Origin of the sequence: Fictibacillus phosphorivorans (genome assembly GCF_023715845.1) — a bacterium.
GTDB classification, from domain to species: domain Bacteria; phylum Bacillota; class Bacilli; order Bacillales; family Fictibacillaceae; genus Fictibacillus; species Fictibacillus phosphorivorans_D.
Map to the genome: position 1 here is coordinate 1 of NZ_JAMBOR010000004.1, position 57671 is coordinate 57671.

General features: G+C 40.2%; 53 protein-coding genes, 2 tRNA genes, 1 pseudogene, 1 riboswitch and 3 other annotated features (1 of these 60 running past the window's edge). Of the genes and pseudogenes, 5 read left to right on the forward strand and 51 right to left on the reverse strand.

Going from position 1 to position 57671, the window contains the following annotated elements:
- Positions 1 to 162 precede the first annotated feature (162 nt).
- The 25 genes from ilvA to M3206_RS04685 all read right to left on the reverse strand — a co-directional run bounded on the left by ilvA (position 163) and on the right by M3206_RS04685 (position 25772).
- Positions 163 to 1113, reverse strand: a complete 951-nt coding sequence (ilvA, locus tag M3206_RS04565; RefSeq protein ID WP_251311317.1) for a threonine ammonia-lyase — start codon at positions 1111 to 1113, stop codon at positions 163 to 165.
- Positions 1114 to 1155: 42 nt separating this feature from the next.
- Positions 1156 to 1749, reverse strand: coding sequence for a 3-isopropylmalate dehydratase small subunit (gene leuD, locus M3206_RS04570; RefSeq protein WP_251311318.1), 594 nt, complete (start codon positions 1747 to 1749; stop codon positions 1156 to 1158).
- The gene (gene leuC, locus M3206_RS04575) at positions 1736 to 3172 is read right to left on the reverse strand and encodes a 3-isopropylmalate dehydratase large subunit (RefSeq protein ID WP_251311319.1); all 1437 of its coding nucleotides are present in this window, start codon (positions 3170 to 3172) and stop codon (positions 1736 to 1738) included. Before leuC ends, leuD begins: the two co-directional genes overlap by 14 nt.
- Before the next feature lie 18 nt (positions 3173 to 3190).
- Positions 3191 to 4285 carry a 3-isopropylmalate dehydrogenase gene (gene leuB, locus M3206_RS04580; RefSeq protein WP_251311320.1) on the reverse strand — a complete coding sequence of 365 codons (1095 nt, stop codon included), beginning with the start codon at positions 4283 to 4285 and terminating at the stop codon, positions 3191 to 3193.
- An 18-nt stretch (positions 4286 to 4303) separates the two neighbouring features.
- The gene (locus tag M3206_RS04585) at positions 4304 to 5845 is read right to left on the reverse strand and encodes a 2-isopropylmalate synthase (protein WP_251311321.1); all 1542 of its coding nucleotides are present in this window, start codon (positions 5843 to 5845) and stop codon (positions 4304 to 4306) included.
- Entirely contained in the window at positions 5832 to 6857 is a 1026-nt protein-coding gene (ilvC, locus tag M3206_RS04590) for a ketol-acid reductoisomerase (RefSeq protein ID WP_251311322.1), read from the reverse strand. Before ilvC ends, M3206_RS04585 begins: the two co-directional genes overlap by 14 nt.
- Before the next feature lie 15 nt (positions 6858 to 6872).
- On the reverse strand, positions 6873 to 7391 hold the full coding sequence (gene ilvN, locus M3206_RS04595; protein WP_251311323.1) for an acetolactate synthase small subunit: 519 nt from the start codon (positions 7389 to 7391) through the stop codon (positions 6873 to 6875).
- Positions 7388 to 9106, reverse strand: a complete 1719-nt coding sequence (ilvB, locus tag M3206_RS04600) for an acetolactate synthase large subunit (protein WP_251311324.1) — start codon at positions 9104 to 9106, stop codon at positions 7388 to 7390. The genes ilvN and ilvB overlap by 4 nt, the downstream gene beginning before the upstream one ends.
- Before the next feature lie 447 nt (positions 9107 to 9553).
- A complete protein-coding gene (gene ilvD / locus M3206_RS04605) occupies positions 9554 to 11221 on the reverse strand; it encodes a dihydroxy-acid dehydratase (protein ID WP_251311325.1) in 1668 nt (555 codons plus the stop codon).
- A gap of 24 nt (positions 11222 to 11245) precedes the next feature.
- The gene (gene ilvE / locus M3206_RS04610; RefSeq protein WP_251311326.1) at positions 11246 to 12148 is read right to left on the reverse strand and encodes a branched-chain-amino-acid transaminase; all 903 of its coding nucleotides are present in this window, start codon (positions 12146 to 12148) and stop codon (positions 11246 to 11248) included.
- 313 nt (positions 12149 to 12461) lie between these two features.
- A tRNA-Arg gene (locus tag M3206_RS04615) sits at positions 12462 to 12538 on the reverse strand.
- Positions 12539 to 12727: 189 nt separating this feature from the next.
- A tRNA-Gly gene (locus tag M3206_RS04620) sits at positions 12728 to 12801 on the reverse strand.
- A 90-nt stretch (positions 12802 to 12891) separates the two neighbouring features.
- Complete coding sequence (locus M3206_RS04625; RefSeq protein ID WP_251311327.1) at positions 12892 to 13404, reverse strand: metallophosphoesterase family protein; 513 nt, start codon at positions 13402 to 13404, stop codon at positions 12892 to 12894.
- Positions 13389 to 13997: an XTP/dITP diphosphatase gene (locus M3206_RS04630; protein ID WP_251311328.1), complete on the reverse strand. Its 609-nt coding sequence runs from the start codon at positions 13995 to 13997 to the stop codon at positions 13389 to 13391. Before M3206_RS04630 ends, M3206_RS04625 begins: the two co-directional genes overlap by 16 nt.
- Positions 13998 to 14098: 101 nt before the next feature.
- A complete protein-coding gene (locus M3206_RS04635) occupies positions 14099 to 15145 on the reverse strand; it encodes a GerMN domain-containing protein (RefSeq protein ID WP_251311329.1) in 1047 nt (348 codons plus the stop codon).
- A 185-nt stretch (positions 15146 to 15330) separates the two neighbouring features.
- On the reverse strand, positions 15331 to 16125 hold the full coding sequence (gene racE, locus M3206_RS04640) for a glutamate racemase (protein ID WP_251311330.1): 795 nt from the start codon (positions 16123 to 16125) through the stop codon (positions 15331 to 15333).
- Between the two features lie 271 nt (positions 16126 to 16396).
- The gene (gene ptsP / locus M3206_RS04645; RefSeq protein ID WP_251311331.1) at positions 16397 to 18112 is read right to left on the reverse strand and encodes a phosphoenolpyruvate--protein phosphotransferase; all 1716 of its coding nucleotides are present in this window, start codon (positions 18110 to 18112) and stop codon (positions 16397 to 16399) included.
- Positions 18112 to 18378 (reverse strand): phosphocarrier protein HPr, encoded by a 267-nt coding sequence (locus M3206_RS04650; RefSeq protein WP_066294869.1) that lies wholly within the window; start codon positions 18376 to 18378, stop codon positions 18112 to 18114. Before M3206_RS04650 ends, ptsP begins: the two co-directional genes overlap by 1 nt.
- 13 nt (positions 18379 to 18391) lie before the next feature.
- A complete protein-coding gene (gene ptsG / locus M3206_RS04655; RefSeq protein ID WP_425590709.1) occupies positions 18392 to 20416 on the reverse strand; it encodes a glucose-specific PTS transporter subunit IIBC in 2025 nt (674 codons plus the stop codon).
- Between the two features lie 260 nt (positions 20417 to 20676).
- Positions 20677 to 21522, reverse strand: a complete 846-nt coding sequence (gene glcT / locus M3206_RS04660) for a glucose PTS transporter transcription antiterminator GlcT (protein ID WP_251311333.1) — start codon at positions 21520 to 21522, stop codon at positions 20677 to 20679.
- Positions 21523 to 21686: 164 nt separating this feature from the next.
- Complete coding sequence (locus tag M3206_RS04665) at positions 21687 to 21911, reverse strand: helix-turn-helix domain-containing protein (protein WP_066243534.1); 225 nt, start codon at positions 21909 to 21911, stop codon at positions 21687 to 21689.
- Between the two features lie 156 nt (positions 21912 to 22067).
- Positions 22068 to 22535 (reverse strand): acyl-CoA thioesterase, encoded by a 468-nt coding sequence (locus tag M3206_RS04670; RefSeq protein WP_251311334.1) that lies wholly within the window; start codon positions 22533 to 22535, stop codon positions 22068 to 22070.
- 94 nt (positions 22536 to 22629) lie between these two features.
- Entirely contained in the window at positions 22630 to 23385 is a 756-nt protein-coding gene (gene sdhB / locus M3206_RS04675; RefSeq protein WP_251311335.1) for a succinate dehydrogenase iron-sulfur subunit, read from the reverse strand.
- Positions 23386 to 23387: 2 nt separating this feature from the next.
- Positions 23388 to 25148: a succinate dehydrogenase flavoprotein subunit gene (gene sdhA / locus M3206_RS04680; protein WP_251311336.1), complete on the reverse strand. Its 1761-nt coding sequence runs from the start codon at positions 25146 to 25148 to the stop codon at positions 23388 to 23390.
- Positions 25149 to 25163: 15 nt separating this feature from the next.
- Positions 25164 to 25772 (reverse strand): succinate dehydrogenase cytochrome b558 subunit, encoded by a 609-nt coding sequence (locus tag M3206_RS04685; protein WP_251311337.1) that lies wholly within the window; start codon positions 25770 to 25772, stop codon positions 25164 to 25166.
- A 305-nt stretch (positions 25773 to 26077) separates the two neighbouring features.
- Between M3206_RS04685 and M3206_RS04690 the strand changes: the two genes are divergently transcribed.
- Complete coding sequence (locus M3206_RS04690) at positions 26078 to 26524, forward strand: YslB family protein (RefSeq protein WP_251311338.1); 447 nt, start codon at positions 26078 to 26080, stop codon at positions 26522 to 26524.
- A gap of 40 nt (positions 26525 to 26564) precedes the next feature.
- Here the strand turns inward: M3206_RS04690 and M3206_RS04695 are convergent, their stop codons facing one another.
- The 14 genes from M3206_RS04695 to zapA form a co-directional block, all read right to left on the reverse strand.
- Positions 26565 to 27803, reverse strand: a complete 1239-nt coding sequence (locus M3206_RS04695; RefSeq protein ID WP_251311339.1) for an aspartate kinase — start codon at positions 27801 to 27803, stop codon at positions 26565 to 26567.
- A gap of 207 nt (positions 27804 to 28010) precedes the next feature.
- Positions 28011 to 28199, reverse strand: a riboswitch (Lysine riboswitch).
- Positions 28200 to 28264: 65 nt separating this feature from the next.
- Positions 28265 to 30016, reverse strand: coding sequence for an excinuclease ABC subunit UvrC (gene uvrC, locus M3206_RS04700; RefSeq protein ID WP_251311505.1), 1752 nt, complete (start codon positions 30014 to 30016; stop codon positions 28265 to 28267).
- A gap of 199 nt (positions 30017 to 30215) precedes the next feature.
- The gene (trxA, locus tag M3206_RS04705; protein ID WP_251311340.1) at positions 30216 to 30527 is read right to left on the reverse strand and encodes a thioredoxin; all 312 of its coding nucleotides are present in this window, start codon (positions 30525 to 30527) and stop codon (positions 30216 to 30218) included.
- 115 nt (positions 30528 to 30642) lie between these two features.
- Positions 30643 to 31233, reverse strand: a complete 591-nt coding sequence (locus M3206_RS04710) for a histidine phosphatase family protein (RefSeq protein WP_251311341.1) — start codon at positions 31231 to 31233, stop codon at positions 30643 to 30645.
- An 82-nt stretch (positions 31234 to 31315) separates the two neighbouring features.
- The gene (locus tag M3206_RS04715) at positions 31316 to 32287 is read right to left on the reverse strand and encodes an electron transfer flavoprotein subunit alpha/FixB family protein (RefSeq protein ID WP_251311342.1); all 972 of its coding nucleotides are present in this window, start codon (positions 32285 to 32287) and stop codon (positions 31316 to 31318) included.
- 12 nt (positions 32288 to 32299) lie between these two features.
- Positions 32300 to 33070, reverse strand: a complete 771-nt coding sequence (locus M3206_RS04720; RefSeq protein WP_251311343.1) for an electron transfer flavoprotein subunit beta/FixA family protein — start codon at positions 33068 to 33070, stop codon at positions 32300 to 32302.
- 15 nt (positions 33071 to 33085) lie between these two features.
- Positions 33086 to 33859, reverse strand: coding sequence for an enoyl-CoA hydratase (locus M3206_RS04725; RefSeq protein WP_251311344.1), 774 nt, complete (start codon positions 33857 to 33859; stop codon positions 33086 to 33088).
- Positions 33860 to 33873: 14 nt separating this feature from the next.
- Positions 33874 to 34482 (reverse strand): TetR/AcrR family transcriptional regulator, encoded by a 609-nt coding sequence (locus M3206_RS04730; protein ID WP_251311345.1) that lies wholly within the window; start codon positions 34480 to 34482, stop codon positions 33874 to 33876.
- Positions 34483 to 34693: 211 nt separating this feature from the next.
- The gene (locus M3206_RS04735; RefSeq protein ID WP_251311346.1) at positions 34694 to 36382 is read right to left on the reverse strand and encodes a long-chain-fatty-acid--CoA ligase; all 1689 of its coding nucleotides are present in this window, start codon (positions 36380 to 36382) and stop codon (positions 34694 to 34696) included.
- A gap of 258 nt (positions 36383 to 36640) precedes the next feature.
- On the reverse strand, positions 36641 to 37045 hold the full coding sequence (locus M3206_RS04740) for a DUF350 domain-containing protein (protein ID WP_251311347.1): 405 nt from the start codon (positions 37043 to 37045) through the stop codon (positions 36641 to 36643).
- A gap of 68 nt (positions 37046 to 37113) precedes the next feature.
- Positions 37114 to 39471, reverse strand: a complete 2358-nt coding sequence (locus tag M3206_RS04745) for an endonuclease MutS2 (RefSeq protein ID WP_251311348.1) — start codon at positions 39469 to 39471, stop codon at positions 37114 to 37116.
- A 32-nt stretch (positions 39472 to 39503) separates the two neighbouring features.
- Complete coding sequence (gene polX / locus M3206_RS04750) at positions 39504 to 41222, reverse strand: DNA polymerase/3'-5' exonuclease PolX (RefSeq protein ID WP_251311349.1); 1719 nt, start codon at positions 41220 to 41222, stop codon at positions 39504 to 39506.
- Between the two features lie 91 nt (positions 41223 to 41313).
- Positions 41314 to 41850, reverse strand: coding sequence for a CvpA family protein (locus tag M3206_RS04755; protein ID WP_251311350.1), 537 nt, complete (start codon positions 41848 to 41850; stop codon positions 41314 to 41316).
- Between the two features lies 1 nt (position 41851).
- Positions 41852 to 42115: a cell division protein ZapA gene (gene zapA / locus M3206_RS04760; protein ID WP_251311351.1), complete on the reverse strand. Its 264-nt coding sequence runs from the start codon at positions 42113 to 42115 to the stop codon at positions 41852 to 41854.
- Between the two features lie 153 nt (positions 42116 to 42268).
- On the opposite strand from zapA, the gene rnhC reads away from it, so the two are divergent.
- The gene (gene rnhC, locus M3206_RS04765; RefSeq protein ID WP_251311352.1) at positions 42269 to 43213 is read left to right on the forward strand and encodes a ribonuclease HIII; all 945 of its coding nucleotides are present in this window, start codon (positions 42269 to 42271) and stop codon (positions 43211 to 43213) included.
- 322 nt (positions 43214 to 43535) lie between these two features.
- Here the strand turns inward: rnhC and pheT are convergent, their stop codons facing one another.
- From pheT to M3206_RS04780, 3 genes are all read right to left on the reverse strand, one after another.
- Positions 43536 to 45959 (reverse strand): phenylalanine--tRNA ligase subunit beta, encoded by a 2424-nt coding sequence (gene pheT, locus M3206_RS04770; RefSeq protein WP_251311353.1) that lies wholly within the window; start codon positions 45957 to 45959, stop codon positions 43536 to 43538.
- 18 nt (positions 45960 to 45977) lie between these two features.
- The gene (gene pheS, locus M3206_RS04775; protein ID WP_251311354.1) at positions 45978 to 47012 is read right to left on the reverse strand and encodes a phenylalanine--tRNA ligase subunit alpha; all 1035 of its coding nucleotides are present in this window, start codon (positions 47010 to 47012) and stop codon (positions 45978 to 45980) included.
- Positions 47013 to 47052: 40 nt separating this feature from the next.
- Positions 47053 to 47276: a binding site (T-box leader), on the reverse strand.
- Between the two features lie 82 nt (positions 47277 to 47358).
- Complete coding sequence (locus tag M3206_RS04780) at positions 47359 to 48123, reverse strand: TrmH family RNA methyltransferase (protein WP_251311355.1); 765 nt, start codon at positions 48121 to 48123, stop codon at positions 47359 to 47361.
- A 106-nt stretch (positions 48124 to 48229) separates the two neighbouring features.
- Between M3206_RS04780 and sspI the strand changes: the two genes are divergently transcribed.
- Positions 48230 to 48436 (forward strand): small acid-soluble spore protein SspI, encoded by a 207-nt coding sequence (gene sspI / locus M3206_RS04785; protein ID WP_251311356.1) that lies wholly within the window; start codon positions 48230 to 48232, stop codon positions 48434 to 48436.
- A 265-nt stretch (positions 48437 to 48701) separates the two neighbouring features.
- Here sspI and M3206_RS04790 read toward each other — a convergent pair whose 3' ends face one another.
- The gene (locus tag M3206_RS04790; RefSeq protein WP_251311357.1) at positions 48702 to 49196 is read right to left on the reverse strand and encodes a dUTP diphosphatase; all 495 of its coding nucleotides are present in this window, start codon (positions 49194 to 49196) and stop codon (positions 48702 to 48704) included.
- Positions 49197 to 49340: 144 nt separating this feature from the next.
- A complete protein-coding gene (locus M3206_RS04795; RefSeq protein ID WP_251311358.1) occupies positions 49341 to 49940 on the reverse strand; it encodes a TVP38/TMEM64 family protein in 600 nt (199 codons plus the stop codon).
- A 142-nt stretch (positions 49941 to 50082) separates the two neighbouring features.
- Here M3206_RS04795 and M3206_RS04800 point away from each other — a divergent pair.
- Together M3206_RS04800 and M3206_RS04805 are read left to right on the forward strand one after the other, a co-directional pair.
- Positions 50083 to 51417 (forward strand): annotated as a pseudogene (locus M3206_RS04800) (cytochrome ubiquinol oxidase subunit I).
- Positions 51418 to 51434: 17 nt separating this feature from the next.
- A complete protein-coding gene (locus M3206_RS04805) occupies positions 51435 to 52460 on the forward strand; it encodes a cytochrome d ubiquinol oxidase subunit II (RefSeq protein WP_251311359.1) in 1026 nt (341 codons plus the stop codon).
- A 5-nt stretch (positions 52461 to 52465) separates the two neighbouring features.
- Here the strand turns inward: M3206_RS04805 and M3206_RS04810 are convergent, their stop codons facing one another.
- From M3206_RS04810 to M3206_RS04840, 7 genes are all read right to left on the reverse strand, one after another.
- Positions 52466 to 52717 (reverse strand): DUF1294 domain-containing protein, encoded by a 252-nt coding sequence (locus tag M3206_RS04810; RefSeq protein WP_425590707.1) that lies wholly within the window; start codon positions 52715 to 52717, stop codon positions 52466 to 52468.
- A gap of 76 nt (positions 52718 to 52793) precedes the next feature.
- Positions 52794 to 53153 (reverse strand): 50S ribosomal protein L20, encoded by a 360-nt coding sequence (gene rplT, locus M3206_RS04815; protein WP_251311360.1) that lies wholly within the window; start codon positions 53151 to 53153, stop codon positions 52794 to 52796.
- A 39-nt stretch (positions 53154 to 53192) separates the two neighbouring features.
- A complete protein-coding gene (gene rpmI, locus M3206_RS04820) occupies positions 53193 to 53396 on the reverse strand; it encodes a 50S ribosomal protein L35 (protein WP_188401633.1) in 204 nt (67 codons plus the stop codon).
- 23 nt (positions 53397 to 53419) lie between these two features.
- Complete coding sequence (infC, locus tag M3206_RS04825; protein ID WP_251311361.1) at positions 53420 to 53923, reverse strand: translation initiation factor IF-3; 504 nt, start codon at positions 53921 to 53923, stop codon at positions 53420 to 53422.
- Positions 53924 to 53994: 71 nt separating this feature from the next.
- Positions 53995 to 54133, reverse strand: a sequence feature (ribosomal protein L20 leader region).
- Positions 54134 to 54356: 223 nt separating this feature from the next.
- Positions 54357 to 56267 (reverse strand): threonine--tRNA ligase, encoded by a 1911-nt coding sequence (gene thrS / locus M3206_RS04830; RefSeq protein WP_251311362.1) that lies wholly within the window; start codon positions 56265 to 56267, stop codon positions 54357 to 54359.
- A 47-nt stretch (positions 56268 to 56314) separates the two neighbouring features.
- Positions 56315 to 56541 (reverse strand) — a binding site (T-box leader).
- Between the two features lie 63 nt (positions 56542 to 56604).
- Complete coding sequence (ytxC, locus tag M3206_RS04835) at positions 56605 to 57474, reverse strand: sporulation protein YtxC (RefSeq protein ID WP_251311363.1); 870 nt, start codon at positions 57472 to 57474, stop codon at positions 56605 to 56607.
- Between the two features lie 98 nt (positions 57475 to 57572).
- Positions 57573 to 57671: the final stretch of an amino acid ABC transporter permease gene (locus M3206_RS04840; RefSeq protein ID WP_251311364.1), read on the reverse strand. The gene runs 558 nt beyond the window's last position; 99 of the gene's 657 nt are visible here — the last part of the coding sequence; its start codon lies beyond the right edge, outside the window; its stop codon occupies positions 57573 to 57575.

Consider the following 57671-nt stretch of genomic DNA (forward strand, 5'->3'; position numbering starts at 1 on the left):
GGCAAACTGGACATGGCGAGGGCCATGTCCAGTTTAATCCAGGTGTGTTTATTCAAAAATAATACTTAAAAACAACACAAACCCCATTTTCAACAAAGTTGAAATGGGGTTTGTCTACGTTCTGAAACTCTTAAAGGAGTGCTCCTTTAAGAGTTTTTACTTTCAGCTGATTCTTTTCATGTTCAGTTTATCAGCTAGCTCTTTGTATTGTGACCATTTATGAGGATCAACATTGCCCCCACTTAAAATCACACCTACTTTTTGGTCATCCACAAGATGATTGTGGAATAATACGGCTGCCAGGCTTGCCGCACCAGCACCTTCGACGACGATTTTCTCACGCTCCAGCATGAACATCATCGCAAAGGCGATCTGTTCTTCTGTTACTGTAACCATATCGTCTACGTATTTTCTTATTAAGGGAACCGTGAGTTCTCCAGGTTTTTTCACCGCGATTCCATCTGCTATGGATGGACGAGACAATGTTTTAACATTCGAACCTGTGAAAGATTGATGAACAGCACTCGCATTTGCCGATTGTACCCCGATGACACGGACGTCCGGTCTCAGCCTTTTAACGGCTAAACTGATACCAGCTAAAAGACCTCCTCCACCAACAGGAACGATGATCGACTTCAATTCAGGTTTCTGCTGCAGCATTTCAAGTCCCACTGTACTTTGACCCGCAATGACATCATAGTCATCGAAGGCATGAACAAATTTCGATCCGTTTATTTGTTCTTCTTTTTTTGCAGCTTCAAAGGCAGCTTGATAGTTTTCTCCTTGCAATACGATATCTGCTCCATAAGATTTTACGGCTTCTATTTTAGAGAGAGGAGCATTTTCCGGCATAAAGATTTTTGACTTGATACCTCGCTTCGAACAAGAGAGAGCCAATCCTTGAGCATGATTTCCTGCAGATGCTGCGATAACACCTCTTGCCGCTTCAAAGTCATTAAGAGTTGATACTTTATAATAAGCGCCTCTTAATTTGAAGGATCCTGTTTTTTGGAGGTTTTCCAACTTCATATAGACCTTGCCGCCCGTCCACTTATTTAAAGTAGCAGATTGTTTCAAAGGGGTACGGTGTGCAATCTTCGAGACTTCCTCCATCGCATGAAATAATTTTTCATTCGTGAATGTTAAATCCCCATGTCAACTCACTATCCTTTCCTTCTCATACTGTTTTATTTTATCTTCATATTGAAGTGTTACCGAAATTTCGTCCCAGCCGTTAATGAGCATCTTTTTCCAGTATGGATCGAAATCAAAATCAAATCGATCACCTTGTTCATTAATGACTTGCTGGTCTTCTAGATTGACGGTCAACTGATTGATAACCGTGTCAGAACCGTCGGTGTATAATTGCTGAATCTCTTTTTCAGAAAGCCTGATTGGCAAGATTCCGTTTTTTACACAGTTATTAAAAAAGATATCTGCAAAACTTTCTGCAATGATAACATGAAACCCATAATCTTTAAGCGCCCAAGGGGCGTGCTCTCTCGATGAACCGCATCCAAAGTTCTGGCCGGTTATTAGGATAGAAGAACCTTTTGTTTCTTCTTTATTTAGTTCAAAATCCGGGTTTTCTTGATCTTGAGAATGATATCTCCAGTCATAGAACAAAAATTCTCCGTACCCTGCTTTATCAATTTTTTTTAAAAATTGTTTGGGGATGATCTGATCTGTATCCACATGATCCCTTTTGAGGGAAGCGGCTTTGCCCGTATGTGTTTTAAATCCCGACATATCGGTCCACCTCCGGATTTTGATTTTGAAGCATCGAACGGACATCCGTAAATTTCCCATGAATGGCAGCAGCTGCAGCCATTATCGGACTAACGAGATGTGTTCTTGCTCCCTTCCCTTGTCTCCCTGCAAAGTTTCGGTTTGAAGTAGACGCGCATCTTTCACCTTCAGGAACAATGTCATCATTCATGCCCAAACACATGGAGCATCCAGAATCTCGCCATTCAAAACCAGCATCTAAAAAGATTTGGTGTATCCCGAGGCTTTCTGCTTCTTTTTTAACCGATTGTGACCCTGGGACAACAATCGCCCTCACACCAGGGTGCACTTCTTTACCTTTAACCAAAGCTGATGCCTCTAAGAGGTCACTTAACCGAGAATTCGTGCATGACCCGATAAAAACATGCTGGACTTCAACATTTTCCAATTTTTCATGACCCTTAAAGCCCATGTAAGAAAGTGCATTTTTGATCGATTGCTTTTCCTCTGCTGATGAAGCAGATTCAGCTGTTGGAATCTGACCGCTTACCGGTAAACACATGGATGGAGTCGTTCCCCATGTGATCATAGGTTCAATGTCAGCAGCATTAATCTCTATGACTTGATCAAATACTGCATCCTCATCTGTAGCGAGATTCTTCCACTCTTGGCACTTTTCCTTAAATTCATTTCCTTTTGGTGCGTAAGCTTTCCCATCCATATAGGCGAATGTTTTTTCATCCGGGGCGACTACTGAAGCTTTTGCACCTGCTTCAATCGACATATTACAAAGCGTCATTCTCTCTTCCATCGTAAAACTACGAACCGTACTTCCTGAGAATTCGATGATATGACCTGTTCCTGCGTTTGTTCCATATTTAGCAATAAACCATAGAATTACATCTTTGGCCGTAACTCCGTAGCCTAGTTCTCCTTCAATCTTTACGTTCATCTGCTTTGGCTTGTTCTGCCATAGTGTTTGCGTTGCTAGAACATGCTCGACTTCACTGGTCCCAATTCCAAACGCAAGTGCTCCAAATGCACCATGTGTTGAAGTATGACTATCACCACAAACGATGGTTTTACCTGGAAGGGTAAGCCCTAATTCTGGACCAATAACATGTACGATTCCTTGTTTTTGAGAATCTAGCCCCTCTAGTTTTATTCCAAATTCCTCGCAGTTTTTTTCGAGCGTCTCTACTTGAAGGCGAGAAGTTTCATCTTTAATGTTAAACCGGTCTACGGTCGGGATATTATGATCCATAGTGGCGAAACACAAATCCGGTCTTCTTACCTTTCTGTTCTTTTCTCTTAAACCAGCAAACGCCTGGGGAGACGTTACTTCATGAAGCAGATGAAGATCAATATATAAGAGGTCGGGTTTATTCACTTCTTTTGCTACAACATGACTTTCCCACAATTTATCTATTATTGTTTTACCCAATGGCTGGCGCCTCCCTTCCTACACATACACCTCAAGAAGTGTCGCACTTGTTGAATCTTCAATCATTCTAAAGTGAATCTGATTGACCATTTCTTTTGTAGAAACTAGATTGCCTGTTCCATCATAAATGTCCTGCGTTCGGTAACCGGCTTGCAATGTCTCAAATACAGCCAATTCAACAGCAGCAGCTTCTTTTTCAAGGTTGAACGAATGGCGAAGCATCATAGCGGCACTTAGTATCATGCCAATAGGATTTGCTTTCCCACTCCCCGCAATATCAGGAGCAGAACCATGAATCGGTTCATATAGTCCTGGTCCTTCTTGGCTTACTGAAGCAGAAGGCATCATCCCTAGAGATCCTGGGATAACTGATGCTTCATCAGATAAAATGTCACCAAACATGTTCTCAGTTACAACAACATCAAAACTTGACGGATGGCTGATCATCCTCATCGCTGCGTAGTCTACTAGTAGATGCTCTGTTTCAACATCACTATATTTCTTAGCTGTTTCTTCAACAACTTCTCTCCACAGCTTACTCGTCTCTAGCACATTCGCCTTATCAACTGAGGTAACTTTCTTCCTTCTCACTCTTGCCAATTCATACGCTTTTTCAATGATTCTTGTAATTTCTTCTCTCGTATAAGCAAGTGTATCAACCGCTTGTTTTTCATCTCGTGTTTTCGGCTCTGAAAAATAGATGCCGCCCGTTAATTCTCTTACAAATACAAAATCCGAACCTTTTACTCTGTCTGTTTTAAGGGGAGATAGATTTTCAAGACCTGGAAAAACAGTAACGGGCCTAATATTAGCAAAAACATTCAATTCTTTTCTTAAAGCTAAAAGTCCTTGTTCAGGTCTTACGTTTTGACCGTCCCATTTCGGTCCACCGACCGCTCCTAAGAGGACAGCATCACTATTTTTACAAGCTTCTAGCGTATCTTCGGGAAGTGGTTTTCCTTCATGATCAATGGCTGCCCCACCAAACAATTTTTCTGTCGTTTGAAATTCGTGACCGAACCTTGCCGCCACACCTTCTAAAACTTGCAGAACACCTTTCATCACTTCAGGACCGATTCCGTCTCCAGGTAATACCGTTATCTTCTTTTTCATCTAACTTCCCTCCCTAGTTTAAATACTCATTTTTTCATAATTCGTCTTATCAGAATGAAGCTGAAGTTTATTGAACGCATGAACGTAAGCTTTTGCTGAAGCTTCAAGGACATCCTGTGCCGTTCCGCTTCCGTTAACTTCTTTGCCATCACAGACAATCTGTACAAATACTTGAGCAAGTGCATCCCTGCCAGCTCCTACAGATTGAATTCGATAATCATTCAATTTCAGCGAGGATGGAAGCATTTTTCCGAGTGTGTTATAAATCGCTTCTACGCTTCCAGAACCTGTTGCAGCATCTTGAATGACCTTTCCATCAGGGGTTAGAAGTCTTAATGTTGCCGTAGGGATTTGGTTCGTCCCATAGTTCACTTGTATATCTTTTAATTGATAAAGAGGCACTTCAGGCTGGATCCGATGATCGATCAATAGGGCGAAGATGTCCTCTTCTGTCATTTCCTTTTTTCGGTCAGCAAGTAGTTTGAAATCATCAAACAAAGCTTTTAATTTGCTCTCTTCTGGCTGAAATCCTAACTTGGCTAAATAATCCCTAAAGGCATGACGACCGGAATGCTTGCCAAGTACTAACTGATTAGAAGGTACTCCGACGAGTTCAGGGGTAATGATTTCATAAGTCGACTTTTCTTTGAGCATGCCATCTTGATGAATCCCAGACTCATGAGCAAATGCATTCTTGCCCACCACTGCTTTATTTGGAGGAACCGCAATTCCCGTAAGACGGCTTACTAGCTGACTCGTACGACTGATCTCGTTCAACTTCAGATTGGTTTTTGCCTGGTAAAAATCTTCTCGAATGGCTAGCGCTACTGCAATTTCTTCTAAGGATGCGTTGCCAGCTCTTTCTCCGATTCCATTGATTGTACATTCGATCTGGTCCGCTCCATTTTCAACAGCAGAGAGTGAATTCGCTACCGCCATTCCGAGATCATCATGACAATGAGCAGATAAAACAGCTTGCTGTATATTCGGTACGTTCTTAATCAAATACTGAAATATTTTTCCGTATTCTTCAGGATTCGTGAATCCTACTGTATCCGGAATATTGATAACGCTTGCTCCTGCATCAATTACTTCTTCCACAATCCGCGCAAGAAAAACAAGATCTGATCTACACGCATCTTCTGCAGACCATTGAACAACCGGGAATTTCTTCTTTGCGTACTTAACAGCTTCAACGGCCGTTTCTACGACTTGATCAGGTGTTTTTTTCAGTTTGTATGTCATATGAATCGGTGAAGTTGCTAAGAATATATGCAGTCTAGGTTCTGCAGATACTTTCAGTGCTTCCCATGCGTGATCGATATCTGATTGATTCGATCTCGCCAATCCAGTCACAGACGAATTTTTAATAATAGAGGCTACTTTTTTTACAGCTTCTAGATCTCCTTTGGAGGCTGCAGGAAAGCCAGCCTCCATAACATCCACACCTAATCGTTCAAGTCTTTTAGCAATCTCTATCTTTTCTTCTGTATTTAGATTAACCCCTGCTGTTTGTTCTCCATCACGAAGTGTTGTATCAAAGATTTCAATTTTTCGCACTGACGACAGCCTCCTTCTTCTGTTTTGCTTTAACGAATGGCATCATCGCACGTAATTCCCTCCCAACTTTTTCGATTGGGTGATTTTTCTCTTGATAGTTCACGACATGGAATACCGGACGATTCGCTTGGTTCTCTAAGATCCAATTCTTAGCAAACTCTCCGTTCTGAACATCTTTTAAAACTTCCTTCATCGATTCTTTTACTCTGCCATCGATCACACGTGGTCCTGACTGAAAATCTCCCCATTGCGCTGTGTCAGAGATCGAATGTCTCATTCCTTCTAATCCACCTTCATACATTAGGTCAACGATCAGCTTTAACTCGTGCAAACATTCGAAGTAGGCAACCTCTGGCTGATATCCCGCTTCTGTAAGTGTTTCAAAGCCCGCTTTAACAAGTGATGACAATCCTCCACAAAGGACAGCCTGTTCTCCAAACAAATCAGTTTCTGTTTCTTCCTGGAAGCTTGTTTCCAATACACCAGCACGAGCAGAACCGATACCTTTCGCATACGAAAGAGCTGTTTCTCTAGCGGTACCTGTAGCATCTTGATAGATTGCAAACAATGCAGGAACACCTTCACCCGCTTCAAACGTTCTGCGTACTAGATGTCCTGGACCTTTAGGAGCAACCAAGAACACATCCACATCTTGAGGCGGTACAACTTGGTGATAATGAACATTGAATCCATGTGCAAACACGAGTGCATTTCCTGGAGAAAGCTCTGGAAGGATTTCATTTTTATATACTTCAGGCTGTCTTTCATCTGGAAGCAATACCATTACTACATCTGCTTGACGTGCTGCCTCGCGAACAGGATATACTTCAAATCCGTCTTTAACTGCTTCATCAAAAGATCTACCTTCCCGTACACCAACTACAACATCATAGCCCGAGTCTTTTAAGTTCAATGCGTGTGCGTGTCCTTGTGATCCATACCCAACTACTGCTACCTTCTTGTTTTTTAATACATCGTTTGTTAGATCGTTTTCGTAATATACTTTAGCCATTTTTAATAATCTCCTTTACATAATAGAATAGGGATGAAGCTCTAAAACTTTCTTTTGTGTTCCTCTTGGGATCGCTGTTAGACCCGTTCTTGAAATCTCTTTGATTCCATATGGTCTTAACAACTCGATCAGTGCATCTACTTTTTCACTGTCACCTGTTACTTCGAGCGTAACGTTCTCCAACGAAACATCGAGAACTGTAGCCCTGAATGGTTCAATCAGCATCTTGATCTCACTTCGCGTATCCGGCGTGGTCAAAACTTTGATGAGTGCCAACTCTCTTGAAACAAGAGCCATATTCGTGAGATCACGAACTTTTAAGATATTGATCTGTTTATGAAGCTGTTTAACCAACTGCTCAGCTTTTCTGTCATCTTCAACCCAAACGGTCAAAGTCACTTTTGAAACAGCAGGATCTTCTGTATGTCCAACGGTAATGTTTTCAATGTTGAACTGTCTCTTCGTCAGCAACCCCGTTAACCGATTTAGAACACCGCTTTCGTTTAACACGGTTGCGGAGATAATACGTCTCATCCTCTCACTCCAATCATTTCATGAAGTCCTTTACCTGGAGCAATCATCGGATATACATTTTCATCAGCTGTTACGGCGCAATCTAAAACAAAAGGTTTTTTTGATGATAGAGCAGCCTCTAAGGCCTCCCTTACTTCCTCTTCATTTTCAGCCCGTTTGCCTTCAATGCCGTATGCTGCAGCGAGTTTCACAAAATCAGGCTGGATATCTAGGAGCGAATGTGAGTACCTCTTTTCGTAAAAGATCTCTTGCCACTGCCGAACCATACCAAGTGATTTGTTGTTTACAATCACTACGATTACAGGCAGTTCCCAATCTTGGAGAACACCCAGTTCTTGCAGGGTCATCTGAAATCCTCCGTCTCCTACAACGGCGATTACCGGAAGATCTGGTCTTCCTACCTTGGCTCCAATTGCTGCAGGGAAGCCAAAGCCCATCGTTCCTAACCCGCCAGATGTAATCCATCTGTTTGAAGTTGAAAACGTATAATATTGCGCTGCCCACATCTGATGCTGTCCAACATCTGTCGATACGATGGCGGCACCTTTTGTGACTTCGTGCAAAATTTCCATCAATTTTTGCGGTTTTAATTCTTTTTCATTCGATTTATAGGTGAGAGGCAGTTCGCTTCGGTATTTGGAAAGTTGAATCACCCAGTCATTAAAATTGCTTTTTTCACCTTGTGTCTGATTTAAAGCTTTCAATGTTTCTTTCGCACATCCAACAATAGGGATCTCTGTTGGTATGTTCTTTCCGATTTCCGCTGGATCAATATCAATATGGGCAACGACCGCTTTTTTTGCAAAATGATCAAGGTTTCCGGTCAGTCTGTCATCAAACCTAGCACCGATCCCGATTAGCAGATCACAATCATAAAGGGCCATATTTGCGGCATATGTGCCATGCATCCCAGCCATTCCATAACATAAAGGATGATCTGCCGGGAACCCTCCAAGTCCTAATAATGTTTGAACCACAGGAATCTGATAATATTCAGCAAAAGCCAGTAGTTCTTCCTCTGCTCTAGCTGCAAGTACTCCTGCTCCAGTAAGGAGTACGGGCTTTTTTGCAACCTGCAAGGCTTCGTTCAGCCTTTTTACTTGGAGGATGTTCGGTTTCATTGTCGGCTGATAGCCAGGGAGATGAAGGTCTGAAACCTCTTTTAAAGGAGCCTGGTTTACAGCGATGTCTTTTGGGATATCGATCAACACAGGTCCTTTTCTGCCGGTGTTCGCAATATGGAAAGCTTCTTTCATGATCCGCGGCAGATCCTCCGCTTTCTGCACCTGATAGTTGTGCTTTGTGATCGGCATTGTAATCCCTACAATATCTGCTTCTTGAAAAGCATCCGTTCCTATAACTTTTGTTGCGACTTGCCCAGTAAATATAACAAGAGGGATCGAATCGATCATGGCATCAGCAATACCTGTTACAAGATTGGTAGCACCCGGACCGGACGTGGCAAGTACCACACCTGGTTTTCCAGTCACTCTCGCATACCCTTGAGCTGCGTGTATTGCACCTTGTTCATGCCGTGTCAGTACATGCTTCATTTCTGCTTTGTAAAGAGCATCATATATGGGAAGCACTGCACCTCCTGGATACCCAAAAACCACGTCTACCTTTTCATTCTGCAGTCCTTGAATAAATAGTTCAGCGCCAGAGACTAATGAAGATTCAACAGTTTTTTGTTCAGCCACCCAACTGGCCTTCATTTTCATTCCTCCTTCATCTTTTGAACCATTTTATTTTAAAAGGCTTTCTCCTACTTGGAGGGGCTGTTTCCTCTTAATTTGTCACTCCAATCAACTAGTCCATGCAGCGCATAAATAGAGCAAAAATTTAGAAAACAGCCAATAAAAAAACTTCTCCACCCAAATGGACAGGAATATCCTATCCAAAGGGGTGAAAAAGTTCATTTTCACGGTACCACCCTTCTTCGCAGTGTCTTCAAGAAGACTCCGCCTCATGACGGACAAGCCGTCATTTGATAACAAGCGATAAATAAAATATTGAATCATCGCTTGGCCCTTCCTACTCAAGTTATTTTTCAAAAGGACACTCAGGAGGGATGTCCTGGTATTTGGAATAACCGGCTCACAGCAACCCGGCTCTCTGTGTATTCCTCATCTACCATTGTTCTCCGTCATCGTTTTGTGGTTTTAAATTTTTAAGATCCCGCCAGTATTAGCTGAAGTTACTAAAGCAGCGTATCTGGCTAAATAACCTTTTTTGATTTTGGGTTCAGGTTTAACCCAGTTCTCTTTTCTTTCGTTCAACTCATCTTCTGTCAGCATTACATGAATGGACCGATTGATTAAATCGATTAAAATCGGGTCTCCACTTTCGATGAAGGCAATCGGACCTCCTTGAGCTGCTTCCGGTGAGATATGACCGATTGAAATCCCCCTGGATGCTCCTGAAAAGCGTCCGTCTGTTATGAGAGCGACTTTTGTACTTAATCCCATCCCTGCTATAGCAGATGTAGGAGAAAGCATCTCAGGCATGCCCGGTCCACCTTTAGGACCTTCATAGCGTATGACTACAACATGCCCTTCTCGTACTTCACCGTTGTTGATTCCTTTAATCGCTTCATCCTGAGACTCATAGACAATAGCTTCTCCTTGAAATGTCTTAATCGAAGGGTCCACCGCTCCAACTTTTATTACACAACCATCTGGTGCTAAGTTTCCATATAAGATGGATAACCCCCCAACTGGTGAATAAGCATTGTCCTTTCGGCGAATTACATCGTCGTCTAAGATCTCTGCATCACGAACTCTCTCTTCAAGAGTTTTACCGGATATGGTTATACGGTCATTATGAATAGCGCCTTCTAACTTACAAAGTTCATTGATGATTGCACTTACACCGCCAGCCCGGTGAACATCCTGCATGGAATAATCAGAAGCAGGAGAAATCTTAGATAAATAAGGAATTCTTTCAGCGATCTCATTAATTCTTGTCAGGTCATAATCGATCTCAGCTTCATTTGCTATTGCAAGCATATGAAGAACAGTGTTCGTCGAACCACCCATCGCCATATCGAGTGCAAAAGCATCATCAATCGCTTCTTTCGTAATGATATCTCGAGGACGAACATTTTCTTTTACCAGATCCATGAGAGAGTGGGCCGCATCACGAATGAGGGCTCTTCGCTCATCTGAGGTCGCTACAATTGTACCGTTACCCGGCAATGTAATCCCCAGCATTTCCATAATTGAATTCATACTGTTTGCTGTAAACATTCCTGAACAAGATCCGCATGTGGGACATGCACTTGTTTCAAGCTCCAGCAACTCTTCTCGGGTCATTTTTCCGGCTAAATGAGAGCCAACACCCTCGAAAACGGAAGCAAGTGATAGTGACTTGCCTGCCATTGATTTACCAGCTTCCATCGGTCCACCTGAAACGAATACTGCCGGTACATTCGTACGTACGGCTGCCATAAGCATTCCAGGTGTAATCTTGTCACAGTTTGGAATATAAAAGACTCCATCGAACCAATGAGCATTGATGACCGTTTCTGCGGCATCAGCAATGACTTCTCTACTTGGGAGGGAATACCTCATACCGATATGTCCCATCGCGATACCATCATCAACACCGATCGTGTTGAATTCGAATGGGATTCCACCAGCTTCCCTGATCGCTTCCTTAACCCATTCACCTACTTTGTTTAAATGCATGTGCCCCGGAATAATATCAACATAGGAATTACAAACACCGATAAATGGTTTATCCATATCTTCTGGTGCTACACCCGCTGCGTGGAGAAGACTTCTATGCGGGGCTCGGTCGACACCTTGTTTGATCATATTACTGCGCATGTTCGAAACACTCCTATACTACGATTATCCTGCTTGCACGGTCTGTCCTGAATAAACCTTCACACCTTCTTCAACGACTTTCTTTCTGAAGGCTTCTAATAGTTTATTTGTGTGTTCACCGGGTGCTCCATTTCCGATCACCCTTCCATCAACCTTCACTACCGCAATGACTTCAGCAGCTGTTCCTGTAAGGAAAACTTCATCCGCTACGTACACATCGTGTCTTGTAAAAGGCTCTTCAACCATGTTGTATCCAAGTTCCTTTGCGATCTCTACGATAGCGTTTCTCGTAATTCCTTCTAGGGCACCTAAGTACCCTGGAGGCGTTTTAATCGTGTTTCCTTTAACGATAAAAACATTATCAGCAGATCCCTCTGCTACATATCCTTGATCATTAAGCATCAAGGCTTCACTAACGCCTGCTAGGCTAGCTTCAATTTTTACTAAGATATTATTTAAGTAATTCAATGATTTAACTTTAGGACTTAATACATCAGGTCTGTTTCTTCTGCTGGCAACCGTAATGATTTCAAGACCTGTTTCATAAAGTTTTTTAGGAAAAAGAGCTAGCTGCTCTGTGATTACAATGACTCCAGGCTTTCCGCATGTGAACGGATCTAATCCTAAATTACCTTTTCCTCGTGAAACAACTAATCGGATATAAGCATCACGATATTTGTTTTTCTGGAGCGTTTCTACAATGATGTTCGTTAACTCTTCTTTAGTGTGTGGAATGTTTAACATAATGGATTGAGCAGATTCGTATAAACGCTGCAAATGTTCCTCTAATCGATACACGTTGCCATTGTAGACGCGAATGCCTTCAAACACCCCATCTCCATATAAAAAACCATGATCATAAACTGAAACTTTTGCATCGTCTTTTAATACGTACTCACCATTAACATAAACCCATTGCTCCTGCATCGTGATCCTCCTTTACTTCAAAAATGAATTATTAGAATTTTTTAAATACAATTAATAATTGTTGATAATATTACGCCCCTATCGCTCTAGGGTCAACCATGAATTTTGATAAAAATATTTAATTCTGACAATTCTGATATTTTGTACGCGCTTACATGCCCATGGTTAAGGGAAAAATGAAATTCACGTCTACTTTTGTAAACATTTTTGAAGCGCTTTCAACTTTATGTGAGAAAAATAAAAAGACATAAAAAAACACGCTCCGCATCCTTTAATGGAGGACACGAAACGTGTTTGGTTATGTAATATATGATGGCGTCCCAGGAGAGATTCGAACTCCCGACCGTACGCTTAGAAGGCGTATGCTCTATCCAGCTGAGCTACTGGGACATATGTATTGGAGCCCCTTTCGCATAGCAATGCGCTTTCCGCAATTACCATGCGCTGCGGGCACACAGTGATTTGTTCCACCTGTCGACCGTGGAGACAAATATGTTTTTTATAACATGCATTTTAAATGTAAGATCTGTAAACTTCAGATGTAACTCTTTTGTGCCATTTGAACGTGAGAAAAACAAATGGAGCGGGTGATGAGAATCGAACTCACGACCAGAGCTTGGAAGGCTCTTGTTTTACCACTAAACTACACCCGCAGACATATTAGATCTTGTCGCGACGACATAATTTAATATACATGATATCCACAAAAGAGTCAACCCATTTCTTTAAAGTTTTTTGTGACTTTACTTAAATTCTTTAGAAAGATGATCGATCCGCTTTCCGTCTAAAGAATAAAAAACAACTGACGTATTGCCTTCATTAACCTCTAATATAGCATAAGTCTTTTCAAACGTTCCCCTAGGAAGTCTTATACTTCCTGGATTAATAAAAATCATACCTTCTCGTTCGTATGCTTCAGCAACATGTGAATGGCCGAAGCAAGCAAAACTTGCTCCTGTTTCTTCTGCTCTGTATGCTAGGGCCATATGAGACATTTTCACATCATAAAGATGTCCGTGAGTAATATACACACACTTATCTCCTAGCATCTCTATCGCTTCGTTTGGAAAGTCTTTTCCAATAAAGTCCATATTTCCTCTTACTGTAACATACCCAGATAATTCTCTTGCATCCGTTTCAAGTTCAGAATCTCCGCAATGAATGAGCAGATTAATTTCATCTTCATGGCGTTTTTTTATCGTTATTAGTTCTTCTCTTAGTCCATGACTGTCACTAACAATCAAGGCCTTTGCCATAGCATGTCCTCCTTGCTGATAAAATCTTTTAATTTTTTCAAAGCGACAGCTCTGTGGCTGATTTTATTCTTTTCTTCTTTCGACAACTCTGCCATGGAACAATTGAGTTGTGGAAGGTAGAAAATTGGATCATATCCAAACCCTTCATTCCCTCGTCTCTCTGACAAGATTTCACCTTCGCAAGTTCCTCTTACGACAAATGTTTTCTTTTCGGGTCTAGCAAAAGCTAATGCACAGACAAAACGTGCTGTCCGATCTGGCTTTGCAACATCACTCATTTCTTTTAATACTTTATCCATGTTAGCCTCATCACTTTTCTCGCTTCCCGCATATCTTGCCGAATAAACGCCAGGTCTTCCTTCTAGTGCATCTACTTCCAAACCAGAATCGTCAGCGATAACGGGAATATTCATCATGGAACAAATGGCTTCTGCCTTAATAATCGCATTTTCGTCAAATGTAACCCCTGTTTCTTCGACATCTGGGCTATTTTTTATGTCCAGCAATGAAAGGACTTCGATACCTAAGTCTTTGAACATCGCTTGAAACTCTTTAACTTTTCCTGTGTTTTTTGTTGCGATTAAAATTTTCATATATTGTCCTCCACTATCATCGCCCCTAAATCACCTTGTAATAAATCATAAAAAAAGAGACGATTTTCTCGTCTCTTTACTTTATCACATCGTTTGCTGATTTAAAATTCACCTGTATTAACTTCTTTCGGACGGGAGACTGGAGCAGTAATCTCTTTACCTTTTTCAGTAAAGATCTTAGACTTTCCGTTTACTTTTATCGCTACTTTATTAACCTCAGGGAGTTCAGTTAAAGAAAGGACGATTGAATTTAGGACTTCATCCGCAATCATGCTTTCTTCTTTATTATCTAGTACAGCACCATTGAAATTAAGGGTGACCACACCATCTTCTACAACAGGCGTACTTAATAGTTTTACATCTGTTCTAAAATCAGTGAGCAGATTGCTTTCCGCTGAAGGCCCGTCTATCAGATGTTCGATGGTTGCTGTGACCTTATCCGTTCCTTCTTTCGCTACACGCCGGGTAACAGGCACATAGTAAGTCTGATCTTGTGTCTGGGCTAAAAAGTAAAGTGTCACAAGTTCACTGTTTGTAATATCGGCGACACTGCCGTTCTCAAGGTTAATTCCATCCACCCGGCTTACACCTTCACCCACTGGCGTATTATTCACAGGCATCGATTTTTGATCTTTGCCTTCGATCTGTATCTTCACTTTGTTAATATTATCGAACTGTGTAAGTGTAAATGTAATGGCTTGAAGAATCTTCATTTCATCCTTCGCATTATACTCAGAAAACTCTTTTGAAAAGTTTGCAGTCGCAGTTCCCTTTTTGATATTCACTGATAGAACTTCCGTATCTGCAGGCAATACTGCTTGAAAGCCATTCGGTAAAATATTGCTTACCGGACCATCTTTTACAAGATATTGAAGCACCTGTTTGGCTGTTTCATCGTTTTTCGGCAAAGCGAGTACTTGAGGTACAACCATACCGTTTGAATCGAATAAAAACAGCTGTCTCTTTTGAGAGTTCTCAGCTTTAGCTGTTTTTTCTTTTTTATCAAGCGACTTTTCTTCCTTAACGTAATTCACTTTTGGGGGATCAAGCTCAGATCCTGCTTTCTCTCCCCCTAACCCGCAGCCTGATACCAGTAACGAAACCGATAATAAAAGCAGCGGAGCCCCTGACTTCATGATTTTGCGCATACTTTCCCTCCTCAAGTGGTTTGTACTACTATGTATACGAGCTATCTTCTTCTGATAGACCACTTGTACAAAAAATAAAAGATCGTTTTCATATCTTTGATTGTTCTTTCATGAAGAAATATAAAAGCTACACTTTTTAGAAGCACAAAAAAAGCAGAATCACAAAACTGTGAGACTGCTCATTTTTATAGCGTTATACATTCTACCTGATCTATTTTTGTATTAAGCCAATGGTTGGCTATTTTTAAAAACTGGCTGCTTTGTGCGGTCGCTAAGAATCTGTGGACCGGCTTCTTTTCCCCTGTGTTCAAAATTCCACTATGATCAAGGATGACTGAAACCTCACGGGCCGTCTCTGCCCCAGAACATAAAATTTTGATATGATCACCCATTACGCGCTGAATGACAGGACGTAATAAGGGATAATGAGTACATCCTAAAATCAGCGTATCGATTGAAACATCCTTAAGAGGATACAAAGATTCAGAGACAGCATTCAAAGTTTCTTCTCCTGAAAGTCTTCCTTGTTCAACAAGGGGAACAAATAAAGGACATGCTAAACTCTCTACGATCACATCGCTGCGGATCTGCTGAAGGGCTTGTTTATATGCTCCACTATTAACCGTTCCTATCGTGCCTATAACACCTACATGGTTATTTTTTGTTGCTTTTAAGGCCGATCGTGCTCCAGGGTGTATAACTCCAATAACAGGGATATTAAGCTTCTTCTTCGCTTCATCTAAAACTGCAGCCGTAGCTGTATTGCATGCGATTACGAGTAACTTAATCTCCTGTTTTATAAGATAGTCGATCATTTCCCAAGTGAATTTTCTTACTTCTTCAAAAGGTCTTGGACCATACGGGCATCGTTTAGTATCACCCAAATAAATGATTTCTTCTTTTGGGAGCTGTTTCATAAGCTCTCTTACAACGGTTAACCCGCCTACTCCTGAATCTATTACGCCTATAGGTCTATTCAAACTAACATCGCCTCATCTCTATACACAATACTGAAAACAAAAGGCGTTTATCACCGTTTTCTATTCTGCTAATATTTTTATGAAAATGCAATAAAATTGTTCGAAACGGAAAAGAAATTGTTGTCTGAATTTCCGTAATAGGATGCTCACTTCAATCTATTTTATCAACGAAGAATTCCTTTTCTTTCTTAATCCGAGACTAAGTATACATAAAAGGACTATGGAAAAAATCCCATAGTCCTTTTTTAAAATTTGTTTTTGTAAGAACCGTTTATTTGAAATTCTTCTCTACAAAGTCTACAACTTCTTTCATTGTATCCATTTGCAGAATTTCATTGATGTGCGCACTGATTTTTTCTTTTGAGAGGCTTCTGATCTGGCTTCTAGCAGGCAGAACGGAAGTGGCACTCATAGAGAATTCATCTAAACCTAATCCTAAAAGAATAGGAATAGCAATAGGATCTCCAGCCATTTCACCACACATACCTGTCCATTTGCCTTCTTTATGCGCTGCATCGATAACCATTTTCACAAGTCTTAGAATCGCCGGATTGTATGGCTGATATAAATAAGAAACTTGTTCATTCATACGGTCAGCAGCCATTGTATATTGGATAAGGTCATTTGTTCCGATACTAAAGAAATCTACTTCTTTAGCAAACGTATCCGCCATTACAGCTGTTGAGGGAATTTCAACCATGATTCCTACTTCGATCTTCTCTGAAACTTCTGTTCCTTCATTAACAAGCTTTTCTTTTTCTTCAATAAGAATGCTCTTTGCAGAACGGAATTCTTCTAGAGTTGCGATCATCGGGAACATGATCTTTAAATTTCCATATGTGCTCGCACGAAGAAGTGCTCTTAATTGTGTACGGAAAATTTCTTGTTCTTCCAGACAAAGGCGGATCGCACGGAATCCTAAAAATGGATTCAATTCCTTTGGAAGATTCAAGTATGGAAGTTCCTTGTCACCACCAATATCTAACGTACGGATAACAACAGGTTTCCCTTCCATTTTTTCAAGAACTTCTTTATAAGCTTTGAATTGTTCATCTTCTGTTGGAAGCTGATCTCGACCCATGTACAAGAATTCTGTACGGTATAGACCAACACCTTCCGCTCCATTTTCGAGAACTCCTTTTACATCTGCAGGAGTACCAATATTAGCAGCAAGTTCTACCTGAACGTTATCAGAAGAAAGCGTTTTTTCATTGACTAGTTTCGCCCATTCTTCCTTCTGCTTCAGATATTTCTGCTGTTTTTCTTGATAAGATCCGATTTCATCTTCTGTTGGATCAACAATCACTTGTCCATCCAAACCATCGATGATGATCATAACACCATTCTCAACTTTTTCTGTGATGGTCTTGGTTCCAACAACCGCAGGAATCTCCATAGAACGTGACATAATCGCTGAATGCGATGTTCTTCCACCGATATCCGTTGCAAAACCTTTTACAAACTTACGGTTCAATTGTGCCGTATCAGATGGTGTTAAATCTTCTGCAAGAATAACAACTTCTTCAGAAATGCTCGCTGGTGTTGCAAACTGAACATCTAAAAGATGAGCTAATACACGCTTTGATACATCACGAATATCTGCCGCACGCTCTTTCATATATTCGTTATCCATTTGTTCGAACATGTCGATAAACATGGAAGAAACGTCATTCATAGCTGATTCAGCGTTTACTTTTTCACTTTCAATCTTTTGTTTTACAGCATCAACCAGTTCAGGGTCACTAAGAACAAGAAGATGGGCAGCAAAAATTGCTGCCTTATCTTCGCCAAGTTCTTCATTTGCTTTATCTTTAATTACTGTCAGTTCGTCTTTAGACTTATCAATAGCTGACTGGAATCGTTCAATTTCCTGAGAGGAATCTTCAATTGATTTCTTTTCAATTGTTAATTCAGGATTTTGAAGTACAAATGCTTTGGCAATTGCTATGCCGGCTGATGCTGCAATACCTGAAATTTTTTCAGACATTACTCACCAAGCCCTTCCTTTTTCATTACATCTTCTAATGCTGCGATTGCTTCGTCTGCATCGGAACCTTCAGCTTTGATTGTAATCTCAGCTCCAGATTGAATACCTAAGCTCATAACACCCATGATTGATTTTAAGTTAACGCTCTTGCCGTTATAATCAAGCGTGATATCAGAGCTGAATTGGCCAGCCTGGTTTACTAAAGTTGTTGCTGGACGAGCGTGGATTCCTGATTCACTAGTTACTTTAAATGTTTTTTCTGCCATTTTAATTACCCCTTTATTTTTTAAATGTAATAATGTTTTCTTCCTCAATTTCCACTGTTCCCGTTTTTTCAATTGAAACAGTTTCACCTGATAGGTTAGTAAACACAATTGGTGTAATGGTTGATGGTGCATTTTCTTTTACAAAGCTCAGATCTACTTGAAGAAGCTTTTGACCAGCTGTAACCTTGTCTCCTTCAGAAACAAAGCTTTCGAAACCTTCACCCTTTAATTTAACCGTATCGATTCCAAAATGGATCAAAATCTCTTTTCCGTTATCTGATTCTATTCCAATCGCATGTTTTGTTGGGAAGACATTAACTATCTTACCATCAACCGGCGCTACAACCAAACCTTCTGCCGGCTCGATCGCAAAACCGTCGCCCATCATTTTTCCGGAGAATACTTGATCGGGAACTTCAGTGATCGGAATTATTTTCCCTTTAATTGGTGCTACGAAACGTTCTTCTGATGAGATTGAAGATGTTGGGTTAACTGTTCCTTCTTCTGTAGTATCAGCAAGTTCTCCTTGTTCAGGAGTTTCTTCAATATTCTTCGGCTTAGCAACAGTTTTTCCGTTCATAATATCTCGTATTTCACCTTTGATTGTATCTGAACGCGTTCCGAAGATCGCTTGAATGCTATTCCCCATCTCAAGGACACCAGAAGCTCCCAGTTTCTTCAAACGGTCTTTATCAACTTGCTTAGGGTCACGAACAGAAACACGAAGACGAGTAATACATGCGTCTAAATCAGCTATGTTAGATTCTCCGCCTAAGCCTTCTAAAATATTCGCAGCTAATGAATCTTTATTAGACGGTCCAACGTTCGTTTCTACTTCATCATCCACAATTTCACGGCCTGGTGTCTTTAAGTTCCATTTTTGAATCGCAAAACGGAAACCAAAGTAATAGATCACAGAGAAAACTAAACCTACAGGAATGACTAGCCACCAGTCCGTACGGTTTGGAAGAACTCCGAATAGTAGATAATCGATTACCCCACCAGAGAAAGTCATACCAATTTTAACATTTAATAGCTGCATGACCATGAATGAAAGTCCTGCAAAAATAGCATGAATTCCAAAAAGAACAGGTGCTACAAATAAGAAAGTAAATTCAATTGGTTCTGTTATACCTGTTAAGAATGAAGTTAAAGCAGCAGAACCCATGATCCCTGCAACCACTTTCTTCTGCTCAGGTCGTGCTGCATGGTACATCGCAAGTGCTGCAGCAGGAAGTCCAAACATCATGAAAGGGAACTTACCTGTCATAAACGTACCAGCAGTTAATTCTGCATTGTCTTTCAATTGAGCAAAGAAAATTGCCTGGTCACCACGTACAAGTCCTTCAGCAGCTGATTTATAAGAACCAAACTCAAACCAGAATGGAGAGTAAAAAATGTGGTGAAGACCAAAAGGAATCAATGATCGTTCGATTACACCAAAGATAAATGCTGCAATAGTAAGGTTCGAGTTAATCATACTCTCTGAGAATGCGTTAAGGCCATTTTGAACAGGCGGCCAAATAAATGTCATGATTATACCTAGAATTAATGCTGATACAGCTGTAATAATAGGTACAAAACGTTTACCAGCAAAGAAACCTAAGTATTGAGGAAGTTCGATGTTGTAATAACGTTTATAGAGATATGATGCAAGTATACCGACGATAATACCTCCGAATACCCCTGTTTGAAGAGTGGGGATTCCAAGAACACTAGCGAATGACGGATCTTTTCCGACCATATCAGGTGTAACACCCTCAATGACACTCATCGTAACGTTCATAATTAAGTAACCGATAATAGCAGCCAAACCTGCTACACCTTCACCGCCAGCAAGACCGACAGCAACACCTACTGCAAATAATAGTGACAAGTTCGCAAATACGATGTCACCGGATTTCTCCATTACATCTGCAACAAGCTGAAACCATGCTGCATCTAGTGCAGGTATCCGCGAAATTAATGCAGGATTTTTAAATGCATTACCGAACGCCAGCAACAGACCAGCTGCTGGTAAGATCGCGACCGGCAGCATCAAAGCTTTACCTACACGCTGTAGAACACCAAAAAGCTTTTTCCACACAAGGAAGCCCTCCTTTAAAATTTTTGATAACCCTTCCATTTGCTTCCGCAAAAAACAAAAAAGCATAAATAAAGAACATGAGAAACTCTCCTAATCAGATTTAATATATCCTAATTAGGGATTTACTACACTTTGTTCTTTACTTATGCCTGATCGAATCAGTAACACGTAAAAACGCTGTATCTATCTATTTAATTACTCGTTACATTAGTCTAATTGTCATATCGCGAAAGCCTTTGCAAATGCATTGTTAAGTACACTGCCTCTGCATGTGGCACGGGTTTGTTCAAGGAATTTTGCATTACCTTGATCAACTTCCAAGCCAAATTGTAGCATACCGGATATTCTTCTTTCAACACTTTTGCTAACTTTTCTTGCTCTTCCATGATGTCACCCATTGAGATTCGCTCGATGGCATGTCTCAAGTGTCTGACTAGGCGCAGATAATTGATACTCTTAGTATCGATTTCAAGTTTCAGTGAATGTTGAATCATCTGCATGAGTGTATTAATAAGCTCAGAATGTTTCTTTATATCTTTAACACTTTTATTTGTAAGGGCACTATGAATATGAAGAGCTACAAAACCGACTTCACCTTCAGGAAGATGGACTTGAAGTGATTTATTAATAACCTCAATAACTTCTTCAGCAACTGTATATTCTTTAGGATATAACGTTTGAGTCTCAGTTAAAAATGGGTTTTTTATATCCATTCCTTGCTTCAGCCGTTTAATGGCGAATGTGATATGATCTGTGAGAGCAACATGGATATGTTCGTTCAGCTCATTATTAAACCGCGAACCAATATGGACGATGACGTCATTTATCAACTCAATCGTTTCTTCATCTATATACGTCAGGAGTGTCTTATATTGCTCTTGTTCCTTTTCGTTTTTTAAAACGAACAACTTGTCCACATGTTCAGCATGGATGGGGTCTCCTGATTTTTTTGAGAAACCAATTCCTTTTCCGATGACAATCTGTTCTTTATCATCGGGATCTGTCACAATAACGACATTGTTATTTAGTACCTTTTTAACTTGCAGGCTATTATTCATGATTTTCACCTTTTCATTATCTGGCCAGAGACCATAGACATCTTAGTCATCATAGCCGAAAATGAGCTAAAAAATCAATTGCAACTTTTACCTCTTATAAACGCTTGCCGTCATCGTTTGAAATAGAAATCGAAAACGGCTTTCACATGAAAGCCGCTTCCTGACTAAATCTCGAGTTCTCCAAGCCTCAATAACTCTACAACGGCTTGAGAGCGTCCTTTAACCCCAAGCTTTTGCATGGTATTCGAAATATGGTTTCGAACTGTTTTCTCACTAATAAATAATTGTTCCGCAATTTCTTTTGTGGTTTTATCTTGGACTAATAGTTCGAAAACTTCTCTCTCTCTTTTTGTAAGTAGAGGCTTCGGTCGGTAGTGTTTATCTTTCAATGAATTCACCCCTCCTTGCTAGGGTTTAGGAACCGCCAACGAATATTGGAAGTATTTAGTCACCATATACTATGTCATAACACAGGTGTAAGTGACTTGGTTAAGTTAAAAACTCCCCATAATATTCCATAATATAATGAAAAAAAAGCCCGTTTTTTAGATGTGGGCTTTTCGTGAAAAGTTTTCTAATTGTTTTTTTACCGTTTCATTCCACTTTAAAGGACGTCCGGTCTCTCTGGAAATCTGAACAATCGCTCCTCTACCTGTAAACACCGGCTTATTTTCTTCATTCATTCCCAGGTAATGCAGATCGATAGAGGATGACCCTGTCTCGTTAATTTTGACGTATATCTTTAATTTTTCATCATACAAAATTTGAGCAAGATAATCACATTGCAAATCAGCGACAACAGGAATCTCCTTGGAAACAGATGCCCCCCAAGATGGCATTAAACCTAATTCTTTAAAGAGTGCAATCCTGGCTTCTTCCATATAAACAAAGACATTCGTATTATTCACATGTCCGAAGCCATCGATTTCACCGAAACGAACATGTAGTTCGTGAAAAAAATGAAACCCTTTTTTCCATTCTTCCATGTTTGAAATATAATCTTGTCTTGCCATCACTCTACCACCTTTTATCCAATTCTTACGTTCTTGAAAAATGTTGATAGTGAAAAAAAGCTTCTCCCTGTCGAGAGAAGCTTTCATCTTTTATTTATCTGTCACTTCCAAAGAAGTTCTTAAACGCTTGGAAAGTTGTATCACGGTTAAGAGCTGCGATAGAAGTGGTTAAAGGAATACCTTTTGGACAAGATTGAACACAGTTTTGAGAGTTTCCGCACTCTGCAAGTCCACCATCATCCATAATCGCATTCAAACGTTCTTCTTTGTTCATTGCACCAGTAGGATGTGCGTTAAACAAGCGAACTTGTGAAAGTGGAGCAGGTCCAATGAAATCAGATTTGCTGTTAACATTCGGACAAGCTTCTAAACACACCCCGCACGTCATACATTTTGAAAGTTCATATGCCCATTGACGTTTCGTTTCAGGCATTCGAGGTCCTGGTCCAAGATCGTAAGTACCATCGATTGGGATCCATGCTTTTACACGCTTAAGCGCATCAAACATTCGACTTCTATCGATCGCCAAGTCACGAACGACAGGAAAAGTCTTCATTGGTTCTAGTCTGATTGGCTGTTCTAGCTGATCAACAAGAGCCGTACAAGATTGACGAGGCTTTCCGTTGATCACCATAGAACACGCACCACAAACTTCTTCAAGACATCCCATCTCCCAAGTAACAGGAGTCGTAGCTTCACCTTTCGCATTCACAGGATTTCTGCGAATTTCCATAAGAGCAGAAATAACATTCATATTTGGACGATGCGGAATCTCAAATTCTTCTAAATATGGGGCAGTCTCTGGGTTATCTTGTCTTGTGATGATGAATTTCACCATTTTTGTGCTCATGTTTATACCCCTGCCTTCTTCTTAGAATAGTCACGTTTACGCGGCTTGATAAGCGAAACATCTACCTCTTCATATTCAAAATCTGGGCCGTTTGTTGCCGGATTAAATTTCGCTTTTGTTGTCTTTAACCAATCTTCATCATTACGTTCAGGGAAATCAGGTTTGAAATGTGCACCACGGCTCTCATCACGATTTAAAGCTCCAAGCGTAATTACACGTGCAAGCTGAAGCATATGCCATAACTGGCGAGTGAACGATGCCCCCTGATTACTCCACTTAGATGTATCGTTGATGTTGATTTTCTTATAGCGCTGCATCAACTCTTGAATCTTTTCATCCGTTTGTTTCAATTTATCATTGTATCTAACAACGGTTACATTATCAGTCATCCATTCTCCTAATTCTTTATGGATCACATATGCATTTTCCGTTCCATCCATGGAAAGGATGTTGTTATAGACTTCTTGATCTTTCTTTACTTGGTTTTCAAATACGGTAGAAGAAACATCCTCAACCGTTTTATCTAGTCCTCTAATGTAATTAACAGCAGATGGACCAGCCTTCATTCCGCCATAAATAGCAGATAATAGAGAGTTAGCTCCTAATCTGTTCGCACCATGGTATTGGTACTCACACTCACCTGCAGCAAAAAGACCTGGAATATTTGTCATCTGATTAAAATCTACCCACATGCCACCCATTGAATAGTGAACAGCAGGGAAGATCTTCATCGGAACTTTACGAGGATCATCTCCCATGAATTTTTCATAGATTTCAATGATTCCTCCAAGTTTAATATCAAGCTCTTTTGGATCCTTGTGTGAAAGATCAAGGTACACCATGTTCTCTCCATTGATACCAAGCTTTAAATCTACACAAACGTGGAAGATCTCACGTGTTGCGATGTCACGAGGAACAAGGTTTCCATAAGCCGGATATTTTTCTTCTAGGAAATACCACGGTTTTCCATCTTTATATGTCCAAACACGGCCACCTTCACCACGTGCAGACTCACTCATCAATCGAAGCTTATCGTCACCAGGGATAGCAGTTGGATGAATTTGAATAAACTCACCATTTGCATAATAAACACCCTGCTGATAAAGTGCTGAAGCAGCTCCACCCGTATTGATTACGGAGTTCGTAGATTTACCGAAGATGATACCAGGTCCGCCTGTAGCCATGATTACAGCATCTGCAGCAAAGCTGACAATTTCCATCGTTTTTAAGTTTTGCGCTGTAACTCCACGGCATTGTCCTTCGTCATCGATGATGGCAGAAAGGAATTCCCAGCCTTCGTACTTTGTTACAAGCCCTGCAACTTCATGTCGGCGCACTTGTTCATCAAGTGCATATAACAATTGCTGTCCTGTTGTTGCCCCTGCGAATGCCGTACGATGATGTTGAGTACCTCCAAAACGACGGAAATCCAGTAATCCCTCTGGGGTTCTGTTGAACATAACACCCATACGGTCCATTAAGTGGATAATTCCAGGAGCAGCATCACACATCTCTTTTACTGGAGGCTGGTTCGCTAAGAAGTCACCACCATAAACGGTATCATCAAAGTGTTCCCAAGGTGAATCGCCTTCACCTTTTGTATTTACAGCACCGTTTATGCCACCTTGTGCACAAACAGAATGTGAACGTTTAACAGGAACTACTGAAAAGAGGTCGACATGCACACCAGCTTCAGCTGCTTTAATTGTAGCCATTAACCCGGCGAGACCTCCACCAACAACGATTATTTTTTGATTACTCAATTTGTCTCACCCCTTTTAAATGAATGCAAAAATAGTCCGAACGCTAACGATCGCAAGTGCTACGAAAACACCCATCGTTACGTATGTTGAAACCTTCTGTGAACGAGGCGAAACTGTAAGGCCCCAGCTGACAAAGAACGACCATAATCCGTTTGCAAAATGAAATACTGCAGATAAAACGCCGATTAAGTAGAACGCGATCATAAATGGAGAACTAAAAATATCAGCCATCATAGAGAAGTTTACTTCCGCCCCAAGCGCAGCTTGAACGCGAGTTTCCCAAACATGCCATGCAATAAAAATTAATGTGATCACACCTGTTACACGCTGAACAAGGAACATCGTATTACGGAAATACCCGTACCGGCTAACATTGTTATTAGCCTGAAATGTTATATATAGACCGTAGACCGCATGGAATAAAATTGGTAAGTAAATTACAAACGTTTCTAGTAAAATACGAAACGGCAGACTTTCCATAAAATGTGCTGCGGCGTTAAATGATTCAGCACCTTTAGTTGCAAAATGGTTTACAACCAAGTGCTGAACGACAAAAAGCCCGATAGGAATTACTCCTAAAAGTGAATGAATCCTTCTGTTTACAAAATCCTTACTGCCAGCCATTTTCTTGCCCCCTTCAAATTTAGCCTCTCTCTGGCTGCTAATCTTTTGTTCCTCTCCACATGTAAGCGTTTTTAGTTTCCTCATTTTGTGAGGAAAAAGTGTTAAACAATTAGTTTAATCAACTAGCAACATGTCCATTTTACTCCCATCGTTTGACACCGTCAAGAAAACGCTAACAACTAAATTGTGATAATTTATTGATAAATCAGTGTTTCTACTAGATTACTTTTTCGACAAATACCGAGTTGCTATAGAGTTTGATTCTTTTACCCGTTATAATAAAAAATAGAAAGAAGGGATGCAGAATGTTTAAACAAAAAACAAAGGACGAGTCTACCACTGCCGAACAGCCTTCAGTTTCTGCCTTCGGGTACGAGATTCTTCGCAGCGATTTGTTACCTGAACTTCTTGGTAAACAAGAAAGAAATATTTTATATTGGGCCGGCAGACACCTTGCCAGAAAATACCCTTTACATACGATGGAAGAAGTAACTGCTTTTTTCAATGAAGCAGGCTGGGGTAATCTCGAAATGATAGAAGCATCAAAAACAGAAATGGTCTTCTCACTTCATTCAATATTAATCGAACAGCGAATCGAGAATTTCCAGGACTGTACATTTAGCTTAGAAGCTGGTTTTCTAGCAGAACAAATTCAGCTCCAAAAAAAATGCACCACGGAAGCCTTGGAATCTGTGAAACGCAATAAAGTTTCTATTACGGTTCAATGGGACAAAAAAGATACGATTGAATAATCAAAAGCCGGCAGATGCCGGCTTTTTCAATTGTAGGTTATTAAACGTTTTGAACAGGAACACGAGCATCCAATTCGAATGTGTCATGAAGTGTTTCAATTGATTTAATCATATCTTCTTGTTTAACAACCGTTGAAACCTTAATTTCAGAAGTACTTACCATTTTAATCATAACATCTTCGTCAGATAGAGCTTTAAACATCTTAGCTGCTACTCCCGGATTGGAGATCATTCCTGAACCAACGATGGATACTTTTGCAAGTTCACCTTCGAAGCTGATCGATTCAAAGCCAAGTTTATCTTGATGCGCTGCAAGCACTTCCTGAGTGTCTGATAACAGACTAGACTCGATTGAGAACGAAATATTCGTCTTTTCTTCGTTCATCACGTTTTGAATGATGATGTCTACATTAATCCCGTTGTTTGCTAAGATCGTAAACAAATCAGAGAGTGTATGGATTTCGTTCGGCATGTTAGTTACCGTAATCTTCGTTATGTTACCTTCAAAAGCTAAGCCTCTTACCATTAAGTTTTGTTCCATCGTTGCTTCCTCCTCTACTAACGTTCCTCGTTCTTCACTCATACTAGATCTAACTTCTAAAACAATAGAATAGTTTTTTGCAAACTCTACCGCTCTCGGGTGCAAGACACTTGCCCCAAGATTCGCCATTTCAAGCATCTCATCATAAGAAATAGATGGGATTTTTCTTGCATGCTTTACTACACGGGGATCAGTTGTGAAAACACCTGTAACATCTGTATAAATATCACAGCGATCAGCTTTTAGCGCAGCTGCCAGCGCGACAGCTGTTGTATCGGAACCGCCTCTTCCAAGTGTTGCGATATCGTTCGATTCAGTAATCAACCCTTGAAATCCTGCGACAACCACAATGTTCCCATCTTTTAATAAGTTATTGATCCGGTCCGTATCAATGTCTAGTATTCTGGCATTTGAATGATTGTTCTCGGTCTGAATGCCTGCTTGCCAGCCTGTTAGAGAAAGAGCCTTATAACCTTCCTGATGCAATGCCATCGTTAATAACGCGATCGTTACCTGTTCTCCCGTAGTAAGGAGCATATCCATCTCTCGTTTTGAAGGAGTCTTATTAATTTCCCCAGCCAATCTGACAAGTTCATCTGTTGTTTTGCCCATGGCAGAAACGACAACAACTACTTCATTGCCATTGTTGACTTCGTTAATAATTCTTTTTGCAGCATTTTGAATACGTTCAACCGAACCAACACTAGTACCGCCAAATTTTTGTACGATTCTTCCCATCTTCTCCAAATCCTTTCCTGATATGTTTTTCTATCTCTTTTTAAAACAAAGGCTGTTTGTGCTATCGTTGCTGCTCTATGAAAGTAGCAAATTCTGTTAGAAACAGTTCATTAGCAACAATCTTCAGATAAGAAAGAAAATAAAAAAGCAACAATAAGGAAAAACCCTATTGTTGCTATATCCGCAGCAAGCCAAGTTTGTTTCCCCTAGTGAGATAGTCCTCCACACGATTCCTGGGGGGAATGGTGTGACAGCCCTGTATTTATTCAATACAGGTCCAGCATAAAAGGTTAGAAGTCCTTTTACACTTCGGCAAGAATCCCCTTTCCTCCACCCTCAAAAGAGCTTCTTCTCTTCAGATGGGATACTATTGGTTCCTGCTCCTCTACCATCACTTCATTAGAAGCATGGCATATTTATAAAGTTGGTCTCATTTTAACAAAGTTACTTCATGTCTGCAACTAGTCTTTTGATAAAAATGCTTTCTTTATATCTTCTGCAACGGCTCTTGGAACTCCCGCTTCTTGAATCTCTTCGATGGTAGCCTCTTTCATCCTTTTCATGGAACCAAAATGACGGAGAAGCATCTTCTTTCTTTTTTCTCCAATCCCGGCAATCCCATCTAAAATAGATTCGAACATACTTTTTGAACGAACTTTGCGATGAAAGGAAATAGCAAAACGGTGGACTTCATCCTGAATCCTTTGAAGCAAGTAAAATTCCTGACTGTTCCTTGGAAGATGGATCATCTCAGGAGGGTCACCAAGCCACAATTGAGAAGTTCGGTGCTTCTCATCTTTTGACAGTCCTGCAACAGGAATAAAAAGGTTCAGTTCGTTCTCAAGAACATCTTGAGCAGCTGATATTTGACCTTTTCCTCCATCAATCAGGATTAGGTTCGGCAATTCACTTTCTTCTCTCAGCAATCTTGAATACCTTCTGCGAACGACTTCCTTCATGGAAGCATAGTCATCAGGACCCTCTACAGATTTGATCTTATACTTTCGGTAATCCTTCTTGTAAGGCTTCCCATCAACAAACACGACCATAGCTGAAACGGGATCTGTACCGTGAATGTTTGAGTTATCAAAAGCTTCAATCCTGTACGGAGGGGCAACCCCCATTCTTTCACCTAAGTTTTCAACTGCTTTTATTGTCCGTGCTTCATCCTGTTCGATTAAAGCAAACTTTTCGTTGAGAGCAAGAGTCGCGTTTTTCGTTGCCAGTTCTACTAATTCTTTCTTTTGCCCTTTTTGTGGCTGAAGAACTTTCACATCAAGAAGCTCTTGTATCATTTTTGCATCTACCTGTTTAGGTAATAAAATTTCTTTTGGAAGCAGATGATTTTTCTGAAGATAAAACTGACCAATAAAGGTAAGAAGATCTTCGTGGGCTTCCCCGTAAAAAGGGAATACAGATACGTCTCTGGCAATAACTTTTCCTTGCCGAACAAAGAAGACTTGGACACACATCCAGCCCTTATCAAAATGGTAGCCGAACACATCTCTATCAACTAAATCCGAGGTCATCATCTTTTGTTTTTCCATTACGGCTTCAATATGTTGGATTTGATCCCGCAGTTCTTTTGCACGCTCAAAGTTCAAAGCCTCTGAAGCTTCAAGCATTTTTTCAGACAGTTGATTCTTCACATCTTGATGACCGCCATTGAGGAACTTAACAATCCCATCAACCATTTGTTTGTTCTGATCATTTGAAACGTCATAAACACATGGACCCAGACATTGGCCGATATGGTAATAAAGGCAAACTCTTTTCGGCATCGTGTCACATTTTCTAAGGGGGAAAATGCGATCTAAGAGTTTTTTTGTTTCTTGTGCAGCATAGGCATTAACAAACGGACCGAAATATTTCCCACCGTCTTTCTTAATCTTTCTCGTATATAAAAGACGAGGATGTTTTTCAGAAGTAATTTTTAAATACGGATAGGTTTTATCATCTTTTAGCATGACGTTATATCGCGGATCATGCTTTTTGATTAAGTTCATCTCAAGAACTAAAGCTTCCATTTCAGTGGATGTAACAATATATTCAAAGTCTCTGATCTCACTGACCAAACGTTGCGTTTTTCCATCATGTGAGCCAGAAAAATAAGATTTCACTCTATTTTTTAATACTTTTGCTTTTCCAACATAAATGACTTTCCCAAATTCATTTTTCATTAAATAGCAGCCAGGCTGATCTGGAAGCAGCATTAATTTTTGTTTAATTGAGGTCAATCGTGATCCACCCCTCTGATGTACCTGTTATTTAATCATAATATCATAAAAGTTCATTCGCACGCCCGCATCCGCTTTTCTGCCAAATAAAAAAGACCTGTAGAAAACAAGCCTTACTTTGTATCTTTTAGTATGCCATTGAAAAAAGCCCGGTTTGACCGGGCTTTAAGAATACTTACTTATGTTTGTTTAAAAGTTCAACTAAAGCTTCTTTAGGCTGGAAACCTACTACTTGATCAACGACTTGGCCGTCTTTGAATACGAGAAGTGTAGGAATACTCATAACACCATATTTTCCAGCTGTTTCTTGGTTTTCATCTACATCAAGTTTTACAACTTTAACTTCTTCTACCTCTTGGTCTAGTTCCTCTAGAACAGGAGCAATCATTTTACAAGGTCCGCACCATGGTGCCCAGAAATCAGCAAGTACTAAACCTTCGTTCGTTTCTGTATTAAATGTTTGATCTGATGCATTTACAATAGCCATTTATTTGGCCCTCCTTTTAAATTTACAAAGTGTAAACAAAGTATATACTACAAAATACACTGTTGCTAATAGTTTGCTCAACCTTATGGTACCCAAGTTTTTATCCGAACAAACGTTAGATGGTTCTTGCTTCTTCTAAGTGCTTATGACAATTAAACAATTCACACGACCATTTCTTGTCCTGAAACTTAAAGATAGAAAGAGATGTATTATTCAATCCATACCACTTGTCCGTCTTATCCTCCAAAAGAGATTTGTAAATCCTCACTAAGAGTGCACCATGGGTCACGATCAACACTCTTTGGTCTTTGTGCGTCTGAACAATTTCTTGCAGTACCGCTTGCCATCGTTGATCTACTAACTCGTCTCGTTCCTTCCCAAGGTCAAGCTGCTTCCAGTTTTCTCCCCAGCGTTCTAATCGTTCAGCTTCTGTTGTTCCTTCTGTATCTCCAAAAGAAATTTCGCGCAGTCTGTCGTCTTGCACAATGTTCAGTCCTGTTAATTCTGAAATCGCTTCTGCTGTTTTATATGCTCTTGATAACGGGCTTGCATAGATCGCATCCCATTTTTCTGTACGGACACGCGCTGCAATAGCTTTAGCCTGCTTGATTCCTTCTTCGTTCAATGGGATGTCCATACTGCCCTGAGCCCTTTTCTCCATGTTCCAGTCTGTTTCTCCATGACGTATAAATGCTATAGTTGTCACAAAACTCCCCCTTTAAATAGACAACGATGCTCCGTAAAAAAACGCCCAGCGATGAATGAACTGGACGTTTTGCTTTCTCATTTTATACTAACACTTTTTTAAACTCTTCTGTTAACAAAGGAACGACTTCAAAAAGGTCACCAACAATTCCATAGTCTGCTACTGAAAAGATACTTGCTTCAGGGTCTTTATTGATGGCAACGATAACTTTTGAGTTTGACATCCCAGCTAAATGCTGAATGGCACCGGAGATTCCGCAAGCGATGTATAAGTCTGGCGTTACGACTTTTCCGGTCTGGCCAATTTGAAGCGAATAATCGCAATAATCTGCATCACATGCTCCGCGAGAAGCTCCAACCGCAGCTCCGAGTACGTCTGCAAGTTCTTGAAGCGGTTTGAATCCGTCTTCTGATTTTACTCCACGTCCACCAGCAACGATAATCTTTGCTTCAGATAAGTCAACACCCGTAGAAGCTTTACGAACAACTTCTTTAACGATCGTTCGAAGATCCTTGATTTCTACCGATACAGATTTTACTTCTCCTGTGCGTGATTCATCTTTTTCTAGAGGCGAGATATTGTTTGGACGAACAGTAACAAAGATCAGTCCATCATTGATTAATTTCTTTTCGAATGCTTTCCCAGAGTATACAGGACGTGTAAACACCGTATTTTCACCCGCTTGTTCAAGTCCCGTCACGTCTGAGATCAAACCAGATTCTAAACGCGCTGCAAGTCTTGGTGACAGATCTTTTCCAAGTGATGTATGTCCGAACACAATCGCTTCAGGTGATTCATCATTAATAATCTGTTTCAAAGCTTGGAAGTATCCATCTGTTGTATAGTTTGCTAGCTTTTCATTTTCTGCAACTAATACACGGTCAGCTCCATAATGAATCAATTCGTTTGCGAGAGACTGAACAGAGTCGCCGCACAATACAGCAAACACTTCCCCGCCGCCTGAAATTTCTTTTGCTGCTGCAATTGCTTCAAAAGATACGTTACGTAATGCACCGTCACGAGATTCTGCAAGTACTAAAACTTTTTTTGCCATGGTGTCTCCCCCTTATATAACCTTTGCTTCGTTTCTAAGCAGAGATACAAGTTCTTTTACTTGATCTGCAGTGTCACCCGATAAGATTTTTCCAGCTTCCTTTTTTGGAGGAAGATAAACTTCTACTGTCTTTGTTTTAGCTTCTACATCGTCTTCATCGATATCAAGATCATCAAGCTCTAACGTTTCCAGCGGCTTTTTCTTTGCCTTCATAATACCCGGCAGTGATGGATAACGCGGTTCATTCAAGCCCTGTTGTGCTGTCACCAGCAAAGGAAGAGTAGTTTCAATTTTTTCTAAGTCACCTTCAACATCGCGCTCAATATTTACAGCAGTTCCGTTAATCTCAATTTTAGTTATGGTAGTAACATGAGGAATATCAAGCAATTCTGCTAAACGCGGACCTACTTGACCTGTTCCATTATCAATCGCTACGTTTCCACCTAGGATGATGTCATATTCTTTATCTTTAAAATAGGCTGCTAGAACGGAAGACGTTGTGTATTGGTCCTGGCTGTCTAAGTCTTCGTTTGAAATAAGCACAGCTTGATCTGCACCCATAGCCAATGCTGTACGAAGCTCTTTCTCTGAATCTTCATCACCAACCGTAACAACCGTAACTGTTCCGCCATGTGCATCTTTTAATGTAATCGCTTCTTCAATCGCATACTCATCATAAGGATTGATAATAAATTCAGCACTGTCTTCCGAAATTTTATTGTTTGAAACCGAGATCTTTTCTTCTGTATCAAAAGTGCGTTTTAATATAACAAAAATATTCATATTTACCCCTCCTGATTATCGGTCCTGAAATACAGGCTTTCTTTTTTCTATGAATGCGTGGATTCCCTCTTGCCCATCATGGCTCATAAAAGCTTTCCCAAACAGTTCCTGTTCTTTCTCTGCTCCCTTTTCATAGAGTCCATGTTTCGCATAATTCAGTAATTCTAATGTGTATTTAATGGATACAGCACTTTTTTCTGAAAAACTCTCAGCCATTTTGTAAGCCTTTTCAAAAAGGTCTTCAGCAGGGAAGGAATCGTTCGCTAGACCGAATGAAACAGCTTCTTTTCCTGATATCGGATTACTCGATAAGAGCATTTCACAGGCTTTCGGAACGCCTACTAGCTGAGGCAGCCGTTGAGTTCCGGCGAATCCCGGAATAAGACCGAGAGTCAATTCAGGAAGCCCAAGCTTTGCATCATCCGCCACAAGTCTAATATGGCAGCTCATTGCCAGTTCCAATCCACCGCCGAGTGCTGCACCGTGGATGGCCGCGATCACAGGCTTTGAGAATTGTTCAATGCGGTTAAAAACGTCTTGGCCTTTTTTGCCAAGCTGAGCAAATCCTTTTTCATCAGTTACTTCTGTAAATTCCTTGATGTCTGCACCTGCTGAAAAAAAACGTCCTTCTCCCTGAATGACGACTGATTTTATTGCGTTGTCATTTTCGATTCTATCCAATGCAGCATTAATTTCTTCGATCACACCGGTAGAAAGAGCATTTGCAGGGGCTCGATTTAGCTTTATAATACCTACCTTACCTTGTTTTTCAACTTGCAGATCGTTCACTTTATCAATCCTCCTCAGGAATGTGTTTCTGTCTGTGCAGATCTGATTGCAAGACCATTGACCAGCATTTGATGAACCGGACCAGCAAGAGCAGGGAGATCGTATCGATGGTCGTTCATCACCCAATTCGTAGCCGTTTCATCAATGGTTCCGAAAATCATTTGCCGAGCAAGCCTGTAATCCATATCTCTTACAAAGACGCCTTCGTCCATACCATCTTTAAGGATTGAATCGATTAGATTAAGATACCTTTTCAATACTTCTCCTATTTTGGCCCGAAGCTGTCTGTTTGTTTGGCGCAGCTCTAACTGTGTTACGATCGATAATTCAAAATCTGCCGTTAATTGCTTAAAGTGCATCTCGACGAGCGTTTTAAGTTTTTCAATTGCCGAGTCGTTACTTTTCAGCTCATTTTCTGTTTTTTCGATAAAGGTCCCCATTTTCTCATTAAAAACAGAAACAAGCAGATCTTCTTTGTTCTTAAAATAAAGATAGATGGTGCCATCCGCGACACCTGCTTCTTTCGCTATCTTTGAAACTTGGGATTGATGATAACCGTGTTTGGCAATAACATTCACAGCAGCATCAATTATTTTTTCATATTTTGGACCTTTTCGTTTCATAAGCATCGCCTCATTTTTATAGAGCACAATCAAAAAATGAATGATTGTTCATTCATAATTGTAAAACAAATCTTTCTTTTCTGTCAATTTCATTATGTCATTTTTTTATCTATCTTGACAAGCTTAAGTTTTATAAGCCCTTTTCGTGGCATATATTTGCTCTTTCAAAATAAATAAAAACAAAAACCGCACATGGCGGTTTTTAAAATGGTCAGTTATTTTGTGCTTTTTCCCTTTCTTCTTCTAGAAGAACTCTGCGAAGAATCTTTCCGACCATTGTTTTAGGCAGTTCATCTCTAAATTCATAGAGTCTCGGTACTTTAAATGCTGCCAGATGTTCACGGCAATATTTATTTAGCTCTTCTTCCGTACATTCCGCCCCTTCTTTCAGAACAACAAAAGCTTTTACAGTCTCTCCGCGGTATTCATCAGGAACACCAACGACTACAGCTTCTTTTACGCTTTCATGCTCGTAGAGAACCTCTTCCACCTCACGCGGATAAATATTAAAACCACCCGCAATAATAAGGTCCTTTTTCCGATCTACAATGTAAAAGTATCCTTTCTCATCCATGTAACCCATATCACCCGTAATAAGCCAGTCGTCTCTAAAAACAGATGCTGTTTCTTCAGGCTGATTCCAGTACCCTTTCATGACTTGAGGGCCCCTTACTGCCAATTCGCCAATCTCACCGGGTTCTGCCCATTCTCCAGTTTCAGCGGAAATGATTGCTGCTTCTGTATCTGGCCAAGGCAGGCCGATACTCCCCCTTACCTGCTCTCCATAAATAAGATTTGCGTGAGTGACTGGTGAAGCTTCCGTCAGTCCATAACCTTCGACTAACGAACCCGAAATAACCGCTTGAAACTTTTCTTGAACTTCAAGAGGTAAAGCTGCTGAACCACTGATGCACGCCTTAATAGAAGAGAGGTCATATTTCTTTAAATCAGGATGGTTCAAAAGTGCAATATACATGGTCGGAGCCCCAGGAAATAGGGTGGGTCGCTCTTTATGAATCGTTTTGAGAACTTGTGCCGGATCGAACCTCGGCAGGATAATCATTTCTGCCTTCGTTATAATTCCTAGATTCATCACACATGTCATACCATATACATGGAAAAACGGCAGAGCGCCTAGTATCTTTTCTTTTCCATCACGATTCTTATACATCCATGCATTGCATTGCAAAGCATTAACCACAAGGTTCTTATGCGTAAGCATGACACCTTTTGCCGGTCCTGTAGTACCGCCTGTATATTGCAACAAAGCCAGATCATCATCAGGTGAGATACTGACTTCAGGCTTGATTGGTATTGAACGCTTAAGCATTTCAGTGAAAGAATGAACTTCGTGATTATAAGAGATGTTTACGACAACTGTTGGATTCTGCCTTTTTTGCACAAACGGATAGAGTAAATTCTTCGGAAATGGCAGATAGTCCTTGATACCCGTAATGATAATGTGCTCGATACTCGTATCATTTCTTACAGCCGATATCCTTCCAAACAGCATATCCAAACTGATGATCACCTTTGCTCCACTGTCTGAAAGCTGATGGCGAAGTTCCCTTTCCGTATAGAGAGGATTTGTTTGAACAACAATTCCCCCTAATAGTAAAGTACCGTAATAGGCAATGACTGCCTGCGGACAGTTTGGCAGCATGATCGCAACACGGTCCCCTTTTTTCACCCCCAATGTTGAAAGTGCATGTGCAAATCGCAAAGAGCTTTCATAAAGTTCACCATATGTCAAAGTCTTGCCTAAAAAATGAACAGCAGTTTTGTCTTTTTTCTGTCCTGCTGCTTCTTCTAAATACGCGAATAAAGGTTTGCTGTCGTAATCAAGATGTCCCGGAATCTCACTTGGGTAACTGTTAAGCCACCTTCTTTCCACTTGCATCTCCTCCTTTAATTCACGCCTTCCTTCAAAAATTTTTATATCTTTATTCCTATTATATTGAAAACGCATACAATTTTATATACTTTTTTTAAAATTAAAAATAATCGGTAAAATTTAAACCAAAAAAATCCAGACCCTTCTAAAAAGGTCTGGATTTGATCATGTGAAAAATAGTAAATAAACAATACCCGCTAAAATAAATACTCCGCTAAAAACAAAAAGTACTTTGAATAAAGTTTCCATATCTTATCCCTTCAACTATTCAATGCCTTCACCAATAACAAATGAAAGTCCCACTGAAATAACCATCGAAATAAAACCTACTGCCCGGTTATCATTTTCAATTTCTTTATCAATCTGAAATTTTGGCGTTAAAAATTCATAAATAAAATAACCAATTAAAAGCAAAATGAAACCAAATATTCCCCACACGACCATCATCAGCAAGGAATCATTCTGTGCAATGGAATATCGAAAAATATTAGCGATTCCAAAAATCTTCCCACCTGTTGCCATTGCAACTGAGAGATTTCCGTTCTTAATTTCTACCCAGTTCTTATAACGGGTCACAAGCTCGAAAACAGCCAAAAACAAGACAAGACAAAGAACGACAACACTATAGTTTGCTGCTGTTTTCAAAAAAGCATTTTCCATAAAATCCATCGGCTATTTCCCCTTTATAGATGGCTTGATCATTGATTTAGCCTTTTAGTACATGTAATCCATCCTGATTATTTTAGCACAGCTACTGTTACTCCACTTCCGCCTTCTCCTGCAGCACCCATCCTAGTTGACTTAACATTTCGATGTGATTTCAAAAGCTCTTGTACGCCTTTTCTAAGCGCTCCGGTTCCTTTTCCATGAATGATATAGACTTGGTTAAAACCAGCCAACATGGCTTCATCCAAATATCTGTCAACCTCCAGCATGGCATCTTCATACCTTTTACCTCTTAAATCCAGTTCAGGACGTGTAGAATCGTTCGAACCGGACACTTTTACGAATGCACGGGTTTCAGTTTTTGGTTTCGATTCTTTAATCCATTCCAAATCACGTTCGGATACGTTCATTTTCAAGATACCGATTTGTACTTGATACTCATTATTGCTGACTTTCTCAACGATATGTCCTTTTTGCCCGACACTTAACACTCTAACTTCATCACCGGGTACGTATTCTTTCTTAGTGGAAGCCGCCTTTGGTTTTTTGGTCTTTGCTTTTGATTTGGGAACAGCTTCTTCTAATCTCTTTTTCGCTTCAATCAGTTTGTGCTCTTTAATCTGTCCGCCTGATTTTTGAAGTTCTCGAATTTCAGAAATGATCTCTTCAGCTGTTTCCCGTGCTTTTTCAACAGCACGTTCTGCTTCTTCTCTAGCTTTCTGATACAATTTTTCTTTCTCGTTTCGATAATTCTCTAACTCTTGTTCAAGATCAGCTTTAATCGCTTCAGCTTCTTTTCTTTTACGTTCAGCTTCCTGCATCTCTTTTTCGGCTTGTTTCCGATTATCTTCTAAAGATCGGATCATGTTGTCAATTTTATTTTCGTCTTCACTGATCTGAACTTTAGCTGAATCGATAATATCTTGTCTTAGACCGAGTCTTTTTGAGATTTCGAAAGCGTTACTTCGTCCTGGAACACCGACTAAAAGGCTGTATGTTGGGCGGAGTGTTTGTACATCAAACTCTACTGATGCATTCATAACGCCTTCACGGTTATACGCATAAGCTTTCAATTCACTATAATGAGTGGTTGCTACAACTCGAGCTCCTCTTGCAAGGACAAAATCGAGAATAGAAATCGCAAGTGCAGCCCCTTCTTGCGGGTCTGTACCTGCACCGAGTTCGTCAAACAAGACAAGAGATTCAAAATCTAGCTTGTTTAAGATATCAACAATGTTGACCATGTGAGAGGAAAATGTACTTAACGATTGTTCGATCGACTGCTCATCACCGATATCGGCAAAGATCGTTTTAAAGACAGCCATCTCAGATTCTTCTTGTGCTGGAATTTGCAACCCGCATTGTGCCATTAATGTAAGAAGACCAACCGTTTTTAATGTAACAGTTTTTCCTCCTGTATTAGGACCCGTAATCACAAGCGATTGATAGTCTCCTCCAAGTTTCACACTCGTAGGGACGACTGTCTCTTGATCTAGCAATGGATGTCTTCCGCTATTTAAAACAATGTAACCTTTATCATTCATAATAGGTCTCGTACATTTAAGTTCCTGTGCAAATCTCGCTTTCGCTAAAATAAAATCTACTTCAGCTAAAACATCTACGTTTAAAAGGATATCATCAGCATTTTCAGCTACTTGTGCTGTGAGTTCCCTGAGGATCTTCTCAATTTCACGTGCTTCTTTCGCTTTTGCCTCTTTCACCTGATTATTTATGGTTACGACTGATTGCGGCTCGATGAAAAGAGTCGCACCACTGGCAGACTGGTCATGGACCATACCGCCAAAGTTTCCTCTGTACTCCTGTTTCACAGGAATAACGAACCGATCATTACGAATGGTTATAATCGAATCAGACAGCATCTTTTGATAGCTTGAAGACCGAACGATAGATTCGAGCTTTTCTCTTACTCTCGTTTCAAAAGTACGGAGTTGCTGGCGTATTGTCCTCAGCTCGGCACTCGCACTATCCATCATATTTCCGTGGTCATCTATACAATTCTTAATAGAATGCTCCACTTCTTGTAGTGGAATGATCTGTTCAGCAGCGGATTTCAAAACGCGAAGCTCGATCCCATCTTCCACTAGACCTTCTATAAAACGCTTAAATCGTCTGCCGCCATATATGGTTGATGCAATATCCATCAAGTCTTCTTCATTTAATAGACTTCCGATCTTTGAACGTTTTACGTTTGAACGAATATCAAATATCCCGCCAAAAGGGACCTGTCCTTTAAGACGCAGTACTTTTACCCCTTCATCTGTCGCTTCTTGTGCGGCATTCACTTCTTCTAGTTCAGTTAAAGGGACAAGAGTTTCAATTTTATTTATTCCAAGAGAACAGCTTGCATGCTTTTTTAATCGTTCCATTACTTTTTTTAATTCTAAGACTCTCAACATTTTTTCTTGCATGTTAAATTTCCTCCTGATTCGAGGATATAGAGCTATTTTTTACGGTTTAAATAGGCTTCAAATTCTTTTAAAGTCATTGTATTTATTACAGAACTCTTATTAATAAAACCTTTTCTTGCTACCGCAGCCCCTATCTCCATATGTTTCATCGTTTCTTTATAATGCGCATCCGTATTAATGGCAATCTTCACACCAAGGTCTTGTGCTTTTCTTAACCAGTCAGGCGAAAGGTCTAATCGGTTTGGGTTCGCATTCAACTCTATAGCAGTGTCTGTCTCTTTTGCGAGCTGAAGCAGTAATTCCACATCAACATCGTAGCCCGTTCTTCTGCCGATCAGGCGCCCGGTCGGATGGGCAATTAAATCTACCTTTTTGTGATCAAGCGCTGTTTTTAAGCGTTTCATGATCTTGTCCCTGTCTTGTGAAAAGGCAGAATGAATACTTGCGATGACGAAATCCATTTCTTCTAGAAGTTCATCATCATAATCTAGTGTACCATCTGGCAAGATATCCATCTCAATACCGGCAAATATTTTAAAGTCTTCATATTTTTTATTCAGTTTATCGATCTCTTTCCGCTGCATGCGGATCCTCTCAGGCGTGAGTCCATTTGCTACCCGAAGATATTGAGAATGATCTGTAATCGCCATGTACGTATATCCAAGGCTCCTTGCTTCTTCAGCCATCTCCTCTATCGAGAATGCACCATCACTCCAAGTAGAATGCAGATGCAGGTCTCCTTTTATATCCGATATTTGGATAAACTCATACTCTTCCTTTAAAAGTTCAATTTCTTCTCCCGTTTCTCTCGCTTCTGGTGGTATCCAATTCAATCCAAAATACGCGTAAAACTCTTCTTCCGTTTCAAACGTTTGATTCTCACCCGTCTCGGTATGTTCAACACCGTATTCGCTGATCTTTTCACCTCTGGCTTTCGCCAGCTGTCTCATTTTAACATTGTGTTCCATCGAACCTGTAAAATGGTGCAGTGTTGTTGCGAATTGTTCGGGCTCAACGATTCTAAAATCTACTGAAACCGCCATCTTTTCTCCTAAAACGAGGGAGACTTTCGTGTCGCCGCTGGCAATCACATCTGTAACTCCCTGCAAGTTTAGTAGCTGTTCTTTTACTTTAGCAGGTTGTTTAGAAGAAATAATAAAATCAAGATCCTTTATCGTTTCCTTAAACCTTCTTATACTCCCAGCTCTTGAGAATTTTTCAATATGCTTCATATTCTCTAACTGTGCCTCAATACTTTCAGCTATAGGAAGCATATAAGCGATCGGCAGCCTTTCAGGTCTTTTCCCGATATCGTCTAAGGAAGCAAGAATCTTCTCCTCGGTCTTAGCTCCAAATCCGGCTAGTCCTCTTACTTTACCAGCCTTACATGCTTCTTTTAATGTTTCAATATTTGTTACGCCCAGTTCTGAATAAAGTTTCGCAATCTTTTTCCCGCCAAGGTTAGGCACTTGTAACAAAGTAATAAGTTCAGATGGTACTTTTTCTTGAAGTTCATTAAGAAGCTCTGATTCGCCTTTATCCATCATTTCGATAATAACTGTTGCGGTACCTTTACCAATTCCTTTTATTTTCGATACATCATCTATCTGATCCATCGTCCGCTCATCCCCCTCAAGAGCATTTGCGGCTTTTCGATAAGCAGAAACTTTAAAGGAGTTTTCCCCCAGAATTTCGAGATAAAGAGCAATTTGCTCTAATGCACGTACGATCTCTTTTTTATTCGCCATCATGAACTCCCTTTCTTTCGATATTGAAAGACTTAATTTACGATTAACTCGCTCGAATTGTTAATAAAAAAACTTCTCCAAATAGGGAGAAGTTTTATGCCATATGTTTCATCCACATTTCCTTGATTGACTCAGAAAATACGGGTGTGTTTTTGACCATTCCCTGTGCGATCCATGAATTATCATAATGCGCCTGAAATGATTCAATAGGCACTAATGTAGCGATATACAGTAAGATAAATACGATCAGATAAACTTCTACAAAGCCTAACAGTCCGCCAAGCCATCTGTTGGCAGTATGCAGAATCGGTAAATGTGATAGGAAATCCAGCATAGATCCTACAATGTGCAGAACGATTTTTGTAGCAAAGAACAAAATAACAAAAGCAATTGCATTATAATAGGCCTGCTCTAATGAGATGCTATTTAGCAATAAAGAAACAGATCCTTCACTCGAAGAAGGATATGGAATCCATAATTCAAGTTTTGGAGCGAGATCATCATAGTATAGATAAGCAACGATATAGGCCGCGATAAAGCCGACTAAGTGCACGAGCTGCATAATAAACCCGCGTTTTAAACCAATCAAAAAGCCACCTAATAATACGATAAATAAAACTAAATCCAGCATGTTAACTTTCCTCTTTTCCAATTCTCTGTTGCAATTTTTTCAGCTCTTCTTTAATCTTTATATATTCACTCATTGTATTTACTGCTGTCAGTACAGCGAGTTGTTTTGAATCAAGAAACCGATTATGAGACTGGATCTCTCTCATTTTCAAGTCCACTTTATCAGCTACTAAATGAATGTGGCTGGAAGGTTCGGTCCCTGCAATCACATAACGCTGTCCATAGATTTCGACCGTCGTACGGTTTTTATTTTTGTCTTCCGCCACGAAAAAACCTCCTTATCTATAAAGGGATGAATCAATAGATGAATACTCTAATCTACATCTTATCAAATATCTTACATAGTTGAAAATATTTCTGTTCATTTACAGAGGAATATTGATATATTTGGAAAATCATAAATTGAAGGGGGTACTCAAATGGCTCATGTCGTAAAAAAAATGACAAATACCGAAATTTTAGCGATGAAAAAAGATCTAGCCCATGCTGTTCAGGATAAAACGCCTCCTGGTGCTGTCTTCTCTGCCAAACTCCCAAATTGTACAGTAACCGCTTATAATTCGGGGAAGGTCCTGTTTCAAGGTAAAGGAGCTGAAGAAGCTTCTCAAAAGTTTTCGGGTCACGTTTCACCGCCTAAAGTTAAAAGCAAATCCGCTAAACCGCCGCATCGTTATGCGCCGCCTCAAAATGCTGCAGAATTATCGATGATCGGAAGCGATGAAGTTGGAACAGGGGATTACTTCGGACCCATGACCGTTGCAGCTGCGTATGTATCACGGGACCAACTTGAACTAGTAAGAGAACTTGGGGTAAAAGATTCTAAGCATTTAAACGATAAGCAGATTATTCAAATCGCAAAAGAACTGATTCACACTGTTCCTTATTCTCTTCTCGTACTTAACAATGAAAAGTACAACGAGCTTCAGCAAAAGGGGATGACGCAAGGCAAAATAAAAGCGATCTTGCATAACCGTGCCCTTCAGAATGTGAAAGCTAAAATTGAAGGAGCGGAGATCGATGGAATATTAGTCGATCAGTTTTGTGAACCCGGTGTATACTTCAACTATTTGACGAATGAAAAAAACTTATTAAAAGAAGGTCTTTATTTTGCTACAAAAGGTGAATCTATTCATCTTGCAGTGGCTGCGGCCTCCATTTTAGCAAGATACAGTTTTTTAAAAGAGATCGATAAACTCGGAGCACGGTTTAACACTGTTATCCCAAAAGGCGCCGGTCCTCATGTCGATGTAAAAGCGGCGGAACTAGCCGAAAAGTACGGGGACTCTATTTTTGATACTGCAACAAAAAAGCATTTTGCCAACACACAAAAGGCGTTGAATCTGCTGAAGAAAAAGCAATCGTGATTTATGAGTCCTTTAATTGAAAGTCGAAATCGATTGAGCGATCGTGCATGGCGTTTTACGGTACATGTTTTTTTAATCTGTTACACGTTCGCTCAAAAAAAGCTCGCTGCGCTCAGAATTCTTATTCTACGCTCAAAATGACCCGAGTTTCGCTCAGAATCACAGAGTACCGCTCAAAATGATCCGCTTTTCGCTCAATGCTAAAAAAAGCGCCCATCAATTGAGGCACTCGTCGTGCCATACACCGTAATTTTTCCTCGAAGAATCGTAAATCTAATAAAAACTGGCTTGCATAGTTGCAAGCCAGTTTCTTTTTTGCGCTTTATTTTCTTAACTGCGCTCCAAAATGTTCTTCTAAGCTTTTTAAAACGCGGTTGTGTGCTGTTACTACTTCTTCGTCCGTCAATGTACGTTCTGGATCAAAATATTTTAAAGAGAAAGCAAGTGATTTCTTTCCTTCTTCCATCTTCTCACCTTGATACAGATCAAACAGGTTCACTTCTTTTAGAAGTTCACCGCCAGCTGCTTGAATCACTGTGAACAGATCGCCAGCCGGTAGATTTTGATCGACGACTAACGCGATGTCACGTGTGATGGAAGGATAGCGCGGCAACGTCTGATAGACCATCTGTTCTGTTTCAGCATTGATCAGGCTCGTAGCATTCAACTCGAACACATACGTGTCTTTTAAATCCAATTCTTTTTGCAGTGCTGGATGTAGTTGACCCACGAACCCAACAGGAATGCCATCTAGTTTTACGATAGCCGTTCTACCAGGGTGCATATGTTCAATCCCACCAGATTCATACGTGATGCGTTCAGAAAGATTCAATTCACTCATGAGTCCTTCTAAGATTCCTTTTAACACATAGAAGTCTGCTGCTTTTCTTTCACCTTGCCATAAATGTTCGTTGAATACTCCTGTTACAGCACCAGAAACAAACACATATTCTTCAGGAAGATCGCTTAAAATCTCTTGACGATTAATGAAGACAGAACCCATTTCATAAACGGCTAAGTCTCCCATTGATCGATTCTGGTTGTATTGAAGCACTTCCAGAAGCTGAGGCAATAAACTCATACGTAACGTACTGCGTTCTTCACTCATCGGATGAGCAACGGAGATCGGGTAGACAGTATCCTCTGTATAGGAGAAATGCGTAGACTTTTCTGGTGTAGTCAATGCATATGTTACTGCCTGATAAAGACCGGCTCCTTCTAAATAGCTGCGAATCCTACGGCGCTTCGCCTGGCTTGCTGTTAATCCACCTGGACGAGCTTCCGATAAAAGATAAGTTGTTGGGATGCGGTCGTATCCATAGATTCGGCCAACTTCTTCAATTAAATCTGCCTCGATCGTAATATCAGGTCTTCGAGTAGGGACAGTAACTTCAAAAATACCGTCTGACTCTTTATACGAAAAACCTAAACGATCAAAAATCGCAGACGTTTGTTCAGATGAGATTGACGTTCCGAGCAGATTATTCATTCTCGAAACATCCATTTTTACTGAATACGTATTCACCTCACGTTTTCCAGCTTCTACGATTCCATCTGCTACTTTCCCGCCCGCAAGTTCAACCATTAGACCTGCTGCTCTTTTTGCTGCTGCATATACGCGGTTGCGGTCGATTCCTTTTTCATATCTTGAACTAGCTTCACTTCGTAAGCCTAAATCTTTTGAAGCTGCCCTTACACGACCCGAAGTGAAATAGGCTGCTTCAAGTAACACGTTTGTTGTGTCGTCCTGCACTTCACTCGTTGCTCCACCCATTACACCTGCGACTGCGATTGGCTCTTTACCGTTTGTAATCACTAAATGAGTGTCTTTTAACGTGCGGTCCTGATCATCAAGTGTTTGGATTTTTTCACCTTCTGTAGCCCTGCGAACAACGATCTCTTTTGAACCTAGACGGTTGTAGTCGAATGCGTGAAGCGGCTGACCATACTCAAGAAGAACATAGTTTGTGATATCTACAATATTATTGATCGGGCGAATTCCTGATGCCATCAAACGGTTCTGCATCCATAGTGGAGAAGGTCCGATTTTCACATCTCGAATGATCATCGCACCATAATAAGGATTATCTTCTAAAGACTCAATGCTGACAGAAATAAAATCTTCAGCTTTTTCTTCTGTAGCTGTGATCGATGTATCCGGCAGTTTAACTTCTTCTTCAATAATAGCAGCGACTTCATAAGCAACGCCTAACACGTTAAGGCAATCTGCACGGTTCGGTGTAAGACCGAGTTCCAACACATGATCATTTAAGTTTAGATATTCCAAAGCATCGTTACCCGGCTCTGCATCAGATGGCATTACAAAGATTCCTGAAGAATATTCTTTCGGAACAAGCTTTGTATCCACACCTAGTTCTTGCAAGGAACAGATCATACCAAGGGATTCTTCACCACGAAGCTTTGCTTTTTTAATTTTAAAGTTACCAGGCAGAACTGCTCCTGGAACGGCTACTGCAACCTTTTGTCCTTCTGCAACATTCGGTGCGCCGCATACGATTTGGGAAATCTCTCCCTGACCGATATCCACTTTACAAACTTTCAGCTTATCTGCGTTTGGATGTTGAATACACTCTTGCACGTACCCCACAACAACACCGCTGATTCCTTTATTCAAGGATTCAACCATCTCAACTTCAATACCGCTCTTTGTAATTTTATCCGCAAGCTCAGACGGACTGATCTCTATATTTACATACTCTTTTAGCCAGTTATAAGAAATTAGCATCAAATTTCCCCTCCCTAATTATGCATTTTTGAATTGTTTTAAGAACCGGATATCATTCGCATAAAAGTGACGGATATCATCAATTCCGTATTTCAGCATAGCAATACGTTCAGGCCCCATGCCAAATGCAAAGCCAGTAAATTTCTTTGAATCAAAACCGGCCATCTCAAGAACGTTCGGATGAACCATACCTGCTCCTAAAATTTCAATCCAACCCGTTTGTTTACAGATCGAACACCCTTTTCCGCTACATTTAAAACATGAAATATCCATTTCAACAGACGGTTCTGTAAACGGGAAAAAGCTAGGTCGTAAGCGAATTTTACGGTCTTCACCAAACATTTTTTTAGCGAATGTTTCAAGTACACCTTTTAAGTCACTTAAACGCACGTTCTGGTCGACCACTAGCCCTTCAATCTGCATGAACTGGTGAGAGTGAGTAGCGTCATCATTATCTCTTCGGTAAACCTTTCCTGGAGATATGATTTTAACAGGGCCTTGCCCTTCATGCTTTTCCATTGTGCGGGCTTGAACTGGTGACGTTTGTGTTCGAAGTAAAATATCTTCCGTTATAAAGAAAGAATCTTGCATATCTCGAGCAGGGTGACCTTTAGGAAGGTTAAGTGCTTCGAAATTATAATAATCGGTCTCTACTTCTGGCCCTTCTGCAATCGTAAAGCCCATGCTTAAGAATAAGTCCTCAATTTCGGTTACTACAGCTGTAAGCGGATGTGCGTTTCCTTTCTTTACAGGTCGGCCCGGTAAAGAAACATCAATGGTTTCCTTCGCAAGCTTCTCAGCAATCGCTGCTTCCTCTAGTTCTTTCTGCTTTTGATCCAGTTCAACCTGAATGCTGTCACGTACTTCATTTGCATAAGCACCGATCACTGGTCGTTCTTCTGCTGATAATTTTCCCATTCCTTTTAAAACTTCAGTAATGGGTCCTTTCTTTCCTAGGTAGGCTACCTTAACAGCTTGAAGATCTTTTAAATCATGACTTTGTTTGATTTTTTCGATCGCTTCTACTCTTAATGCTTCTAAACGGTCTTTCAAGAACAACCCCTCCTTAAAAATATAAAAAACTCCTCATCCAATAAGGGACGAGGAGTTTCGCGGTACCACCCAATTTAACAATGAAAATACACTGTTCACTTCATTTTAATAACGGCTCTTCACCGGCCAGCCCTACTTGATCATGTTCAGGTGGCAACTCAGGAGTGAATTCAATAATACCTACCAAAGAAATGCTTACAGTCTAGGACATTTCCTCCCTTTTTGGCGGAATGATTATTTACTCTTCTCCATCTTCGTTTTTTCAAATTATCATATTCATCTTTTTACATTATATATGAACAAATTCACGAAATGCAACGAATCCCGGAAGAAAAACTAGAAAACCTCATCTATTGCGTTGCAACTCATAAAGAAGAATACCGGTAGCAACAGATACGTTTAGGGATTCTGCTTGGCCAAATATCGGTATCTTCACATTAAGCGAAGATTCTTCTTGAAACTCAGCTTGTACGCCTGATCCTTCATTTCCCATTATCAAAGCAAAACCATTCATATAAGGCAGTTTTCGCATATCAACTGCTCCTTGTAGAGATGTAGAAATCACAGGAATATCTAGAGTCTTACATTCGGCTATTATCTCTCTTAGATCCGCTTTTATGATCGGCAGATGAAAGAGTGATCCTTGCGTAGAACGAACGGTTTTGCCATTATATAGATCAGCAGTACCTTCTCCTAAAAAGACTCCATCCAGTCCTGCGCTGTCAGCCGTACGAATAATGGTTCCTAAGTTCCCAGGATCTTGAACACCATCAATTAATAAATAACGTCCATTTTTTTCAATTCTTTCTTCGGGTTCTTCCATCATTTCACATACAGCCATAATTCCTTGTGGTTTTTCTGTTTCAGAAAGCTGTTTCATTAATCTGGTCGGAACAGACCACAACGTAAATTTCTCTTTGAGCCATTCGTCTTCCATCGTAAAGTTCTCTTCAATAATAACGTGCTGCAATTTTGCACCTGAAGAAATGGCCTCTTCTATAAGATGCGGGCCTTCCAAAAGGAAAGTACCTGTTTTTTCTCTTTCTTTTTTTGTATGCAGTTTTTTCCACTGCTTCAGCGTAGCATTGGAGTCGGATTCAATATGTTTCATAAACAGTACTCCTTTAATTTATAAATATAATTTATTTATTTTTTCATAAAACAAGTTCAGAACGTGCACAATAAAAAAAGAAAAATATTAACAGAGGTGGATATCCATGAATCTTGATTTAAGAAAAGCTGTTTTGCACAATGTTACTGGCAATAATAAAGAACAATTACAAGATACAATCGTTGATGCGATCGAGAGCGGAGAAGAAAAAATGCTTCCTGGTCTTGGCGTTCTTTTTGAAGTGATCTGGAAAAATTCAGATGAACAAAAAAAGGAAGAACTCTTATCAACTTTATCAAATGGTTTAAAATAAAACCCGGGTTTTCCGGGTTTTTCTTTTGGCTTAAAACCTTCGTTAGTTTAGTTCCGCTCCAGATTCTTGCTTTCCGCGGGGCACGCGGTGAGCCTTCTGCCGCTACGCGCCATTAGGAGTCTCCACCTGACCGCTCGTCCCGCAGGAGTCTCGCATCTTGCGCTCAATTCAACTTGCATTGAAGATAAAAAGAAAATACAAAAACAACAATCTTTGAGAAAATAGCCCTCCCTTTAAATATTACGAAGGACTATTAAAAACCCCATTAGTAACCTGTATCCTGGCGTTCATGGTTTACGGCGTTTTTATCGAAATAGGCTTCTTCTATCTCTTGGAACGAGAAGCCAAGCTTTATGCCTAGTCCTAGAAATTCGTTGATAAAGGGATGGAAGTCTTCTTTTGTTAAACGTCTGGCTCCTTGTTGATAAAGGGATAGGAAAAGTTGGTTCAGTTCCATCTTGTCCATCTTTTCTGTAAGTTTATCCTCACTAGGTAAATCAATTGTCGTAATTTCGAGGTCTAATCCAATCGATAAAACAAAATGCAGTCCGTCTACATATTCTTCTAAGATTACTTCCTTTTCAGACGCTGGACGTTTGCTCCAATATTTAAAGCATCTTGTTTCGTTCGCGAGTTCACCTAACTCTACAAGAAATGCTAATCTTCTTTGATCGGATAAAGCACTATTCTCAAGATTATGTTCTTTAACGATTCGAGTATTTAAGTCATTCTGCATGGAAAATAGTTTTTCAATTTTCACATCTCATCCCTGCCTTTCATTCCTAAGCTATTATAACGTTATCTTGTCATACATTCGAGGATGAATTTTGAAGCAATGAAAAAGCAGGAATTCAAGGTTCCTTACCGATATATTCTGAGGCTGAACATATAAACAGCGCATACCTTACGCAGGCATGCGCTGTTTTTCATTTTCAGGATCTTCCTCAAAAAACTCACTCCATTTTATCACCCATTCTTTCCTTCTTAACAAATAGAACAAAATAGAAAGTGCAATGAGCAGGATAACGGAAGTGACAAGGGACAGGGAGAGTATGATCGATCCGAATGATGAATAAAAGATGGCAATAGGGATGTTTGAGATGATGCTAGCTTTTGTATACTCTTTAAAATTCGACGAAATTTCAATTAAACAAAGACTTAATAGATGAAAGTGCATAAAAGGAACCATCTTTAAAATCGCAATCTGACCTACAGAAAATGGCATTCTTTTTCCAATCCACTTTTTTTGAAGTCTTTTTACTTTCTTCATAAGCTTCGGCATACTTTTCATCCCAAAATAGAAGAGTACACTCGACAGAGTAATACCGATTACCGAATACAACGTACCTGCTACTGCCCCGAATAAGATCCCTCCTGTAAGACAGATCAAGCCAACTGGCAGGAAAAAAAACTGCCTGAACGCTTGCAGCAGAATAAAGAGTAAAGGGGCAAAAATCCCACTGAACTTAAGGACTTCCATAAAAAAGCTAGTATCCTCTAACACGCTGCACCCCCCTTTAAGTCAACATATGACAGAAGACGAGCTCTATATGACAATTTTATCGAGTGAATAAACCCCTATGCTTTATGACACCTTAAACATAGATTGTTTGTATACATCGTTTTATTTATTAGGAGGATTCGACATGGACACGGTTGTACTTGCGAGAGCGTTTTTTGGCACCTCTCTCGGTTTTCATATCATTTATGCTACCTTAGGTGTTGGTCTTCCATTAATGATCGTTATTGCAGAAATCATTCACCAATTGAAGGGGGACAATGATTATGCCATCATGGCAAAGCGCTGGACGAAGGCCTTTGCTGTGTTATTAGGGGTTGCCATCCCATCTGGAACAATAGTAGGCGTACAGCTTTCTTTACTTTGGCCGGGTTTCATGGAGATCGTAGGAAAAGTCATCTCCCTACCTTTTCAGATTGAAATTTTTGCTTTTTTCTTGGAAGCTCTTTTCATGTCATGTTTATGCTGCAGACAGACTACCAAGGTACTTTCGTCTGATTTCTGTTTTCTTTGTTGCCTTTGGAGCGGTTGCTTCAGCTATCCTTATTACTGCGGTGAACACCTGGATGAATACGCCTGACGGTTTTAAGATCAAACCGGATGGGACGATCTATGATGTACATCCTTGGGATGCATTCTTTAACCCCAGTTTCTTTTCTTCGGCTTTTCATGTAGCGATTACTGCTTATATGACAGGTGCCTTTGCTGTTGCATCAGTAGCTGCGTTAAGCTATTGAAAAAGCGTACTGACCGGGAACGAGCTTATCATCTTAAAGGGTTGTTCATGTCATTAGCCGTTGCATTTATGATGAGTTTTATTTCAGCATTATCAGGACATCACTCCGCACAAATTCTTCATGAGTATTCTCCTGAGAAACTAGCAGCTGCTGAAGGATTATTTGAGACACAGCGGTATGCACCGCTAGCGATAGGTGGCTATACCGATCCTAAAACAGAAGAAGTCAAGTATGGGATCGAGATTCCTTGGGCCTTGAGCTGGCTTGCAGGAGGAACGTTCGATACAGAGGTAAAAGGGTTGTACGAGTTTCCTCGAGAAACTTGGCCACCCTTTTATGTACATACGTTATTTAACTTGATGGTTGGTATTGGAACACTCTTATTAGGGCTCGCTGCAATCGCCTTGTTATATTGGTGGTTTTTTATTAAAAAACGAAACAGACCTTTTCCGAAATGGTTACTTTGGTCTCTCGTCTTATCTGGTCCGCTTTCTATGCTTTGTATTGAGTTTGGTTGGGTCTTCAGCTGCAGTGGAAGACAGCCATGGACGATTTATAGAGTCCAGACGACCGCAGAAGCTGCTACGAGAAATGAAAATCTCGGGATGCTTTTCCTCTTGTTTTTACTTTTGTATGCCCTATTGAGTGTTTTAACCATTTTAATTTTAACGGCTTACTTTAAGCGTAACCCTGTGTCTAAAGATATGGATAAACTATACGGTTAGGAAGGAGAGGATTGTGGATGAGTGAAGAGGTGCTTGCGATCCTCATCATGTGGAGTTTTATCTTTGTTTACAGTATTTTTGGCTCGATAGATTTTGGCGCAGGATTTTGGGCGATGGTTTATAACAACCACAAAACGATGGCCGGAAAGATCGCAAATCGTTTTCTTTCACCCACTTGGGAGATTACAAATACGTTCCTCGTCCTTTTGGTTGTAGCCTTTGTAGGTTTCTTCCCAAAAGGTGCCTATACACTCGGAACAGTCATGCTTGTCCCAGTATCCCTGATCCTTTTTTTACTGGCGATCCGGAGTGCCTTTATGGTGTTTTCCTATTCCGTGCAAGGCTACCGTAAGACGATGTTCTTTATTTCGGGAATTTCCGGACTATTAATTCCGTCTTTATTAATCGCTGTGCTTCCTATTTCACAAGGCGGATTTATCAGTATGCATGGAGGAACTCAGAGCCTATTGTTAGGGAAGCTTTTTTCCAGCCCTACATTGTATCTGTATGTGCTGTTCGGGTTGACGTCTGAGTTGTACTTATCTTCTCTTTTTTTAGCTGACTATTCGCGTGTTTCCAACAGAGAGAATGCCTACCAGCTGTATCGTGGAAATGCTATTATTCTTGGTCCGCTGACACTCGTATCCGCTCTATTCACTCTACTTTTTATGGCACCAGAAGCAGGCTGGCTTATTGATCATTTAATGGAACATAAAATTTGGTTTATACTGTCCTTAATCTCATTCGGCATAGCCTATCTTTCACTTTGGTGGCCAACACAAAACCGCCCAGGAATTGGACGGCCAAGATTTACACTGTTAGCAACAGTACTGCAATATGGACTGGCAAGCGTTGGATATGGATTGGCACATCTGCCTTATATCGTCTATCCTGACCTAACCATCTATGAGGCCTTTACTGCTACTGAAACGTTCTATTCATTAATGATTATGTATATAGTGGGGCTCGCCATATTAACACCAGGTTTCTATATTTTCTGGCGTTTATTCTTAAAAGACAAACGATATTTACAGCAGGAATAATCATTTTATAAAAACCAGCCAACGATAGCGGTTATAAATAGACTCAATATCGGCAAACCGTTACGGAATGACGGATGTTTCGTTTTATGTCGGAACTTCTTCATCGCAAGCCACATACCAGGAGCTCCTCCAGCGATAGCGAGCATCCATAACCTTGATTCAGGAGTTCGCCAATGACCTTCTTGTGCAGAAAATTTGTCTTTTTTCATGACCAAGTAAGCAACTATATTCATGATAATTAAATATAAAATAAACACCTTATCCCTTTTCCCTTCAGAATAAAAAAAGATCATCTCCATCCATTGAGGAAATGATCTTTTCTATTAGTTAAATTTATGCTTTTAGGCTTTCTTTTGCTTTTGAAGCTAATTCTGCGAAAGCTTTTTCGTCAGTAATCGCGATTTCAGAAAGCATCTTACGGTTGATGTCGATACCCGCAAGTTTAAGACCGTGCATTAAACGGCTGTAAGAAAGACCATTTGTGCGTGCAGCAGCATTGATACGAGTAATCCAAAGCTTACGGAAGTCACGCTTCTTTTGACGACGGTCACGGTAAGCGTACATTAAAGATTTGAATACTTGTTGTTGTGCTACTTTAAATAATTTATGTTTAGAACCGAAATAGCCTTTAGCTAGCTTAAGAACTTTTTTACGACGACGACGTGTTACATAGCCACCTTTTACTCTTGGCATATTAAAAACCTCCTATTTTTAAATCAACTGATCGTTTGATTAACGTTTTTTGTAAGTTAACAATGTGCGGATACGTTTGTAGTCACCACTGTGAACAAGCTTAGCTTTACGAAGCTTACGCTTTGCTTTTGTAGACTTGTTAGCAAACAAGTGACTAGTAAAAGCGCGTGCACGCTTTAATTTACCTGATCCAGTTTTTCTAAAGCGCTTTGCAGCACCTTTATGAGTTTTCATTTTAGGCATAATGGTTTCCTCCCTGGTAGAAATTATTTTTCGGTTTTAGGCGCTAGGATTAGAAACATGCTTCGACCTTCCATTTTCGGGCGAGTTTCCACCGTAGAAAGATCTTCACATTCTTTCGCTAATTTCTCCAATACCGTTTTTCCGATTTGAGAATGAGTGATTGCACGTCCACGGAAACGAATACTTGCCTTTACTTTGTCGCCTTTTTCAAGGAACTTACGGGCATTTCTAAGCTTCGTATTGAAGTCGTTTTCCTCAATTGTTGGACTAAGACGAATTTCTTTCGTCGTAATAACTTTTTGATTCTTGCGTGCTTCACGCTCTTTACGCTGTTGCTCGTATTTAAACTTACCGTAGTCCATAATACGACATACTGGCGGTTTTGCATTTGCAGCAACGAGCACTAGGTCAAGATTTGCGTTTGCCGCAAGGTCTAGAGCTTCTTGTCTTGTTTTAATGCCAAGCTGGCTTCCATCAGGACCGATTAAGCGGACCTCACGAGCACGAATGCCTTCATTGACAGACATGTCCTTACTAATAGTAAGTCACCTCCAAATTTTTTCAGTGAGTGTCAAAAACACCCGACTTGTTATTTCTGCAAATAAAAAAAGCGTCGGCGCATAATTCACCCACACGTAAACCGGCTATGTACTAAGACATGCCTGAATTCCATCTACCCATCAACAGCCAATAGAGGCGTCGAATCAGGTGAGAAGCGGGTGCTTCTGCTTTTAGCTTCAACCTTATTTTATTAACCTTACATACTATAACATATTGGTGTGAAATGTGTCAAACAACGCATGTAATAATGCAACGAAATTAATTTTACTTCGTTTTAAAACGTATTGCAAGAGTTTTTTTTAGAAAGTTAATGAGACATGTCTTTTATACCTTCACCTAACAAAAAATTCACAAGAACAAAAAGAGCAGCCGATTGACACCAGCTGCTCTTGAACTTATTTATCTCTTTTCGTTAATTTGAGACAAAATCTTTTCTTTGAAAGCTTCATAAGAAACAGTCTCAGATTTTTGCTCACCATATTTACGTACATTTACTGCTTGATCCTCGATCTCTTTATCCCCCAGTACGAGCATATAAGGAATCTTCTTCATTTGAGCTTCACGGATCTTATAACCCATCTTCTCATTTCTTGTGTCGATTTCAACACGTACGGCATGCTGTTTCAAGTCTTCTTGAAGCTTGTATGCATACTCGTTGTGAACATCAGACACCGGAATCAGTTTAACTTGAACAGGTGCAAGCCATGTTGGGAACGCCCCAGCAAAGTGTTCAACCAAGATTCCTAAGAAACGGTCGATCGAACCGTAGATCGCACGGTGAATAACAACAGGACGTACCTTTTGGTTATTTTCATCTACGTAAGTAAGGTCGAACTTTTCTGGCATCTGGAAGTCTAATTGAATCGTCGCACACTGATGGCTTCTCTTAAGCGCATCTTTAATGTGGAAGTCAATTTTCGGACCGTAGAACGCTCCATCCCCTTCGTTAAGGTGGTAATTCATACCAAGGTCTTCTAATACATTTTTCAATGCACCTTCAGCTTGTTCCCATAGACGGTCGTCACCCATAGAATCTTCAGGACGAGTAGAGAGTTCTACAGAATATTCAAATCCAAATGTGCTGTAAATTTTATCAACCAATTTAAATACGTTCTTGATTTCACTTTCAATCTGTTGTGGAGTTACAAAAATATGTGCATCATCCTGGCAGAATGTACGTACACGGATCATACCGTTCAACGCACCACTGTATTCATGGCGATGTACTTGACCGAATTCAGCCATACGCACTGGCAGGTCTCTGTATGAATGTAGTTTATTTTTAAAGATAAGCATGTGACCAGGGCAGTTCATTGGTTTCATCGCGAACTTCGTATTATCTACTTCAGAGAAATACATGTTTTCATGATAGTGATCCCAGTGGCCTGATTGCTCCCATAAACGTTGGTTCATCATAAATGGTGTGCGCACTTCATCATAATCTACTTGACGCTGAAGTTCACGAGAGAAATTTTCAAGCTCTGTACGAATTGTTTGTCCGTTAGGAAGATAGAACGGCATTCCAGGTGCTTCTTCTGAGAACATGAAGAGTTCTAGTTCTTTTCCAAGTTTACGGTGATCGCGTTTTTGTGCCTCTTCAATAAAGTGTAGATATTCATCTAAATCTTTTTGACTCAAGAATGCCGCCCCATAGATCCGCTGAAGCATTTGGTTGTCACTATCCCCTCGCCAATATGCCCCTGAGATGCTCATCAGTTTATACGCCTTAACCTTTCCAGTCGAAGGAACATGCGGCCCGCGGCAGAGGTCAAAGAACTCGCCTTGCTCATAAATTGTAATCTTTTCTCCTTCAGGAAGATCAGTAATCAGTTCAAGCTTCAAATGGTCATTTAGTTTTCCATAAATTTCAAGAGCTTCCTCACGTGTTACTTCCTTTCGAACGATTGGAAGATTTTCGTTTACGATCTTCTTCATTTCTTTTTCGATTGCCGGAAGGTCTTCAGGTGTTAAATTGTGCGACATATCCACATCGTAATAAAAACCGTTATCGATAACTGGACCGATCCCAAGTTTCACATCTGGATATAAACGCTTAAGAGCCTGAGCAAGCAAGTGAGCGTTTGAGTGTCTTGTCATCTCAAGACCTTCTGGTGAATCTTGCATCACGATCTCAATAGATGCATCTTCTTCGATCGGACGTGAAAAGTCGAATAATTGTCCGTTTACTTTCCCTGCTACTGCTTTTTTCTTTAAACTAGGGCTGATACTTTCCGCAACTTGTTCTGAAGTAACCCCTTTTGGAAATTCCTTGACTGAACCGTCTGGGAATGTAATTTGAATTGACGACATAAAAACATCTCCTTTTTAATTATAAAACAAAAAACACCCGTCCCTAAAGAAGGGACGAGTGATTATCTCGTGGTTCCACCCTTGTTCCGTAAATGAAAACAAATACGGCACTCGGACAGGATAACGGACTGTTGCCGTCAGCGATTACTAAATACATTTTCACCGCTGAAGTTCCAAGGTGGTAAAGCAAATTTTCGTGTTAGGAAGCTTTCAGCCATGACTTCCCTCTCTATAAACCGTAAAAATTGCTTCATGTCCTTATCAATACTGATTAAATGATAAATTATAAACTTATTATATGCAGTTGTTTTTTAAAATGCAAGAGGATGATGACAGTTTATGACTTTTTTTTATAAGGATAGGGGTTATCTTTTAGAGTCATCTTTTCAATCGGCGATATGGTCACTTTCTCTTGAAAAATATTTTTCACTGTCTGCAGGAGAGGATGATCTAAATCATAAGCAAAAATACTGACCGTTGAAGGTGCTAATCCGATAAGAGGTCCAAGAAGCCGTTCATCTAAGTTCACAGCGTTCGTTAATTTTAATGCCCGATCGTGCAGGTTCTTAAGTTCCTTTTTGGAAAGCTGATTTTGCCTATCATCAAAAATCACAACATTTTCATGGTCAAAGAGGATGACTATATCATGTTTTAACATCGATTTTTGTTTCGATAAACATGTACGCAAATGTTCAATAAAAGATTGATACTCAAGCTCCAGTTTATATTCATCAATGGCACACTCGACGACTCTGAGCAACGTTGCTAAATAACTTTTTAGACGAAACTTTATAAAAGCTTCAAATTCTAGGAAATTTCTCTTTTCCGATAAGATAGACTGCCACTGGTCTCGTATGATTCCACTCAAACTTGGCAGATTCTTTACTTCAGGAATTCCTTCAATTTCTCCTAAAATAATACTCTTAGCTATGGAGAATATCTCTTTTTGTTCAGCCGTATCACTATAAAAAAATGCATGTTCGATCATTTCCTTTAAGCAAATATCCTCAACCTTATTCCTTGTAAATTCCGTTAACACATCCAAAATGAATTCTTTATGTTCATGTATGTGCAGTTCTAGAATTTTTGAAGAAGGATCAGATAATTTGGCAAAGGAAGGGTTAAGATTCTTCTTAGTTGCCGTCCGGATTATCTTTTTTAGGACAGCAATTCCGTCAGACGGGTGTGAAAAAGCAATCGTGATCAAGCAAGTCCCCCCATATAAAATCTCAATAATACAATATATGGGACTAGGTCCTGAAAAATGTTATTAACAAGGAAAAAACAACCCGGAAACCGAGTTGTTTAATCATAAACAAATCTTCGTTCAATTTTAGAAAGAAGGTAAGCCATTCCCAGAGTAAGGATTAAATACATAAGAGCTGCAGTCATATAGGGTTCCCA

What these genes read in the sequence shown, in the direction of transcription:
- pheT (WP_251311353.1), bottom strand. Translation starts at nt 45,959, where the DNA reads ATGCTAATTTCTTATAACTGGCTAAAAGAGTATGTAAATATAGAGATC.
- M3206_RS04735 (WP_251311346.1), bottom strand. Translation starts at nt 36,382, where the DNA reads ATGCAAGTGGAAAGAAGGTGGCTTAACAGTTACCCAAGTGAGATTCCG.
- M3206_RS04625 (WP_251311327.1), bottom strand. Translation starts at nt 13,404, where the DNA reads ATGGCAAAGGCCTTGATTGTTAGTGACAGTCATGGACTAAGAGAAGAA.
- rplT (WP_251311360.1), bottom strand. Translation starts at nt 53,153, where the DNA reads ATGCCAAGAGTAAAAGGTGGCTATGTAACACGTCGTCGTCGTAAAAAA.
- M3206_RS04685 (WP_251311337.1), bottom strand. Translation starts at nt 25,772, where the DNA reads ATGGCTGGCAGTAAGGATTTTGTAAACAGAAGGATTCATTCACTTTTA.
- M3206_RS04755 (WP_251311350.1), bottom strand. Translation starts at nt 41,850, where the DNA reads ATGCTGGATTTAGTTTTATTTATCGTATTATTAGGTGGCTTTTTGATT.
- M3206_RS04695 (WP_251311339.1), bottom strand. Translation starts at nt 27,803, where the DNA reads ATGGGAAGAATCGTACAAAAATTTGGCGGTACTAGTGTTGGTTCGGTT.
- ilvB (WP_251311324.1), bottom strand. Translation starts at nt 9,106, where the DNA reads ATGAAGGCCAGTTGGGTGGCTGAACAAAAAACTGTTGAATCTTCATTA.
- M3206_RS04740 (WP_251311347.1), bottom strand. Translation starts at nt 37,045, where the DNA reads ATGGATTTTATGGAAAATGCTTTTTTGAAAACAGCAGCAAACTATAGT.
- ptsP (WP_251311331.1), bottom strand. Translation starts at nt 18,112, where the DNA reads ATGTCTGAAAAAATTTCAGGTATTGCAGCATCAGCCGGCATAGCAATT.
- ptsG (WP_425590709.1), bottom strand. Translation starts at nt 20,416, where the DNA reads ATGCTGCCGGTCGCGATCTTACCAGCAGCTGGTCTGTTGCTGGCGTTC.
- rpmI (WP_188401633.1), bottom strand. Translation starts at nt 53,396, where the DNA reads ATGCCTAAAATGAAAACTCATAAAGGTGCTGCAAAGCGCTTTAGAAAA.
- M3206_RS04635 (WP_251311329.1), bottom strand. Translation starts at nt 15,145, where the DNA reads ATGCGCAAAATCATGAAGTCAGGGGCTCCGCTGCTTTTATTATCGGTT.
- rnhC (WP_251311352.1), top strand. Translation starts at nt 42,269, where the DNA reads ATGGCTCATGTCGTAAAAAAAATGACAAATACCGAAATTTTAGCGATG.
- ilvA (WP_251311317.1), bottom strand. Translation starts at nt 1,113, where the DNA reads ATGGAGGAAGTCTCGAAGATTGCACACCGTACCCCTTTGAAACAATCT.
- ilvD (WP_251311325.1), bottom strand. Translation starts at nt 11,221, where the DNA reads ATGCGCAGTAATATGATCAAACAAGGTGTCGACCGAGCCCCGCATAGA.
- polX (WP_251311349.1), bottom strand. Translation starts at nt 41,222, where the DNA reads ATGATGGCGAATAAAAAAGAGATCGTACGTGCATTAGAGCAAATTGCT.
- M3206_RS04715 (WP_251311342.1), bottom strand. Translation starts at nt 32,287, where the DNA reads ATGGCAAAAAAAGTTTTAGTACTTGCAGAATCTCGTGACGGTGCATTA.
- trxA (WP_251311340.1), bottom strand. Translation starts at nt 30,527, where the DNA reads ATGGCTATTGTAAATGCATCAGATCAAACATTTAATACAGAAACGAAC.
- M3206_RS04780 (WP_251311355.1), bottom strand. Translation starts at nt 48,123, where the DNA reads ATGAAACATATTGAATCCGACTCCAATGCTACGCTGAAGCAGTGGAAA.
- uvrC (WP_251311505.1), bottom strand. Translation starts at nt 30,016, where the DNA reads ATGCTGCTTCCAGATCAGCCTGGCTGCTATTTAATGAAAAATGAATTT.
- sdhB (WP_251311335.1), bottom strand. Translation starts at nt 23,385, where the DNA reads ATGAGCACAAAAATGGTGAAATTCATCATCACAAGACAAGATAACCCA.
- leuB (WP_251311320.1), bottom strand. Translation starts at nt 4,285, where the DNA reads ATGAAAAAGAAGATAACGGTATTACCTGGAGACGGAATCGGTCCTGAA.
- M3206_RS04720 (WP_251311343.1), bottom strand. Translation starts at nt 33,070, where the DNA reads ATGAATATTTTTGTTATATTAAAACGCACTTTTGATACAGAAGAAAAG.
- ilvE (WP_251311326.1), bottom strand. Translation starts at nt 12,148, where the DNA reads ATGCAGGAGCAATGGGTTTATGTTAATGGTGAGTACGTATTAAAAGAC.
- M3206_RS04805 (WP_251311359.1), top strand. Translation starts at nt 51,435, where the DNA reads ATGAGTGAAGAGGTGCTTGCGATCCTCATCATGTGGAGTTTTATCTTT.
- infC (WP_251311361.1), bottom strand. Translation starts at nt 53,923, where the DNA reads ATGTCTGTCAATGAAGGCATTCGTGCTCGTGAGGTCCGCTTAATCGGT.
- glcT (WP_251311333.1), bottom strand. Translation starts at nt 21,522, where the DNA reads ATGAATAATAGCCTGCAAGTTAAAAAGGTACTAAATAACAATGTCGTT.
- ilvC (WP_251311322.1), bottom strand. Translation starts at nt 6,857, where the DNA reads ATGGCTAAAGTATATTACGAAAACGATCTAACAAACGATGTATTAAAA.
- thrS (WP_251311362.1), bottom strand. Translation starts at nt 56,267, where the DNA reads ATGTCGTCAATTCAAATTACATTCCCAGACGGTTCAGTCAAGGAATTT.
- leuD (WP_251311318.1), bottom strand. Translation starts at nt 1,749, where the DNA reads ATGTCGGGATTTAAAACACATACGGGCAAAGCCGCTTCCCTCAAAAGG.
- M3206_RS04630 (WP_251311328.1), bottom strand. Translation starts at nt 13,997, where the DNA reads ATGAAAATTTTAATCGCAACAAAAAACACAGGAAAAGTTAAAGAGTTT.
- sspI (WP_251311356.1), top strand. Translation starts at nt 48,230, where the DNA reads ATGAATCTTGATTTAAGAAAAGCTGTTTTGCACAATGTTACTGGCAAT.
- M3206_RS04690 (WP_251311338.1), top strand. Translation starts at nt 26,078, where the DNA reads ATGTTTAAACAAAAAACAAAGGACGAGTCTACCACTGCCGAACAGCCT.
- M3206_RS04730 (WP_251311345.1), bottom strand. Translation starts at nt 34,482, where the DNA reads ATGAAACGAAAAGGTCCAAAATATGAAAAAATAATTGATGCTGCTGTG.
- M3206_RS04650 (WP_066294869.1), bottom strand. Translation starts at nt 18,378, where the DNA reads ATGGCAGAAAAAACATTTAAAGTAACTAGTGAATCAGGAATCCACGCT.
- M3206_RS04670 (WP_251311334.1), bottom strand. Translation starts at nt 22,535, where the DNA reads ATGGCAAGACAAGATTATATTTCAAACATGGAAGAATGGAAAAAAGGG.
- ilvN (WP_251311323.1), bottom strand. Translation starts at nt 7,391, where the DNA reads ATGAGACGTATTATCTCCGCAACCGTGTTAAACGAAAGCGGTGTTCTA.
- M3206_RS04745 (WP_251311348.1), bottom strand. Translation starts at nt 39,471, where the DNA reads ATGCAAGAAAAAATGTTGAGAGTCTTAGAATTAAAAAAAGTAATGGAA.